The organism is Haloarcula mannanilytica, assembly GCF_005406125.1.
GTDB classification, from domain to species: Archaea; Halobacteriota; Halobacteria; order Halobacteriales; family Haloarculaceae; genus Haloarcula; species Haloarcula mannanilytica.
In genome coordinates this window covers 896727-950838 of the sequence record NZ_BIXZ01000001.1, presented here as the reverse complement: position 1 = coordinate 950838, position 54112 = coordinate 896727, and the positions used below count along the sequence as shown (strand labels likewise).

The following is a 54112-nucleotide window of genomic DNA, read 5'->3' as shown; positions in this document are numbered from 1 at the left end:
CGCTCACCATCTCCGACGCTGACGGCGAGAGAGCGGTCGACGTGTCAATATAGCGGCCGCGACTTGCGCTTCTCGCGCCGAAAGAAATGTGAGAACGCGGCGGTTTTAGACGCTTACGCCGACGCGACGGCGTCCAGCAGTGCCTCGTAGTCCGGCTCGTTCGTCGGGTCGTCGGCGACCCAGCTGTAGGTGACTTCGCCGTCGTCGTCGAGGACGAACACCGACCGGTTCGCGACGCCCAGCAGCCCGAGGTCCTCGATGTCGATTCGGACGCCGTAGTCGTCGATGGCGTCCCGACCCATGTCGCTGACCAGGTCGAACTCCAGGCCGTGTTCCTCGCGGAAGGAGTTCAGCGAGAACGCCGAGTCAGCGCTGAGCCCGAGGATCGTTGCCCCGGCGTCGTGGAAGTCCCCGAGGTGTTCCTGCAGGGCCACCATCTCGTTGGAGCACGGTGGCGTGAACGCGCCCGGGAAGAAGGCGAGCACGACCGGCCCGTCGCCCAGGTGGTCGCTCAGTTCGAAGGCCTCTACCTCACCGTTCGCGATTGTCGCCGAGATGTCCGGCGCAGTGTCTCCAGTAGATACCATCACGCGATGCTAACGGCGTCATCCGAATAAAGGCTCACCATCCGGCAGCGATGCCAGGGTCGCCGAAGCCAGCCCGCTCACACCCACTCGTCGAAGGAGTGGTGTTCGCGGCTGTTTTCGATGTAGTCCAGTTGCATCGACTGGATAGCGGTCGAAAGGTCGTCGCCGTCGTCGAGATACTCACGGACGCGACCGATTTTCCAGTCGCTCGGGGTCACGCCGGCCTCGTATCTGGCTTTAATCGGCTCCAGGTACTCGTCGATGCGGGCCTCCGGAACATCCTGTTCCGCGAGGCCCAGACGGGCGTACTGGAAGATTTCGTCGTAGATTTCGTCGTGGTCAGCCGTCCGCTCGCCGTCGGCTGTCACCCACGAGAGGTCAGCGTCGGAGCCGTCCCGTGCGGCGTTGTAGAAGCTCCGCTTGGCCTCCTGCCAGGGCAGTTCTACGGCGGGGTGGTCCGCGACGACCAGCCCGCGAATGAGACCGACCGTGAGCGCCTGCAGCCCGATCATGTCCTTGACGTGGGGTTGTGTCGGCAGCGGGCGGTACTCGATGCGCAGCGACTTCTCAGTGCTGGCCCCGTCGACCGCCGTCCCACCGATGACACACCGGAGCCACCGCCAGTAGGTCCCGCGCTTGTGGTCGAACTCCCAGAACTCCTCGGCGAACGCCGTTCGCTCGTCGTCGTGCAGGAATTCCCGGAGGAACGGCGCGAACAGGTCGTCGTCGACGACGCGACCGACCACGTCCGTCGTATCGTCGAGGTCCCGCGGGACCCGCACTTTCGGGTTTTCGCTGGTGTTGACCGACTGCTCGAAGGCCGCGATGCGGAGTTCGTGATGGGTGTTCGCACAGAGCCACTCGCCGTCGGTGTCGTCGTACATATCGGCGGGGAGGAACGGCGAATTGACTGACAAGGCGAGCAGCGGCCCGAGCGTCCGTATCGCGGCGTTGTAGTACTCGGGGAACGCCGCAGCGTCCGGAATCTGGAGGTGTGGCTGTATCGAGGTGGCCAGCGACTCGAACAGAATCGTCGGGAACGACCCGCTGTAGCCCGGCACGTCGAAGTCGATACTGCCGCCGGCGCGGTCCAGCGCCTCGTTGTCCAGCGCGACGTACCTGGGCGCTTGCCGCATGTTCTCGGCGAGGACGACCCCGTCGCGGGTCTCGTGGGCCGAGAGGTACGCCTCGCTGCCCTCTTCGGGCGGGATGGTCCACATCGCGTCCAAGACGAGTTCGCAGTTGTGCTTGCTCGCCTGCTGGCGGGCCTGCTTCGTCTGCATCTCCACTGCCGTCGTCTGGACCTCCATCCCGGTCTGGTCGAAACTGTTCGGTTCGGTGTTGACCTCCGCGTTGTGCAGGCCCAGTTCCTTGTTGGCCTCGCCCTCGAACACCACGTCGGGCAGGCGGGTCAGCCGCCCCGCCCAGTCCTCGGGGTCCATGTACGGCTCGTCGACCTCCCCGTCCTCGACGGTCGACTCGACGGCTGGTTCGGTCTCTTCCTCAGGCGTTTCCGGTTCGTCCTCGGCCAGCGGACTGTCCGGGTCGATGTCGAGCGACGGCCCTTCACCGGGGCCGAAAGAGTCGTCGCCGTCGTCGTCGGCATCGCCGTCACTCTGGCCCGACAGCTCGTCTCCTGCGGGCTCCAGCGAGTCGTCCCCGTCCGGTTCCAGCGACGCCTCGTTCCCACCGCCGGGTTCGAGCGACGCCCCGCCACCGTCCTCCGGTTCGGCCGGCGCTTCGAGCGACCCGCTCCAGGCCGCGTCCCCCGAGCCACTCAGGTCGTCGTCGAGGTCTTCTTCGGCGACTGCCTCGCCGTCTTCGTCCTCGTCGGGTTCGGGCGGGTCCGGTTCGGCGTTGATTGCGTACAGTTCGATCTCAAGTCCGACGGAGAACGCCTCGTTGTCGAACTCTCCGGCCTCGATGGCTCTTCGGAGCTGCATCGCCTGTTCGTCGACCCGTTCAGTGAACGCCGCGGCAGTCTCGTCGGCGAGCGACCGGGTCACCAGGTCGACGATATCGTCCATGCTCGGTACTGTGTGGGCTCTTCCACTATAAGTGACCCGTCGTGCGTTTGCAGAACCGATACCGAGCGTTATTCGAACAGGTCTTCGTGACGGGCCGCGAGGTTGGCGTAATCGCCGGAGCTGAACGCCTCGAACACCTCGGTGGGGTCGATAGTGGTCTCGGACAGCGGCGTCACCGTGGCTGGACTCCCGCGGACAAAGGACTCTGCGGGCACCTCATACCCAGGTGGGACGACGGTGCCCATCGCGACAATGGAACCCTCGCCGATGGTGGCGTCGCTGACCGTCGAATTGAACCCCACGAGCGCCCCGTCGTTGACTGTTGCGTCGTTGAGGACGGCCCCGTGACCGACCATCACTTTCTCGCCGACGGTCGAGGCGTGGACGATGGCCCCGTCGCCAATGGCCGATTCGCGGCCTACTTCGACGGGCGCCACGTCGCCGCGCAGCACGACGCCGGGCCAGACGTTCGCGTTCGGGCCGACGGTGACATCGCCTACCAGCGTCGCCTCGCGGCTGACGTGGGCGTACCCGTGGATGTCCGGTGTGGCTCCTTCGAACTCGTACTCTCGGCTGTCCATACTGTCCACCGCGTGTCGGCAGTCCGAAAAGATACCGGTCAGATCAGGGGGTCCCGTTCGCGCGGGTACTCCGCAACCCCATGTTCGCTAGTCCGGACCGTCGCTACTCGATATGGACCACGAGGACGGGCACGGGCGCGCTTTGGACGACGCGCTCGGTGACACTCCCGAGGTTGGCAACCCTGTCCCGTCCGGTTCGGCCGTGGGTGCCCATCACGATCAGATCGATGCCCTCCTGTTCGGCGTAGTCGGTGATCGTCTTGTGAGGGATGCCCTCTTCCATGTTCGTGACGACCTCGACACCGGCTTCCTCGCCGCCGACGGCGATGTCGTCGAGCGCGACATCGCCCTCCTCTTCCAGGGACTGGCGCACTTCGTCCTGATTGGCCTTGTCAGCCGCGAGGTAGAGCCGTTTGTCCACGACGTACAGGCCGTGGAGGGTCGCGTCGTTGTCGCGCGCAATCGAGGTCGCGTGTGCGAGTGTCTCCGTCGTTCCCGAACTGCCGTCGGTAGCTACGAGCACCGAGTCGTACATGTACGGCTTCCCATGCGAACTGTGCCCACATAGTACTCCCTATCACGATGAACTGCCCCGCAATTATCGCACCGGGCGTGAGAAACACTTGATTCACCTTCCGTCGTTCAGTGTATAATCATTCTAACCATTAATTGTCAACAGGAATGTTTTTCCCGGTTGCTACCCATTAATATCTATACGATGCAGGGGAGCACGCAGTCAGACGACACACGGGCAGAATTGTACGTTCGTTCACTCCTGCCCGACGGGCACACGCAGCAACAGGCTGCGGTACTCGACCGGCTTGACGGATTATTGAGCGCCGGTATTCTGTCAGATATGTCTGTTCAGGTCATCGGTCGGCAGATTCCGTCCACACCAGCGGAGGCTCGGACCGAACTCGGGTTGTTCGCACTCAACCGTGTCAGCGTCTTTCAGGAATGGGCGAAACGAAACGACTGTTCACTCGAACCCGCGTTCCAGGTCCGGTCGGTGGACTCCGAGATATCGGGGGAGCAGTACCGAGCGCTTGTGTTTCCGACCCAACTATTAGCGGAGTACGAGGGGTCGGAGCTCACGTGCGTGACGCCGCATACGGCCAACGGGGAGACGGTCACCGTCAGAGACCGGCTCACAATGCTCGAAGAGGAGGAGGAGGAATCGGCGTTCTCGCCGCTGGAGCGTGCGAGCGCGGCACCGCCGCCGACGCAGTCTGACCCACCGGCTGTCGACTCCATCGACGAGGACTCGGACCCGCTGTTGCCCGAGTAGCCAGCGCCGCCCGCGTCTCAATACACTTATCCCCGGCCGCCGTCGTATCCTCGGATATGAGTACGGTCACGGTCACGCTGCCCGACGGGACCCCCCTAGAGGTCGAGCGTGGCAGCACGGTCGAGGATGTCGCCTACGAAATCGGGCCAGGGCTGGGTGACGACACGGTCGCCGGCGTCGTCGACGGCGAGCTTGTCGACAAGCACGCGCCGCTGACAGCCGATGTCGAGCTGGAGATCGTCACCGAGAGCAGTGACGAGTATCTCGACGTGTTGCGTCACTCCGCCGCTCACGTGTTCGCCCAGGCGCTGCAGCGTCTCCACCCCGACGCGAAGCTCACAATCGGACCGTGGACCGACAACGGGTTCTACTACGATATCACCGATGTAGACATCGACGAGGACGACCTCGAAGCTATCGAGGCCGAAGCCGAGGAGATCATCGCGGAGGACCTCGACATCGAGCGCGAACTCGTCGACCGCGAGGAGGCCTTCGAGCGTTACGAGGACAACCCGTTCAAACAGGACATCCTCGAAACCGAGGCCGCGGACGACGAGGAGGTCTCCTTCTACACCCAGGGCGAGTTCGAGGACCTCTGTCAGGGGCCACACGTCGAATCGACCGGCGAAATCGGCGGCTTTGCCCTGCTTGAAATCTCGGCGGCCTTCTGGCGCGGTGAGGAGGAAAACGAGACGCTGACTCGCGTGTACGGGACCGCGTTCCCGACGCAGGACGCTCTTGACGAGTTCCTCGAACAGCGCCGCAAGGCCGAGGAACGGGACCACCGCAAGATCGGCCAGGAGATGGACCTGTTCTCCATCGACGAGACGACCGGGCCGGGACTGCCGCTGTATGAACCCAACGGCAAGAAGATCCTCAACGAACTCTCCGAGTACGTCGCCGGCCTCAACCGCGATGCGGGCTATGACGAGGTCGAGACGCCCCACGTCTTCCGCACCGAACTGTGGAAGAAGTCGGGCCACTACGAGAACTACGTCGACGACATGTTCCTGCTGGATGTCAACGACGAGGAGTACGGCCTGAAGCCGATGAATTGCCCGGGCCACGCCACTATCTTCGAGCAGAACTCCTGGAGCTACCGCGACCTGCCGGTGCGGTACTTCGAGGACGGGAAGGTGTACCGCAAGGAGCAACGGGGCGAACTCTCCGGGCTCTCCCGGACGTGGGCCTTTACCATCGACGACGGCCACCTGTTCGTCCGCCCGGACCAGATCGAGGAGGAGGTGCTGGCGACGGTCGACATCATCCTCGACACGCTGGACACGTTCAACCTTGACTACACCGTCCAGTTTGCCACCCGGCCCGAGAAGTCTGTGGGCGGCGACGAGATCTGGGAGAAAGCCGAATCCCAGCTCGAAGCCGTCCTCGACGAGCAGGACATCGACTACGTGGTCGAGGAAGGCGACGGCGCGTTCTACGGCCCGAAGATCGACTTCGCCTTCGAGGACGCACTGGGACGGCACTGGGACGGCCCAACCGTCCAGCTGGATTTCAACATGCCCGAGCGGTTCGACCTCTCTTACACCGGCGAGGACAACGAGGAACACCGCCCGGTGATGATCCACCGCGCCCTGTATGGCTCCTATGAGCGCTTTTTCATGGTGCTGACCGAACACTACAACGGGAAGTTCCCGCCGTGGCTCGCCCCCGAACAGATCCGTCTGCTCCCGGTCAGCGACGACAACATCGCCTACTGCGAGGAGATTCAGGACGAACTCGAGGACTTCCGGGTCACTATCGAGGACCGCTCCTGGACCGTCGGCAAGAAGATCCAGCAGGCCCACGACGACCGCGTGCCCTACATGTGCGTCATCGGCGACAACGAAGAGGAAGCCGGCACCATCTCGGTGCGTGATCGCAAGGAACGCGAGGAGAAGGACATCGACATTGGCGAGTTCCGCGACCACCTCGAAACCGAAATCGAACAGCAGCGAACTGCCGTGACGTTCCTCGCCGGCCGGTAGTCGCTGTCCCCGACTGATACGGATTCTCGCTGACCGTACATCGCCCAGCGCGTGCCGGGCTCGCGCTTTTATACCCGGCGGGCGAGCCGACCTGTATGACCGCTGAAAATGGGGAGTCCAGCGACACCATGCGGGAGCGCGCCGCCGGTGACACCCGACTCCTCTGGCTCCTCCTCGATGCGAACCGCTGGCTCGTCACCGCCCTTCTCTCGGCTGTTCTGTTCTGTTCGATTCTGGCGGTCGGCCACCTCCATCCGAAGCCGCCGCGGACGGTGCTGACGAGTGGTGACCCGGTCGAAACGATGTTCCAGGCGCTGATTACGGGGACCATAACGGGCGTCACGCTCGTCCTGACGCTGAGCCAACTCGTCCTTTCCCAGGAACTGGGCGCGGTGGGTGACCAGCGCGACCGGATGGACGGCGCGATGCAGTTCCGGGCCGACGTGGCTGACGCCGTGGATACGCCGGTCAGTCCGGCGGAACCGTCGGCGTTTCTCCGGTCGCTGGTCCGCGGGACCGCCGAACGGGCCGAGACCGTCCAGAGCGCTGTTGACGAGACGACGATCGATGAGGACCTGACCGCGTTGCTCTCGACGTATCTGGACGACGTGACGGACAACGCCGACGAGGTGACCGACCAGCTCGAAGGGGGGACCTTCGGAGAGTTCGATGTCATCAAGGCCGCGTTGAACTACAACTACTCCTGGAAGCTGTACGTCGGTCGGCGTATCCGCGAAGCCTACGCCGACGAGCTCTCCGACGAACTCGACGACTCGCTGGCGGAACTCGTCGAGACGCTCGAACTGTTCGGACCAGCACGGGAACACTTCAAGACGCTGTATTTCCAGTGGGAACTGTCCGAACTTTCTCGAACGCTGCTGTACGTGGCCATTCCGGCACTTACCGTCGCTGTGATATCGTTGCTGTTTTTCCACCCGGGTAATGTCGCCGGCGCAACGCTCGGCGTGGCGGACGTGCTGTGGCTGCTCGCGGCGACGACGACACTCGCGGTGCTGCCGTTCACAATCTTGCTGTCGTATATCCTCCGTATCGTCACGATAACCAAACGAACGCTCGCTATTGGTCCGTTTATTCTCCGCGAGACGGACCGGAGCGTCGACGTTGACTGGGAGTGAGGCCGCGGCACATCACCACGGTATAAGTGCTGGACTGGACTCGATACTACTATGCAGATTGGTTCGCGCCGGTGTATCATCAACCCCGTCAGCGGTGACGGCGAGCATGCCGACTACGTGCCGCGGTTGATGGAAGCACGCGGGTTTGACGTGTACGAGACTGAGGGGGAGGGCGACGCGGTCGAACTCGGCCGCGAGGCCGGCCGCGCCGAGGCCTCGGAGGTCGCCGTTTGTGGCGGCGACGGGACGATAAATGAAGTCGTCCGCGGACTCAACGACGCCGGGCACCTCGACTCGGTGACACTGAGCGTCATCCCGGCCGGAACGGCGAATCTCCTCGCGGGGAACATCGGTATCAGGGACATCGAACACGGCATCGAAATCGCCGACACCGGCGACACCCGAACTGTCGACGTTGGCGTGGCCGACGCGGACCCGTTTCTCGTTTCCTGTATCGCCGGACTCCCTGCCGACGCCAGCGTCTCGACTCCGGGCGAACTCAAAGAACGGTTCGGCACGCTGGCGTTTCTCATCACCGGGACACAGGAGGCGCTTCGTTTCGACGGGCTCGACCTCACTATCGAGGCCGTCGGCGAAGACGGCCCGTTCACCTGGTCCGGCGAGGCGACGTGTCTGCTGGTGGGCAACGCCCGCAAGTTCATCGCCGAAGGCGGACAGGCTGATATGGAAGATGGCCTGCTCGACGTTGCTATCGTCGAGCAGATGCCCGCTGGCAACCTCGTCGCGGAGGCTATCGGGCAGCGACTGCTGGCGCTGGACACCGACGGGGTGACTCACGTCCGGGCCGATGAGATTACCGTTGACGGCCACGGCGACCCCATCACGTTCAGCCGTGACGGCGAACTCAGCACGCACGAAACGTTGTCGCTGTCGGTGCGTGAAACCACGCTGACGCTGCGGGTCGGTCCGGGGTACGAGCCGAACCCGGACTAACCGTCGGCGACTCGCTCGCAGAAAACCCAGCGGGGACCGGCCGCCGGTTGTCTTACTTCTCGTTGTCTTTCAGTTCGTCCAGTTCCGACTCGACCTCGCTCTCGTCAACGTCGACCTGCGTGGACTCATCGGCGAGTTCCTGTTCCAGTTCGGCCTCGGAGACATCAGCGTCGCTTGACCCGCTGTCGCCGTCCTCGGCTTTCCCCATCTCGGCTTTCAGCGTGTCGAGTTCCGCGTCGACCGACCCTTTCTGCTGGACCTCTTCCAGTTCGCGCTCCAGCGAACTCTTATCGGAGAGCTGGTCTTCGAGGACCCCGTCCTCGCGGAGTTCGTCCATCGCCTGCGAGCGGGCCTCCATGTCCTCGGTGCGCTCCTCGGCGCGTTCGATGGCCTGGTTGATGTCCTGCATCTCGTCGCCCGCACCCGTCATCGCCTCGTTCACACGGGCGGAGGCCTTGGCGGCCTCGTGGCGGGCCTTCATCGTCTCCTTTTTGGTGCGGAACTGCTCGATCTGTTTCTGGAGCTCGTCTTTCTGCTCGACCAGCTGGTCCTGCTGGGCCTGCAGGTCCTGTATCTGGCCTTCCAGCTCCTCGATCTGGCTCATCTTTTGCTTTTTCTTCTCTAGGGCCTGGCGGGCGAGGTCCTCGCGGTCCTGTTCGACGGCCTGGCGGGCCTGTTCGTTGTGTTTCTCGACGTTCTCTTCGAGGCGGCGCTTCTGTATCTCCAGTCGCTTCTTCTGTGTCGTCAGGTCCGCGATCCCCTGCTTGACATCCTGCAGTTCGTCACGCAACTGCTCGTAGCTGTAGTCGAGGGTCTCTGTCGGGTCCTCCGCTCGGTTCAGGACGGCGTTGAGCTTGGAGCGGATGACGTACGACGCGCGCGAGAGGATTCCCATGTATGCGCATTGGTCTCTCCAACCTTAAATTTCTTACAGAGGTATGACGAGTGAACACGCATGGGTGACACCGTTCGGATACCGGGCGGCCGACGCGTCACCGCGACGCTCGACCGCCCCGAGTCGGATGCCGTCGTCGTCGCGTGCCCGCCCCATCCACAGCACGGGGGGTCGCGGTCAGACACGCGGCTGCGAGCGGTCAGCGACGCACTCGTGCCCGAGGTCGGCTGTCTCCGCTTCGATTACGGTCCGTGGGACGAGGGTCGCGGCGAACGGGTCGACGCCGAGAACGCGCTGGCGTGGGCGAGCGAACGGGCCGATTCCGTCGGCTTGTTCGGCTACAGTTTCGGCGCGGCCGTGGCGCTCTGTGCAGCCGCCGAACTCGACGCCGCGGCTGAGCCGGCGGTCCTGTCAGTGCTTGCGCCGTTGGCGGCCCTGACCGAGCATCTGGATGCCGCTGCTGCTCTTGACGCCATCGACTGCCCGGTACAGGTCGTGGTCGGTGAGCGTGACGACACCGTCGACTGGGAACCGGTCGCCGACCGCGCCGTCGAACTGGGCCACGCCGTCGAGCGCCTGCCAGCCGACCACCACTTCGTCGGCCAGAGCGGACGCGTCGGCGAAACCGTCGGTCCGTTCCTCCGAAGTCACCTGTAGCCGCCGGAAACGCGGACTCAGGACTCGCCGATAGCCTGCAGCGGACTCCCGGCTCCGCGCTGCCAGTCGAGTGTTACGACCCGCCCGTCACCGTAGCGGACCAGGATTTCCGCGTCCCCGTCGCTGTCGAGGTCCGCGAGCGTCGGGAACGTCCAGATCCGGACATTGCGCTGATACGCCGCCAGTTCCTCGCCCGTCTCGCCGTCCAGCACGGCGACGGTCCCGGCGTTGGTCACGGCCACCACTTCGGTGGCGTTGTCGCCGGTTACGTCACCCAACACCGGCGCACGAGCCGACCGGCGGCTGTCCTCACCGATTGGCGTCTCCCACTCGGTGTCACCCGTGGTCGCGTCGAGCGCAAGCACCGTGTCACCGCTAACGCCGGCGTACACCTCCCGGTCGCCGTCGCCATCGCCATCGCCCGTTTCGTGGATGCGCGGCGTCCCTGCGACGGTCCGGTTCCAGCGGATCGCTCCGGTCGCACCGTCGAGACCGCGGAGCCGCTGGGTCGTTCCCGCGACAACGGTCGGCTCTGGCCCGTCGGTCAGCGCCATCGTCGTCGCATCGACCGAGCGGTTCCACACCGGTGACCCGTCCGGCCCATACACTGCAACGGTGTTATCGCCGCCGACGACCACCTCTGTCGCCCCGTCGCCGGTCACGTCGACGAGTTCGGGGCGCGTCCAGACGGTCGTGTTCGCGTCGGCGCGCCAGGCGACCGTCCCGTTACCATGGACGACGACGAGGGTCCCCTCGATATCGCTGGTCACCACCTCCGGCCCGGGGCCGCCGGTCACGTCCCCGACCGACGGCTGCCCGTAGCCGTAGGCCGACAGCGGGACGCGCCACTGCTCGGTGCCCGTCCCGCCATCGAGCACCACGAGCGCGTTCTCCGTCGTGCTGGCGGCGACCTCCAGCGACCCGTCAGCGTCGAGGTCGGCGACCGCGGGCTGGGTGAGTGCGTGCGTGAAACAGCTCTCTGCGGGCACGCTCCAGCGCCAGCGGATCGCCCCGTCGCTCGGGCGCAGTCGAACAAGCGAACAGGAGTCGGGACCGATCTCCTCGGCGTTTGGCACCGCCGCCACCGGCGCGATGACGATGTCGTTCCGGGGGCCGACGCCGACCGCGTGGTGGTTCACCTCGTTGTCCCTGGCGGTGTCGCTTATCCACTGCTGTGACAGCTGTCCACCGCCGTCTGTGAGTCCGATAGCGACGACGCCGGTCAGCCCCGCGATGAGCAGTCCGGCGACGATGAGGGTCCGAAACCGCATTACCTAGCCGTCGGCGGGGAGTCAGCATAAGACCGTCCATCCGGGGAACTGCGAGACGGTACGTACTTGCCCGGTCCGTTGTCAGAGACGGATATGGAATGTCGGTCACAGCCGCCGCGACGATCATTGCTTGTCGCCGCGTCAGTACTGACTGGACTCGTCGCGGCGACGGGGACCGCGAGCGCACACGGCGCGGTTGGCGGCGGCATCGAGGCCCCGATTCCGCTCTGGCTGCTGTACACCGGGGCCGGGGCAACGGTGGCCCTGACTGCCGGCTGGCTGGCCGTCGGCGAGCGCCAATCAGATACCGGGCGCGGACCCGGCGAGAGTCACGCGGACCGAGAGGCGACGAATCGGCAGCTATCCGTGGGGCTCGGGACCAGCCGGCTGCTCCGAACGCTGGGTCAGTCACTCGGGCTGGTCGCGCTGGCGCTCGTCCTTCTCGACGGGCTCGCCGGGCCACAGGTCCAGTCCGACAACGTCGCAACGGTGCTGTTCTGGCCGGTGTGGCTGAAGGGGCTCGGCCTCGTCGCCATGCTCGTCGGCAGCCCGTGGCGCGTCGTCTCGCCGTGGGCGACGCTGTATCGCGGCCTCGTTCGGCTGGAGGGCGAACCCATTGCCCTCCTGGGTGAGTATCCGAGCCGACTCGCTCACTGGCCGGCGCTTCTGGGCTTTGTCGGCCTCGTCGGCATCACGGAGAACATCACGACGCTGCCGCGCTCGCCGCGACTCACGGCCGCAGTCGTCGCCGGCTACGCGCTCGTCATGCTCGTCGGTGCGCTGGCCGTCGGTCCGGAGTGGTTCCGGCGGGCAGATCCGCTGTCGGTTCTCTACCGGCTGTTCGGTCGCGTCGCCCCGGTCGCTGTCGAGCGGACGAACGGGGGGTATCGGCTCTCGCTACGCCCGCCGTGGCGCGCTTGTACCCGGCCCGTTGCCGACCGGTCACTGGTGGTCTTCGCCATCGCCACGGTGTACACGGTGAGCTTCGACGGGCTGACGAACACGCGCCCGTTCCAGACCCTCCTGAGCGGTTTTGCACTACTTGGGACTCCGACGGGGACGGCAATCGCGCTCTATGGAGCCGGGTTCGCGCTGTTCGTCGTCAGCTACTGGGGAGCGATCAAGCTCGTTACGACCCTGGGTACTGGGGCTGGACGCGGCGGGATGGCCCGGGCCTTTGCCGGCTCACTGCTGCCAATCGCCGCCGCGTACGAAGTGGCCCACACCTATCCGTTCGTGCTCCGGAACCTGGGCGGACTTATCGAGATCGGGACCGCTGGCTTCCTTTCACCCGACCTCGTCGCGTGGCTCCCGGTCGCCGGGTTCTGGGGCTCGCAGATCCTGCTCATCGTCGGCGGCCACGTCGCAGCGGTCGTTGCCGCCCACGCCGTCGCAACCACTCATTACGGCCGCCGTGGGGGCCGCCGGGCACACCTGCCGCTCGTCGTCGTGATGGTCGGCTACACTGTCCTCTCGCTGTGGATCATCTCCCAGCCGGTCGTCGCCTGATTCTGGCGCGGTCACTACCGCTGCCGCTCCGTCGGTATCGAAAGACACAGGCGCTGTCGACCCGACATCTGGCCATGAACCGCGCGCTCGCGTTCGCTGCCGTTTCGTTTACCGCCACGCTGGTAACGCTGTTAGTGCTGATGCAGACGGCCCTTGTTGCGGGTGGCCCAGCCCGAGCGGTCGTCCTCGCCACGATGGGCGGAGTGGGGACATACGTCGCTATCAGATCTGGCGTCCTCAAGTCATAACCTCCGGTCGAAGGTACATTTATAATATATACTGATAAATATTGTAGTATGTCAACGCGCACCAGTGAGGCGGTGTCACAGTCGACACGACAGGGGGCGGTCTCGCTTCTGGGTGGCTTCGTTGCCGGCTATCTGCTGTTTATCGCCATCGGCTCTGGTCCCGATGACGCGCTGTTCTCGGCGCTGTCACTCGCCGTTCTCGTGACAGGGTGGCGAATACTCACGCAGCCGTCACTGTAGCCGCGTTGACACTGCGATAGGGTGGCGAACAGTGCGCGCTCCGAAACCGTTTAGACCACGCGGGGTTCACCGTCGGTATGCCGACCGAACCCGAAACGGACTACGACCCGGAGCTGGGTCGGAAGTTCATCTTCGTCACCGGTGGCGTGATGTCTGGCCTGGGGAAAGGCATCACCGCCGCCAGCACAGGACGGTTACTCAAAAACGCCGGGTTCGACGTTACAGCGGTCAAAATCGACCCGTATCTGAACGTCGACGCCGGCACGATGAACCCCTTCCAGCACGGCGAGGTGTACGTGCTGAAAGACGGCGGGGAGGTCGACCTCGATCTGGGGAACTACGAGCGGTTCCTCGACATCGACATGACCTTCGACCACAACGTCACCACGGGGAAGACCTACCAGCACGTCATCGAGAAGGAGCGCGCCGGCGACTACCTCGGTCGCACGGTCCAGATTATCCCGCACATCACCGACGACATCAAGCGCCGCATCCGCGAGGCTGCCGAGGGCAACGATGTCTGTATCATCGAAGTCGGCGGCACCGTCGGTGACATCGAGGGGATGCCGTATCTCGAAGCGCTCCGACAGTTCGCCCACGAGGAGGACGAGGACGATATTCTCTTTACCCACGTCACGCTCGTTCCCTACTCGAAAAACGGCGAACAGAAGACCAAGCCGACCCAACACTCCGTGAAGGAACTTCGCTCTATCGGCCTTCAGCCGGACATTCTCGTCGGCCGCTGTTCGGATAAACTCGACATCGACACGAAAGAGAAGATCGCGCTGTTCTGTGACGTGCCGACCGAGGCAGTCTTCTCCAACCCCGACGTTGACGATATCTACCACGTCCCGCTGATGGTCGAGGAAGAAGGCCTCGATGAGTACGTGATGCAGGAACTCGACATCGCATCGGAGGCCCTGCCCGAGGACGAGCGGGAGAACCGCTGGCGCGACCTCGTCACCCAGCAGACCGAAGGCGAGGTCGAGGTCGCCCTCGTCGGCAAGTACGATCTCGAAGACGCCTACATGTCCGTCCACGAGGCGCTGAAACACGCCGGCTTGGAGAAGAACGTCGACGTGAACGTCCGGTGGGTCAACTCCGAGAAGATGAGCGACCACCACGCCGACCGGATGCGCGAGGCCGACGCCATCGTCGTGCCGGGCGGGTTCGGCGCTCGCGGTACGGAAGGGAAAATCGACGCTATCCAGTACGCCCGTGAGAACGACGTGCCGTTCCTCGGGCTGTGTCTCGGCTTCCAGATGGCCGTCGTCGAGTACGCCCGGAACGTGTTGGATCTCGACGACGCTCACTCGGCGGAACTGGACGAGGACACGCCCCACCCCGTCATCGACATTCTCCCCGAGCAGTACGAGATCGAGGACATGGGCGGGACGATGCGGCTGGGCGCCCACGAGACGGACATCGACTCGAACACGCTCGCCGCGACGCTGTACGGCGGTGAGTCCTGCACGGAGCGACATCGCCACCGCTACGAGGTCAACCCCGAGTACATCGACGACCTCGAAGCCGCCGGGCTGAAGTTCTCCGGCCGCGCCGGGAACCGTATGGAGATACTCGAACTCGCGCCCGAGGTCCACCCCTACTTCATCGGGACGCAGTTCCATCCGGAGTTCCGCTCCCGACCGACCCGTGCCAGCCCGCCGTTCGTCGGCCTGCTTGAGGCCGTGCTCGGCGACGACCCCCACACTGTGACGACCGAGGAGGTGAGCCACTGATGGTGAACGTCGACGAGTTCATCACTGATGCCAAAGCCGAGATCGCCGACGAGATCGGCGATAAAAACGCCGTCATCGCACTTTCCGGCGGCGTCGACTCCTCGACAGCCGCCGCCTTGGCCTACGAGGCAATCGGCGACCAGCTCACCCCCGTCTACGTCGACACCGGGCTGATGCGGAAAGGCGAGACCGACCAGATCCGCGAGACGTTCAGCTATATGGACTCGCTGCGAATCGTCGACGCCCAGGACCGGTTCCTCGACGCGCTCGGCGACGAGACCGACCCCGAGGAGAAACGGCACATCATCGGCGAGCAGTTCATCCGGGAGTTCGAGACCGTTGCGAAGGACGTTGACGCTGACTACCTTGTCCAGGGGACCATCTACCCCGACCGCATTGAGAGTGAGGGGACCATCAAGTCCCACCACAACGTCGGCGGCCTCCCCGAAGTGGTGGACTTCGAGGGCATCGTCGAGCCGATGCGGGACCTCTACAAGGACGAGGTCCGCGAGGTCGCCCGCGCGCTCGACCTCGAAGAGATCATCTCCGAGCGGATGCCGTTCCCCGGACCCGGACTCGCCGTCCGAATCATCGGCGAGGTCACCGAGGAGAAACTGGAAGTGGCCCGCGAGGCCAACCACGTCGTCGAGGAGGAACTGGAGGAGTACGAGCCCTGGCAGGCCCTGGCCGCCGTCATCGGCAAGGCCACCGGCGTTAAGGGCGACAACCGCGTCCACGGCTGGGTCGTCGCCGTCCGCTCGGTCGAGAGCCGGGACGGCATGACCGCCCGCGCGCAGGAACTCGACTGGGACACGCTCCAGCGCATCCAGTCGCGCATCACCGGGGCTCACGAGAACGTCGCCCGCGTCGTCTACGACGTGACCCACAAACCGCCGGCGACCATCGAGTACGAATGAAGGTCGTTCTCGTCGGCTCGGACCCGAACGGACTCAGAGACGCGCTCGAAGCCGAAGAACACACCGTGACGGTCGCAGACGTGGGCAACCGACCCGGGCTGGAGGAGGCCGGCATCCACGAGGCCGGCGTGTACCTGCTGACAGAGATGTCACAGGCCACCTCCATCGCCGTCGCCAAGGACCTCAATCCCGACCTGCGGGTCGTCGTCTACGCCGAGGGGTCACTGCCTGATTTCGCCAGCCGACAGACCGACCTCGTCGTCGACCCGGACCTGCTCGACGCCGAGGCCGTCGCCGAGGAACTGTAGGATCGCTCGGTCTTTTCGTGTCTATGCCGTCCGCCTGACAGTACCAACAGCCGGTTCGGCCGCATACTCTCGCTGCTGAAGAAGCCATAATTTAATACATTTTTCGACGGATTTAATAGAGAGATTAAGAGAGTAGCTACCGGATACACCCATGTTAGCGATTCAAGCCGTCACGGAACGACCGCTGTTGCTGCAAGCGAACGTCACTGACCGCATCGTCGCGGACATCCTCGCGGTTTTGACGACTCTCGTCGCCGACGGCGTATCGGCCGTCGGGACGATACTGGTTGCGGCAGCCATCCTCGCCATCGGCTACGGGATCGGCGAGTACCTTGACGACGCGGTGTACGACTGGACGCTCGAACGCGGGCTCGACGACCGCGCCGAGGAAACGCCGGTGTCGGCCGTCACAGCCGAGTCGGACCCGGTCGCGTCCGCCGCAGGACTGCTCGCCCGATATCTCGTCTACCTGGTCGCCGTTCTTGCGGCGGTCAGAACGCTGAACATCAGCGAGCTCCGGACGCTCGCCGCGACGCTGTTCGGATACGTCCCGAACATCGTCGCCGCCGCGGTGTTCCTGGTCGTCGGATTCGGTCTCGGCCGACTGCTGGGCACGCTCATCCCCGGTCTCGTCTCCCGACCCGGTCTCACCGAGAATTTCCCGGAGACACACCTCGGACAGCTACTCGACGCTGACAGCGGCACCGTCGGCAGCGTGGCTGGGCTAATCGTCGAGTACTACGTCTACGCGGCGGCCGTCTACGTCGCTGCGGCGACGCTCACTATCGCTCCCGTCGTGGTCCTGCTCCGTGATGGGCTGACCTACGCGCCGACCTTGGCCGGTTCCCTCGTCGTCCTCGTCCTGGGGGCACTAGTCGCTGACCACGTCAGTGACGTGGTCACGTCGGTCGACGCCGCCGAAGAGTGGGTCCCGACGCCGCTCCTCTCAGGGACGATGCAGGCGCTCGTCTACCTGTTTACCGCCGTTATCGCGCTCAACCTCGCGGGCGTCGACTCGCTGCTGCTCGCCGTGTTGTTGCTCGCGGTCGTGTTCCCCGTCGGTATCGGGTTCTCGCTGGCGGTCGGGCTGGGCGGTCAGGACTTCGTTGCCAACCAGCTCAGTAGCGACTAAGCCGGCCGTTTCACAGCGTCGCCGCCAGTTTGCTGAGTTTCGCTGAACCCCCTTCCTCGAAGGGGACGCCGTGGCCCGGAACGGCGATTTCGAAACCGGGCGCACGCTCGGCAAAGTCACGGATACTCCCGGCGACGCTCTCGGTCTCGTAACTCACCAGCCACGGCGAGGGCTCGAAGCGGCCGCTGTCTTCCCGAACGAGATCGCCTAACAGCCCCAGTGACAGGTCCTCGCTGACGTAACTGACGTGGCCCGGCGTGTGGCCGGGCGTGTGATAGGCGGTGAAACTGCCGACGGTGTCGCCGTCAGCGAGCGGGACGACATCGTTGTCCGGTGCGTCGAGTAGCGGGGAGACGAGTCGCTGGAACGCCCCCTTGTGGTTGCCCAGCGGCGGGGCCTGTTCGCCGGTGACCAGTGGTGCGTCCCGCTCACCGACGTAGATGGTCACGTCGAGGCCGTCGAAGACCGACAGCCCGCCGACGTGGTCGAGATCGAAGTGCGTGAGCAAGATTCGGTCCAGGTCACGGAGCTCGTAGCCGGCGTCGCTCAGCCCGGCGATGAGTTCGTTGCCATGCCAGGGCAGCCCTGTGTCCACGAGCGTCAGCGTTCCGCTGTCGTCAACGAGCGCTGCGTTGACTCCCCCGAGGTCGTACCACCAGCTGTCGTCGGCGAGCGCCGTTACCATAGTCCGGCGTTGGAACGGCGATTCCTAAATTGTCACTGTCCCGTCTCGGCGTCAATCGAGTGCGACCGGCGCGGCCTGTCGCACGTCGTCTTGGAGGCGGTCGGCATGTTCGAGCCGGATCTCACGAGCGTCACGAGGCGTGACCGGCTCCGGCCTGTCGAACGTCAGCGCGACCGGCTCGTAGGCGTCCACGTCGAACCCCATCCGATCGAGATACGACTGAACACTGTCGGCGGCAACTCCCTCCCGGATAGCATCGTTCGCGTATTCGAGCACAGCATCGAATTCGGGGAGCACGATCTCGTCGTCGGTCACGCGGCCCGTCGCTCCCTCGATGCGCACCTCGGTTCCCCTGAGGTGGTCCATGAGTGCCACCACGGTATCGGCCAGTTGCAGGACCTGACTCGGGAGCGCGGCGTCCGGCGACCGCCACTCGACGGTGCCAAACTCGGCCCGGAGCTGGACCGGCGTCCAGATCGCGCTTTCTGGCTCGAAGTTCGCCGCGACGGTCCGCCGGTCGATACCGGCGTCGATAGCTGCGGTCACAAACTCGTCGTAGCGCCGTTCGAGCCGGCGGTCCCACTCGGCGCTGTCGGTGACGTACGACCACAGCCAGCCCTGGTGTGGCACCGAGTTGTACGCCATCCAGCGGTAGAGTTTCGAGCGTGCCCCGTCGGCCAGCTGCCGGCCGCGGAAGTACGGCGATGACGAGACGAGCGCCAGCGCGGGATCGATTGCGATCAGCGTGTTCAACTGGTCGATTGCCCGCCCCGGCTGTTGTTCGACATGGATGTGGGTCCCGGCGCAGTGGCGGACGTACTCGAAATCGTCGCCGACGACGCAGTTTTGAATCCGCGTCCGGTCGCTCGGGATCTCCTGAATCTCGTCAGCGTTGACCGGCGTCGAAAGCGGAACGAGGTGTTTTCCGCGGTCGTCGGCCCGCCGCAAGACCGCCTCCAGACGCTCTAGGAGTTCCTCGCGCAGTTCTGTGGCTGTCTCACACGGCGTCGTCTTGACTTCCAGCAGGGGCTCGACGAACTCCCGCTCCGCCCCCGGGGTTGCGTCGACGAGTGTCCCAGGTTCGACCAGCCGGCCCGCGTCATCGATGACCCAGTACTCCACTTCGATGCTCCGTCGTATCGGTTCGGATTCGTGTACTGACACAGTGGCCTCGCTGTGGATTCAGCGGTGTGTTCTCATGCTGGAAGATGTTGGTAACACACCACACGATACATGGGGCCAGATCGCTTATGATAGTTGTGTGATTGGTAATACTTGCGGCTAACTATACCACGAACATTGCATAATATGAATGACTACGGTCTATACGTAGTATATCTGGACCAATAGACTACGAAAAGTTTTTTGGAAGTTAGCGAGTTCGAGACAGGCTAGGGTCTCAGAACGGCAACTGCGACCGGACGAACTGCACGCCGGTCCTGACCTTCGAGGGGTCCCGAATCCGCTCTATCTCCGCGTCGGTGAGTTCGAAGTCGAAGACGGCCATGTTCGCTTCCAGATGCTCGCGGCTGGACGCTTTCGGAATCGCGGCCACGCCGTCCTGCTGGAGGAGCCACCGCAGAGCGACCTGAGCCGGGGATTTCCCGTATCGGTTGCCAATCTGAACGAGCGCCGGATCATCGAGGACGCCGCCGCGAGCCAGCGGGCTGTAGGCGGTCAGGAGTACGTCGTGAATGCGACAGTAGTCAAGCAGTTTGCGCTGGTCCCAGTAGGGGTGGTACTGCACCTGGTCGGTGAGGATGGGGGCCGCAGAGATGTCCCGGGCCTCGTCCAGCAGCGACGGCGAGAAGTTGCTGACGCCGATGTGGCGGACCAGGCCCTCGTCGACGAGGTCGTTCATCGCCCCGAGCGTCTCCGACAGCGAGGCCATCCACGGTGTGTTCGGCCAGTGGATGAGCAGGAGGTCCAGATAGTCCGTCCCGAGTTTGTTCAGGCTCTCCCGCGTCGACCGGCGGACGCTGCGCTCGTCGCGGTTGGACCCGTCGAGCTTCGTCGTCAGGAACACGTCTTCGCGGTCGACCGCGGCGGCTTCGATGCCCAGCCCGACCTGTCGCTCGTTGCCGTAGGCCTGTGCTGTATCGACATGCCGATAGCCCATTTCCAGGGCCGATTCGACCGTTTCGCGGCAGGTCTCGCCGGTCAACTGCCACGTTCCGAGGCCGAGTGCGGGGACCGACGTTCCCTGGACCTGAATCTCGTCCATGCCGGCTGTTGGAGGGGGGCGGTGAAAAGTCAGTGGCTACGCAAAACTGCTATCTCGAACCGGAACGCGCTACCGCGTCGTCACTTTTCGAGGATGGTCCCGCCCGAGCCGACCGCGATGTCGGTACCGCCGCGGACGACGGCCTTCAGGTTCTCGCCAGCGGGGGTCTCCTCCTGGGTCCAGTCACCGCCGCCGAGGGCGTACACCTTGCCGCCGCCACCGACCGTGTAGCCGGTGCTGTCGTCGTCGGTGACCTCGATGTCGCGCAGGCCGGCGTCGCCCGTGTCGGTCGGCGTCCACTCGGACCCGTTCCAGTGGAATATCATGCCGCCGCCGCCGGAGATCCACACGTCGTCCGGGCCGTCGGAGTCGACGCCGTAGAAGTTGACGTTGGCGTCAGCGAGGCCGATCTTGTCCCACGTCGAGCCGTCGTCGGTGACGAAGACGCTCTTGTTCCCATCGACGATGTGGCCCGAGCGCACGCCGTGGAAGTCGACGGCGTTGATGGCCGACCCGGAGCCGGGCGTGGTGTAGTCCCACGTCTGACTCGCGCCGTTCTCGAAGCTGTAGTACATCTTCCCGGAGTCGCCGGCGACGTAGACGTTCGCCTCGCCGGCGTCCCCCGTCACGGACACGTCGTTGAAGTTGTTAGTAACGTCCATCGGGGCGCTGTGGTCGGTGAGGACGCCCGATTCCACGTCGTACTCGCCGATAGCGCCCGACGCGCCGACGAACCAGAGGGCCTTGCCGTCGTCGGTCACGTCGGCCCCGTAGAGGCTGTTGCCGTTGCCGGTCGGGCCGCCGCCGAGGACCTTCTGCCAGCCCTTTCTGGTTCGTTCGAGGACGATACCGCCACCCGCCACCGCGTACGCGCCGGTGGCCGTGTATTCGACATCGTGGAGGGTGTTCCCGGTCGGGGACTCGACGGACTCCCAGGGACCGGCCGCTGCAACCGTCCCGGAGAGGGCCGCCCCGCCGACTGCGGCTGCAGCTGTCGCGCCGATACCCTTGAGCACGCCACGTCGTGTCGCGTTGCGATCGGACATGACATCCGATTCTGTGGACTGTCCCCACTTCAATGGGGGGCGCAGTTAACGACCTTTCACGGTGTTTGAAGCGTTTAAACGGTCGATATTCGGGAGAATAGCCGGTTGGAGTCAGAAATCCGGGGGACCCGTCGGAAATCGGCAAATATCACGTTAAGTCGGCTAAACGGACACAAGACTGATACCGGGACGGTTCAGGACAGTTCGGCGACGAGGGTCCCGGCTTCCGCCGCGATGATCTCCTCGATCCCGAGGCGGGCGGCCGCGGGTTCCGCGGGCAGACAGAACACTGGCGTCCCGTCGGCGATCCCAGCGGTCGCACGGACGGCGATGACACCGGTCCCCCGTTGTTCGAACAGGAGACTCCGGTACACCTCCTCGAACCCCGGCAGCGCCTTCTCGAACAGCGGATGGACCGCTTCGAGGGTGTGTTCCGTCGGCGCGACGCCGAGACCGCCGGCGGTGACGACGACCGCCACGTCGTCGCGCTCGACTAATCTGTCGACGGTCCCCTGGATGCTGTCGTAGTCCCCTCGCAGGCGTTCGCGGGCCGTGACTGTCTGTCCGGTCGCTTCCAGCGCCGTTTCGACCGCCTCCCCCGTTGGATCGCCCTCCTCGGTTGCCGTCCCGACTGTGACGACGGCAACGGCGACTTGCTGTTCTTGGGCGGTGTCGGCTGTCGGCGTCGTCTGCTCAGCCGTCCCGCTAGCGCCGGCCGCCACCTCGTCCGACTGTGACGGCGGGCGGGCGCTCTCAGACTGTTGATCCTGTGTCGGTCCGTCGGCCTGTTCCGCCTCTTCTGGCCCGGGTGTCGGTGGTGACTCGCTTTCTGTGTCAGCCGACGCCGCGTCGTCGGTTCTCCCCGCGACGGAACTGTCCGCCAGTGGGTCTCCGGTCCCGGCGTCTGCTGTGGACGTGCTGTCCGTTTCGGTTGTTTGCTCGTTGTAATCGCTATCCGTGGTATCGCCCGCAGCCGACGCTGTGTCGGCATCGCTGTTTGTCGGATCTGAACTCGACTCCGTCCCGTCACTCGCTGCCGTGTCCGCTTCCTCCGGCCCTGCGTCGGTGGCCGTGGGCTCGTCGTCAGACGACTCCGCCTCGTCTGTCTCGTCGTCCTCGTCAGTCGAGCCCCGCCGTGTGTCGCGGGACTGGAAATCCACCATACTGGAGTTACGGCCGCCCTGGATAAATACCTGTACGACGGGTCTCCCGCTCGGAGTGCATATTCTCCCCGAACACCGATAGATTTAAGAAATATTCTGGTTAAATAAATACTATGTCGGTGAGATTCCATGTCGTCTGTCACGAGTGTGCGTTTGAGGGTATCTACGGGGACCAGTCCGTCGCAGAGAGCCAGCGGGACGCACACGCTGTCTCCAGTGGGCATCGGATGAGCCTGCGAGACATCTCTGACCGGAACGCCCCCGGACCGACACAGTAGCGGGACCGTTAGCGTTTTGCGCTCGCTTGCCTGACTTCGAGCCATGCCGCCACGCTGGTCCGTCGGTACTACCGGACGCCCCACTGTGACACACTATTTGAGTGGCCGTGACGGGGGGGGTGCCGATGGCTGACGACGAGTCTGGGTACGTCCACCGCCCTGACAGCGCCACCGAGTCATCTTCCAGAGAGCCCAGTGCTACGGACAGCGAGGCGAACACACCGGCCAACGATGGCCCCGAGTTCGGGACGAGCGGCTGGATTCTCGTCGGGATGATCGGCGTGGCGTTCCTGCTTGTCCCCGGCGCGATTCTACTGCTGCCGTCCGCTCAGGGCGTCATCAGTAGCTTTGGACTCACACTCCGGGACGCATACCTCACGCTCCCGCTCATCCCGGCGTTCGTGCTCGGCGTCCTTGCGGTGTGGTCCGCGATTCGCTCGCAGTCGGAATGACGGGAATAGTTATATCGGGGACTCCATTACTACGCTACTGAATGGTCCTGTCGCCGCTTGCTGTCGTTTTATTGTCGGGTGTCGTCGGTATGGGCGTCGCCTTTCTGGTGTGGCTCCACCGCGACCGACCCGGTGCAGGGCCGCTTGCAGTGTTCGTCGTTGCGGCGAGTCTCTGGGCCGTCGCCTACGGCGTTGAGCTAGCCGCCTCTGGAGTCACCACCATGGAGCGCCTTGTCCAGATCCAGCTGACGCTGTCGGTGATAATCCCCATTGCGTGGCTCGTGACTGTTATCGAATACACGGGCCATCCACACTGGCTCACCCGGTTCCGGACGGTGCTGTTGCTCGTCGAGCCAGCGGTGTTTGTCACGCTTGTGTGGTCGAATCAGGCTCATAGCTTCATCTGGTCCGGGAGCGGGACACAGTACGTCTCGGCGTCGTCGGTGACTCTCGTTCCCGCATACGGAGTCGCGTACTGGGGACATCTGTCCTACATACTGCTGTTGATCCTGGCCGGTAGTGTACTTCTGTTGCGGATGCTGTTCCGGTCGAATGAGGTATTCCGGGGCCAGGGAGTCGCACTGTTGCTCGCTATTGCTGTTCCCACGGTTATCCAGACGCTGTTCGTGTTTGGCGTGTTTCCGACGGCCTTCGATCCGACGAGTCTCGGCTACGTCTTGTCTGGGGTCGTCCTCTCGGTCGCCATCCTTCGGGGGCAATTGCTCGATGTCGCACCGGTCACGCGGGAACTGGGCCGGGAGGCAATCTTCACCGAACTGGACGACCAGGTCATCATCGTCGACGACGAGTGCCGCATCGTCGATATCAACGCGGCCGCCGCGGCGCTGCTAGATGGCGATCAGGACTCGCTGCTGGGCCGGTCACTCCAGGGTGAGCTGCCACGGCTCGCCGAGACGGTTCCCGGTCCCGGTGAGCGAGCGCAGACCGAAACGACGCTCGAACACGACGGCGGGGTCAGGTACTACGACGTGCGCGTGACGCCGCTGTACCGAGCCTATGGCGTCGTCTCAGGTCACCTGATCAGCCTCCGTGACATTACGGACCGCCGCCAGCGCGAGCAGCGGCTGGACGTGCTCAACCGCTTGCTCCGGCACGACATCCGAAACGAGATGAACGTCGTCAAGGGGAACGCGGACCTGCTCCGGGATTCGGCCGACGCCGAGGAACGCGAGCGCCTCGACCGGGTCATCAGAACGGTCGACGACATCGTCGACCGAAGCAACAAGATCGGGCGGGTCACCGAAGCCTTAGAGACCGAACAGCACAGCCCGACACCGCTTCGGGGGCTGCTTGAGACGGTCATCGACGAGGCCCGGGAGCACAACCCCGACGCGACGATCACACTCGCTTCCGAAGAGGGAATTTGGATACAGGGCGGCCCGTCGGTTCTCATCGCGCTGGAGGAACTGGTCGAGAACGCCGTTGAACATCAAGCGGCCGGCGCGGACCCCGTCGAGGTCGAGATCACCGCGACGCGGGCCGACGGAACGCCGGGCGTCCGCGTGGCCGTTCACGACAACGGCCCCGGCATCGCAGAGCACGAACGCGAGGTCATCCGGTCGGGCACCGAGACGCCGCTCAAACACGGCTCCGGCGTCGGACTCTGGCTCGTTAACTGGATCGTCCGGAACCTCGGCGGTCGGATGTCGTTTCCCGAGACGGACGGGTCGGGAACAACTGTGGAACTGCAGTTGCCCGCGGCCGAGCCCGCTCACGCGACGGACGAGCCAGCGGCGGCAAACCGGGGCAGGACCGTCGACTGAGCGGGGTATTCACCACTCGATTTCGGCCTTGTCGCGCCAGAACCGACCGCTCGGCGCCTCGGGTCTGAAGCGAGCGAGCCAGACCGGCGTTTCGGCCCCTTGCTCGGGCGTCCGCGGGGCGCTCTCTTCAGTCATGTCCGTCTGGACGTAGCCCGGGCACACTGAGTTAGCGATGAGCCCGTCACCCGCGTACTCGCCGTCGAGGTACTTCGTCAGCCCGTTGACGCCCGTCTTCGAGATGCGGTAGGCCGGCGTGCCGCCCGACTGGCTCTCGGTGATCGCTCCCAGCCCGGAGGACATCGTGACGACGCGGCCGCCTTCGTCGGCCAGCAACAGCGGGAGGGCACACTTCGTCATGAGGACCGCGCCACGGAGGTTCGTATCGAGCGTGTGGTCGATAACGTCGATGGGCATCTCGTCGAGTGGCTCCCGCGAGTCCATCACGCCGGCGTTGTTGACCAGCACGTCGAGTTGGCCCTGTTCACGCTCGATGCGGTCGACCGCGGCGACCATCCCCTCGTCGTCGGTCACGTCGAGTTCGATGGGGTGGCGGTCCGCGGCGTCGATGTCGTCGGTATCACGAGCGCCGGCGTACACCGTCGCGTCAAGGTCGACCAGTCCGTCGGCGATTGCCTTCCCGATACCGCGCGTGGCCCCGGTGACGAGTGCGACCTGCCCGTCGAGGGAGTCATACAGCGGAACGTCCATACCCGGGATTAGGCGGCGGGGCCGAAAAGGAGGGGGGTCGGAGTGGTGGCGAGACCCGTACCGACAGCGCCGCTGTTACCGCTCCTCGTCCCGACGCATCGCGATCTCGAACCAGGGACAGAGGCGCAGTTGCCGGTAGTACTCGGGGTTCTCGCGGAGTCGCTCGTAGGGGACCCACATCAGGCCGTCGACCTCCTCGGGATTGGGTTCAAGCGAGGTGTCGTGCAGTGTGGCTTGCAGGACCGCACACACTTCCCACTCTAAGCCGGCGTTCTCGTAGTAGCGCTTGTACTCGAACCGGTCGGTCACGCGGAGGTCCCGGTACTGGGAGGGATCGATGCCCAGTTCCTCTTCGAGCCGTTCCTCGGTGGCCTCGACCTGCGTCTGGCCCTGGACGGGGTGGGAGGCGACGGTGCCGTCCCAATGGGTGTCCCAGAGGCGCTTGTTCGCCGCGCGCTGGGCGAGCAAGATTCGGTCGTTCTCGTCGAACAGCAGGGCGGTAAAGGCGCGGTGGCGGACCCCGTCGCCGGTGTGGGCGTCGAGCCGGTTGACCAGCCCCTCCTCGTTGTCGTCGGGATCAACCGCGATGACCTCCTGCCGGGCGTTTTCGTGCGTCTCGTCGACCGCGTCGGAACTCATATGTCGTATCTCTCACAGAGGCGCGTATTACGCGCTTCGACTTCCTCTCACCGCGCGGGGAGGTCCGAAACGAACTGCTTCAGGATCTGCTCTTCCGCGCGGTGGAGCGTCTCGCTGCAGGTCGACTTGGCGATACCGACCCGGTCCGCCAGTTCCGTCAGCGAGCACTCCCGAGGCGTGTCGTAGTAGCCCGCGTCGATGGCCTCCTGGACCAGTTCCAGTTGGCTCTCGGTGAGTACCTGCTCGGTTTCGAGGTGTTGCTGGATGCGGTCGACACTGAAGGAGATACCGAACTCCTCCAGTTGGTCGCCGAGTTCGGAGAGCCGCTCCTGGGGTGCCGATATCTCCCAGACCGCCTGGCCGTCCGACAGAGTGAACGGCATCTCAAGCGGGACGCCAGACCCCTGCACCGGAAAGAGCAGGAGCGGCATCGACGTTTCGAACTGGACTAGCGCGCTATCGTCCCGGTGGGACAGTATCTCAAGCGTCGTGACCGACTCCCGGTTCTCGATGTCTCGGAGGATTGCCGGTAGGTCGTCCGACGTGATCTCTGCCAGCCCGACGCCGGAGTCTTCGCCCGGGAGCGCGGACAGGATACGAAACGTCGCGTCGTCGTACGCTCGCGAGATGTCGCCGATCCAGATCTCATCCGGAATCGTGAGCGTGAGTTCAGCGTGTGGCATTGGTGTATCCGAATATATTCGCCCGACCCCCGCGGCCGTAATCCCGAACATGTTCGGATTCTGCGGACAGGAACAAGAAACTTGGGGAGTTGCTCGGAGCAGACCCGTCACGAAAACCGCAGAGCCGAACATCTCCGGGTATGGCGAACGCTTATTCCGCCGGCCACTGGCCGTCCGATATGGAGCGCGTTTCGCTGACCCGGACGATCCCGGCCGACCCGGAGACAGTGACCGACCTGATAACGGACGTGGAACCGTTCATGCTCTCGGCGGGGTTCGACGAGGTAACGCTCGATGGGGACGACCTCGCTATCAAGAACCGTGTCGGACTGTTCGAAATCGAACTGGACCTCGAAATCGTCGAGACCGACGCAGTGTTGCGGTACGACCAACGCCAGGGCATCTTCGAGTCGATGATGACCGAATACACTGTCGAGGCTGTCGACGGCGGGACCGACGTGACGGCGACGACGGAGTACAGCGCGCTCGATCTCCCGGTACTCGGTGAGATGATCGACTCGACCGTCATCTCCCGACAGCGAACGAAGGAACTGAACAACCAGTTCGACTGGCTCGTCGAACAGACGACCTGATGCACTGGGGCCGTTTGTAATCTGGACGGTGACCGACCCACTCGGTATAAAAAAGCCGAACATATACGGCGGAGGACCGAGGGGTATGCGCCGCCAAACAGTACGTATGAGCCATCCCCACGAGGACGTGCCGCCGGTAACGACCGAGGTTCACGACAACTCCTGGTCGGCGAACCTGGAGACGCCCGAGCACGCCGAGGACCCGGAGATGGTCGTCGACCAGGCCATCGACGCCGTCGAGAAGACGACGGTGGGGAACCACGTCAACCTGGTGAGTCACGCCGACCACGGCCACCCTGAGACCTACCTGTACGACCCACTGGAGGAGGCGTTCGGCGATACCATCTCGCTGGAGTACGTCCAGCAGTGTGGCTGTGGGGGCCACGTCACCCGCGTCCACCGGGAGGCATAGATGCGCGGGAATCTTGACCTCGACGAGCAGCCGCTGGTGCTGATCTGGGAGGTGACCCAGGCCTGTGAACTGGCCTGCAAACACTGCCGGGCCGACGCCCAGCCCCGTCGCCATCCCGACGAGCTATCGACGGCGGAGGGAAAGGCGCTGCTGGACCAGGCCCGCGAGTTCGGCGACGGGCAACTGGTCGTCCTCTCGGGCGGGGACCCGCTCGCCCGCGAGGACCTCCCGGAGCTTATCGACTACGGGACCGAGCAGGGACTCCGGATGACGCTGACGCCAAGCGGAACGAACTCGCTCACGCGGGACCGGCTAGCCGAACTCGACGACGCCGGACTCCGGCGACTGGCGCTGTCCATCGACGGCGGCGACAGCGAAGCCCACGACACCTTCCGGGGCGAGTCCGGCAGTTTCGAGGCGACGATGGACGCCGCCGAGGCGGCGCGGGACCTCGACATCCCGCTGCAGATCAACACCACCGTCTGTGCGGAGACCGTCGAGCAACTGCCGGCGATTCGGGACCTCGTCGCGGACCTCGATGCGGTGCTGTGGTCGGTGTTCTTCCTCGTCCCGGTCGGGCGCGGGCGAGTGCTGACACCCATTGACCCGGAGCGCGCCGAGCGCGTGCTGTCGTGGCTCCACGAGGTCAGCGAGGAGGCGTCGTTCGGGCTCAAGACGACCGAAGCGCCCCACTACCGGCGCGTCGCGATGCAGAACCAGGACGAGGGAGCCAGCGGCCTCAAACGCCGGATGGGTATCCGCGCCGGCAAGGGATTCGCGTTCGTGAGCCATACCGGCGAGGTGTTCCCCTCGGGATTCCTGCCGAAATCGGCGGGCAGCGTTCGGGAAGAGAGCGTCGTCGATATCTATCGAGAGTCGCCGCTGTTCCAGCAACTCAGGGACGATGACGCGCTGACGGGCAAATGTGGGGCCTGTCGGTACCGAACCGTTTGTGGCGGTAGCCGGTCACGGGCGTACGCGACGACGGGGGACCCGCTAGCAGCGGATCCGCTCTGTGACTACCAGCCCGACGGGTTCGAGGGACCGGTTCCCGACCAGCACCCGGCAGATTGAGGGGATTTTTCACTCCGTGGGAACGCGCCTCACCCGTTTTGTAATACGATGGTACAGGTACACACATGAGTGACTCCGGCATCAGAGTGGAGCTGTCGGTCGACGCCCCAGGGGCTTGTCCGGTGGCAAGCGTCTCGGACGAGGCGGGCGCGGCCGTGACCGATATCGCCCGAAGCAGCCCGGACGAGAACGGGCAAGTCATCGAAGAGTTCACCGCGACAAGCACGGGCGAGGCTACAATCGAGGCACGAGAGGACATGGAGAAGGTGTTCGCCGCGGGCGATGGGGCCCGGTATCAGTTCACCCGGTCGCGGACCGACTGTGTCTGTGAGACGGTCGAAACCTTCGACTGTCCCGTCGCAGAGATGCGCGCCGAGAACGGCCAGCTCTGCATGACATTCCATGCCCCTGACGTTGACCGGGTGCGCGCCATCGTGACGCGGCTGAAAGAGCTGTACGACGGTGTTTCGCTCCGGTCGATGCGGCGAAACGGCGATGTGGACCCGGTGGACTCGATTCTGGTCGACAGGAGCCAACTCACCGACCGGCAACAGGAAGTGCTCGAAACGGCCGTCGAGATGGGCTATTTCGAGTATCCGAAAGGGGCCAATGCCGGCGACGTGGCGTCGGAACTGGATATCTCCGTTTCGACGTTCGCGGAGCACCTCGCCGCCGCCCAGACGAAACTGCTCGACAGCATCATCGCTGAGTAGGCGCGCTCCTACCGATTCCGCTGGCGAGCGAAGGCCGCCAGCAGGAGATACGTATAAACCACGGCACCGAGGACGCCGGCAGCTGTGCCGACAGTTATCACCCAGTCGACCCTCCCGACGAGCCCGAGTATCTGCATGCCGAGGCCGCCACCGAGCAGTCCAATTGACACCAGTGCGGTCCTGTCGTTCGCCCGCGGCCAGACGCCGACTGCCGGCGGGTAGAACTGGAACGCTGCGCCGACCACAGTTAGCCCGAGAAAGCCCGCCAGCATCGCCCGATAGTGTGCGCTGATTAGCGCCGGACTCCGCCCAGTCAGGGCGATGGTCAGCCCGAGTCCGATGCCGACGACGCCGGCCACGGCTGCCACCAGCACCGCGTAGAACCCGACCCGGCGGCGCTTCGACCGCCGGAACAGAACGAGATACGACAGCGCGAACCCGACGACCGCGATAGCTTCGACGATGCCGCCGACGAGGAGGAGCCGGCGGTCAAACAGCCAGAAGCCGAGCAGTGCGGGACCGACAGCCCCGGCGGCGACGACCACTGTGACGACCGCCCTCGGCGGTTCGGCGACCAGAAACCGGGGGAACAGCCGGAAGCCGACGCCGAAAACGAACTGCGCGGCCGTCCCCGCAGCGAGCAGGTGCGATAGCTGCTGGGGGCGTATCGACCAGAAACCGGCCGTGGTGGCGAGCGCCCCGCCTGCGGCAAGTGCGAGATAGCCCAGCGCTATGGGCACTGCGACGTTGGCAACTCTATCGACCGGCTCTCGATGCGCGTTCGGGCCACCGGTCCCCGTCGCTGCGCCGGTGAGGTTGTCACGAATCGTCCAGCCCAGCGTGCCGAGAAACACGGCGACGCCGCCGGCCCAGAGTGCGGTCCCGACGGGCCGGAGCCACGGCGGTCCGAGCGGCGCGAGCGCCAACGCCGCCGTCCCGACGGCGGACAGCGGGAACTGGACTGCCGGCCCCGACTCCCACGCGAGAGTCCGGTCGAAGTACGACGGGACGAGTGCGTAGGCCTTCCCGAACAGGACGTGCAGGACGAACCCGTACAGACCGAGCGTGACAACGACGCGGCGGGTCGCGGCGACCGCTATCGCGACGTGGAAGCCGACGAAAAACAGCGCGCTGGCGGTGACGAACCACCGCGAGGCGCGCTCGGGCCGCATCTCACTCCGGCCGGATTGTGACGTGCCACTCCTCGTCGGCGACCTGTTCCGTGTCGTACTGGTAGCCCTTTTTCGAGAGCACGTCGTACAGCGGGACCGGCTCGAAACTGTTCACCAGCCGGAGCGCCTCGTCTTCGCCGACCGAGTCGAGCGCGTCCATGATGTGCCCGAACGGTTCGCCGTCGACCTCCCGAACGTCGAGTTCTTGGACCGACTCTCGTTCCGTGCTCATACGTCCGATGACGGTCCCTGCCAGTCAGGCGCTTGTCCCGAACGTGTTCGTGTTCTCGGGGATGCAGTGCTTATCTCTGGGGTTCGGTACGCGAGTACAGGGAGTCGAACAGTCCCCCAGCGACAGTATCCGTCTCTCGCGTTACCGTCGTTGTAGGTGATTCAATTCGTCGTAGAACTATTTGATCAGTACTGGAAATCTGTCTCTCATTCTGACCGGAAATGCTATCAGCCTATTGCCACATTTCGCAAATGATGGTCCTCCGAAGATGGTTCCCTGAGCGCCCTCCAACATGGACAGATATTCTCGTTAGCCTTTTCGTTCTGGTTTGGCTGCCACTCAACGTCGGATACCTACAGACGATCTATTGGGGTTGGTTACTTTTCGGATTCGGTATCGGTTTGGTCTCGATAGGACCCCTTGCAAATTCGCCAATTGGAGAACAGGTTGGAACGTGGTTCCGGAAAATTGGGATGCTTGGCAGGGCCATATCCATTCTGTCTTTTGGCGTCGTTGTTTGGATGGGACGACGACAAGTTAACATACATAGTGACATTGTGACCAGCGCCGTTGGTGGATTCATGGTATCACTTCTTCTATATGTCCTTATGCACCTACTGTATTCGGGTGAGATCAGCGGATGGACACGATAAGTACGCAATCCTACTGAGTAGTTTCGCCAGTTGATCCAGCGAATAACGAAACCGCATTCACGGCGACCGTTATCGGAGCGTTGTGAAACTCAGACCCGCAATCGCGACGAACTGCAGCGAGCGCAGCACCAGCACGGCCTGCTGGACGTGCGGGTCGCCGGCGTAGAAGCTCTGCATCGAGAAGAAGAAGTAGACGGCGATGGCGTTCTCGGCGAGCATCGCGACGGCGAAGGCGATGAGGCCGGCGACGAGTCCCGTCCGGAACGTCGCGTAGTTGCGGACCCAGACACCCAAAAGCGGGAGCAGCAATAGGACGTTGAGTCCCGCAAGCGCTGCTGCGGCGGTGATGAGCGGTCCCATCGCCATCAGCGCCACCTCGCTCGCTGGTCGGTCACGCTCGGTCCAGCAACAGTCACAGCGTGTGTCCCCGTCATTCGTCCATCTTCTCCACGATCTCCTCGAAGGTGTCGCGGTAGTTGTCGAACCGGTCGGTCAGGAAGTACAGCTTAGCGTACTCCTCGTCGCCGGACTCGACCACGTCGTGGTCCTCTAGCTGTTCCATGTGATGTCGTATCGTCTTGTAACCCACGTCGAGTTCGTCGGCGAGTTCGTTGGCGTTCATCGGTCGATCCGAGAGAGCGTCGATGATACGCGCCCGGTTAGCGCCGCCACGCGTCGCCGTCAGCAGATACCAGAGCGCTTTCTCCATCCCACTGTCCTCCCGGGACCTGCGTCTGCCGGTCGTATAGTCCTGTCTCTCCCCGCCGAACAGCGTGCTGGACTCGGATGCATGTACCACGATGGGATACGGGAGGCAAGACAGCCGCCGGATAAAGCGTTTCTTCGCACTCTCTTCCGAGACTGTTCCAATTTCGGGTCGACTGTCCGCATCCGATTCCGTTGTCCGCGTCCGTCTGCCAGCGCTCAGCGGACTGCTGCCGTCGCGTCGGCCATGATGTCGATGGCCTCTTTCAGCGTCTCCATACCCGTCGCATAGGAGATACGCGCGTAGCCTGCGCCGTGTTCGCCGAAGGCGTCGCCGGGGACGACCACGACGCCGCGGTCGATGACCTCGTCGACCCAGCCGTCGGGGACCTTCGGCATCGCGTAGAACGCGCCCTTGGGCGTCGGACAGTCAAGTCCCATGTCGTCGAGGCCGTCGAGCAACACATCTCGGCGCTCCTGGAAGGCCTCGCGCATCTCTGCCACCTGGTCCTGTGGGCCGGTCAGCGCCGCTTCGGCGGCGTACTGGGCCGGCGCGGACGCACAGGCCTGGGCGTACTGGTGGACACGCAGCATCCGCTCGATGCGGTCGGTCGCGCCGGTGACCCAGCCCAGTCGCCAGCCGGTCATCGAGTACGCCTTCGAGCAGGCGTTGACGACGACGACGTTGCCCGTGTCGCTGAACTCCGCCGGCGAGCGGTGTTCACCCTCGAACACTTGGTGTTCGTACACCTCGTCGGAGACACAGAGCACGTCGTGTTCGTCGGCGATACGGGCGAACTCCCGCATGTCTTCGGGGGACTGTACTGCGCCGGTGGGGTTCGCTGGCGAGTTCACAACGAACGCCGCCGTGTCCTCGGTGATGGCCTCTTCGACGGTTTCGGGGGCCATCGTGAGGTCCTCCCGCAGCGGGACCGGTCGCGGCGTTCCGCCGGCGAGATTAGTGAGCGCGTCGTAGGAGACGAACCCCGGGTCCGGGAAGATGACCTCCTGACCCTCATCGACGTGGGCTTCCAGCGCGATGTGCAGCGCCTCGCTCCCGCCCGATGTGGCGATGATATCTCCCGGGTCCACATCGAGGTCGTTGTCCCGGGCGTGCTTTTCGGCGATGGCCTCCCGGAGTTCCTTGGTTCCCTTGTTCGACGTGTACGCGTCGACTTTGCCGGCCTGAATCGCCTCGACGGCCGCCTGGCGGGCGTGGTCCGGCGTCGGGAAGTCCGGCTGGCCGAGGCCGAGGTTGATGGCGTCCTCGCCAGCGGCCTCGAACACCTCGCGGATGCCCGAGATCGATACCTGCTCTACCCGTCGGGAGAATCCAGTCATACTCTCCCTGCGGGCGGCCGGCCCGATTAATCTTCCCGATTCTCTGTAAGACACTTGGGTCGTTGTGGCACCCATCGTGCTACCCTCGAAAATCCCCGCCCGCTCGCTGGCTGTGACTCGCTGCGGTCCTCGTCACTCCCGTCGGTCGTTCCTGCGGTCCTTGCGTCCTCTCGCACAGCGAGCGGGCGGCCCCTTTCAGTCCCACCCGATCCTCGACAGCCACGCCCTCCCCAGCCGACTGCGTGGCTCGGCGCACGCAGTTCGCCTGCGCTACTCGTCCCTCGCACGGCTGTTTCGCTCGACGGAGCGAGCGAGAGCGCGCGCCACCGCGTCCCTATGGAGTGTACTTCTCGGCAGAGATGTCGATTCGTCGGCAACGTACACCATCTGAGCGGCGAAGGCTTCCGTTGAATTCGACGGTTTGCCCGGCGACAGTCGGTGTTACTCCTCGGTCGCCGTCCGCAGTTCCTCGATGGCCGTCTCCAGTCGCCGGAGCGTCGCGTCGGCGTCGGTATAGCCCTGCTCGTACTCGCCGTATGCGTCGTCGGCTTCGTCCAGGAACGCCTCGACAGCGTCGTGAATCTCGTGGTCGCTCATGGCTGTCCAGACGGTAGCCGACCGGAAAAGTCCCGCCACTCATACGGATTATTGTAGCAATTTACCGGTGTCTGCCGACCACGGGGTCGGCGTAATCCGAAAATAATCTACAATAATTCGTATCAGGGCTACTGTGTCACGTCGTAGTCGACGCTCGCGTCCCGGAGCGCGTCGGTCACGCGCCCGACGGTGTCCTGCGTGGCGACGACGACGGCGTCCAGGCCTCTTGATGCGGCGTCGGCGGCCACCTCGCCCGCCGCGAAGTGCGTCGTCGGCTTGATGTCGGCGTCCCGAAGCGCGACGACGGCCTCGACGCCAGCGGCGGTGACGATGGGGGCGTCCGCACAGGCCGCGGCGATGTCGTCGACGTTTTCGACCGGTCCCGACCGGACCGGCGGGACCTGTATGACGCTGACGTGGCCGGGGTCGAGGTCGATGACGCCCTCGAAGCCCGTGACGCCGACGACCTCGCCTTCCGCGGCGCTGGTCGTCGTCACGCCCGTCGCGTCGCCGCCGCCGGGGTGGGCGTGTAGCAGACCGTCCGACAGCGAGAGCGTCACCGTCTCGCCTTCCGCCAGGTCCGCCGTGGCGATGGCGGCGTCCTCCTGTACGCTGCCGAGCACGTCGTCGGTGACGTGGTCGGCGAACCGGCGCACGTCGGTGGCGGACTGGAACACCCAGTCGACGCCCTCCTTGGTGACGCGGTAGCGCGACCGCCCTTCCTTCTCGACTAAGCCGTCGTCGACGAGTTCCCGGATGTACTCGCTGACGGCCTGGCTCGTCACGCCGACGGCCTCGGCGATTTCGCCCTGACTCACCGCGGGCTGGCGCTCGGCGATCTCCACGAGGACCCGAAACCGCGTCGCGGCCCGCTTGTTCTCCAGGACGTCGACCATACCAGAGTCACGGGAGTCGCAGGTAAAAATACCACCGACACTGTCAGGCCTGGATACACGCCTGTGGACCACCACATCTCAGCCGGCGTCACAGTGACCGACAATATAAGCGTCCCCGGTGCCGACTGGACGGCGATGACAGCCAGCTACGACGACCGGGCGCTCCTGCTCGACGGGACCCTCGTCGTCGCGGACCTCCACGTCGGCCGGGGCACCGGCGGGAACCTCGAACTTCCGGTCGGCTCCGGCTCCGATATGGTCGAGCGGTTCCAGTCCCTCGTCGAGCGCCACAATCCAGACGAGGTCGTCGTCGCCGGCGACCTGCTGCACTCGTTCCAGACCGTCCCCCGGTCCGTCGAGAGCACCGTAGCGGGGCTCAGGAGCGCGTGCCAGCAGACCGGTGCGCGCCTGCTCGTGACGCCGGGCAACCACGACACGATGCTCGACAGCGTGTGGGACGGGCCGACTGCGTCAGAGTACCGGATCGGCGAGACGGTGGTTTGCCACGGACACGAAGCTCCCGAGGCCGACGCCGACCGCTACATCGTCGGCCACGACCACCCGACAATCTCAATCGAGGGCCAGCGCCGGCCCTGCTACCTCGTCGGGAGCGGCCAGTACCGCGGCAGCGACGTGGTGATACTCCCGTCATTCAACAAGCTAAACGCGGGGGTCGAGGTCAACGAGATGCGCGCCGGCGACTTCCAGTCGCCGCTGGTCACCGACACCGACCGGCTGGAGCCGGTTGTCTGGGACGAGAGCGGGCGCGAAACCCTGTCGTTCCCGCCGCTGGGCGAGTTTCGTCGGATGCTATAACGGTAAGTATTTGACCCGCGACGGTGGACGCTGGAATATGGTTCAGACAGAAATCGCGCTGGGTCTCATCGCGATTACGCTGCTTTCGCTTGTGGCGCTGTACTTCGCGACGATAAAGTACGTCTCGGAAGTCCTCGAAGGGGAGGGCCACGAGCACGAGGGAAACACGAATAGCGGCGGTCCGGCCGCCTAGACCGCCGCAGAACTGCGTCGCTGCTCCTCCTTTTCCACCGCTACCGAAGCAGATCGGCAGCCACTTTGCCGCTCTCCAGTGCGCCCTGTATCGACGACCAGCGGGTGTAGTCGCCGGCCAGGACGGCGCTCCCGTCCGGGGCTGTCGGGTCCGGGAGCGACTCCCGATACCCCGGCGGCTGGGCGAACTGCGAGAACGGGACGCGGTCGGTCCGGAGGAGTTCCAGCGCCTCGAAGCTCGCGTTCGGATACCACGACCGCAGCGCGTCCCGGACCTCGGCGGCCAGTTCCGCGTCGCTTGCTTCGGGCGTCCCGAGGAACGTGGCGCTGTATAGCTCCATGCCGGCGGGCGCGTACTCGCTGGCAACGGCCGACAGCGGCGCGACGGTGTTGGGCCGGTCGTCGGCCGCGTTGAGGATGATACGCTGTCCGGTCGTCGGCGCGCGGTTCGTCGGGAGCGCGAAGTACTGGGTGACACAGCCGACGGATTCTGTCGGGATGGCGTCAATGTCTGTCAACTTCGCCGCCGTCTTCGGGTCCGTCGCAACGACGGCGCTTTCAGCCTCCACCGTCTCGCTTCCGACCTCCGCAGTGACCTCGTTGTCGTGGGTTTGCAGGTCTGTCACGGCCGCGTCGGTCTCGATGGTCGCCCCCACCGAGCGAGCGCGGTCGGCGAGCTGTCGCGGCATCGCCTGCATTCCGTCCGCCGGGACGAATATCTCGCCCTCGCTCAGCATCTTGTAGGTGTACTCGAAGATGCTGCTGTCCGTTCCCAGCGAGCGGTCGAGCGTGATGCCGCCGTAAAAGGGCGCGGCGAACCGCTCGACGAATCTCTGTGAGAACCCGCAGTTGGCGAGGTACTCCCGGATGGTCGTCCCACTCCGGGAAAGCAGTTCAGCGGGCTCGACCCCGGCCAGTTCGCGCTGGAGCCGGAACAGCCTGAGCTTGTCGGCCGTGCGCACGTCGGTGTTGAGCAGCGTCTGTGGCGCTGCCGTCGGGTTCCGGAGCGGGTCCGACAGCACCGAGCGGTGGTTCGGGCGAGCAATCGTCGCTCCCGGCGTGAACGTTCGCGGGGCCAGCGCCTCAATGTCGAGTTCGCGCTTGGCCGCGGGGTAGGCGGAGAACATGACCTGGAACCCGCGGTCGAACGTGTAGCCGTCCTCGTGGGTCGTCCGGACGCGGCCCCCGACCTCGGACGCCTGTTCCAAGACAGTCACGTCTCGGCCCGACTCCGCCAGATGACGGGCAGCGACCAGCCCGGCGAGTCCGCCCCCGGCGACGACGACATCTGTCATACCATCCGGTTCGACCGCCCGGGACAAGAGCGTGCTGAAGCGGGACCGGACCACACTTGGTCGTCCCGTCCGCAGGGGGAGACATGGAGACGACTGCGGCGTTTCGCGGCCTCATCTGCACAGCGTGTGGCGCGGAAACCGACAGCACGGCCGACCGCTGTCCCGACTGCGGCGGGGTTCTCGTCGGCGACTACGACGTTCCGGACCTGACGCCTGCGGACCTGTCCGACGTGACTGGGCCGGGCCGGTACGAACCGCTACGACCGTTCCCGCAAGATTCGACGGTGACGCTCGGCGAGGGGGCGACGCCGCTGGTCCCGCTCCCGAACCTGGCCGACGAACTCGGTGTCGAATCGGTGTACGTCAAAGACGAGGGGCGCAATCCGACGGCCTCGCTGAGCGACCGCAAACTCTCGCTTTCGGTCACCGCCGCCACGCAGCGCGGGGCCGAGCGCGTCGTGACGCCCTCGACCGGCAACGGCGCGCAGGCCACCGCCGCCTACGCGGCCCGCGCCGGCATCGAATCGAAGGGCTTCGTCCCATCGCGGTGTCCGTTCCTCAACAAGGCGATGGTGAACGTCCACGGCGGCGACATGCGCGTCGTCGAGGGCCGCTACGACGACGCCGTCTCGGCGTTCGACGACGAACTGGCCGAGGCCGCCGACGGCTGGGTCCCGGTCGCGCCCGGCCACCCCTTCCGTATCGAGGGGGCCAAGTCCGTCGCCTTCGAGACCGCCGACGACCTCGACTGGACGGTCCCCGATGCCGTCGTCCACCCCACCGGCCACGGCGAGACGGTCGTCGGTCTCGAACGCGGCTTCCGGGCGGCCGCCGACAGCGGCCTCACGGACTCTGTCCCGCGACTCTACGCCGCACAGCCGGACTCGACGGCCGCCATCGCCGACGCCGCACGCGAGGGCGGAGATGAGCCGGCGACCATCGAGCATCCCGACACTATCGTCGGCCCGTTGGAGGTGCCTGACCCGGCCGCCGGCGCTGCGGCGCTGGACTCTCTTGCTCGCTCTGGCGGCGGCGGTGTCGCCGTTTCGGACAAGGACATCCTGGCCGGTGCCGTCGACGGCTGCGAGATGGGGCCGGAAACCGGTGCGACCGGCGGAACGGCAATCGCCGGCGCGCGAGCGCTGGCCGACGAGGGAGTTTTCGATGATGACGATGTTGTGGTTCTCGTGAACCCCGTCGCCGGGAGCAAGGAGGCAGACCTGCTGCGGAGCCACCTCATGAGCCAGGGTATCTGAGAGACCGAACAGCTGACCCGAGCGCGGGTCCGATTTCGCTGTCGATCAGGCAGTTATGAAACCCTTCGATGTTGTTTATACGCTTCTGGCCCAACCATCGACGTGATGCGCGCCGCAGCGTTCAGCGATCTCACTGGCCCGGATGGCGTCTCGATTATCAACCAACCGACCCCTGAACCCGACCGCGGCGAGGCCGTTGTCTCCGTGGATGCGTGTGCCATTAACCGCCACGACCTCTGGATTCTGGAAGGCGATTCCGCGATGGTCGACACGGACGACCTGCCGTTCGTCAGCGGCCTCGACGTTGCCGGGACTGTCGATGCCGTCGGCAAGGGTGTCACCGCCGTCGAACCCGGGGATCGCGTGGTACTCTGTCCGAACGAGACCTGCGGTACCTGTCGCTACTGTCGTGAGGGACCGGAGAACCTCTGTGAGAACTTCTCGTTGTACCACGGTGGCCTCGCCGAGGCGGCCCGCGTCCAGGCCGACCGCCTCGTCACGCTTCCAGACGGCGTGGAGACGGTCGACGCGGCCGCACTGCCGACGGCCTATATGACTGCCTTCCACATGCTCCGCCGGGTCGACGCCGGACCGGGCGACCTGGTGTTCATTCCGGGTGTGACCGGCGGTGTCGGCGTCGCGGGCGTACAGCTTGCAGCCGCCCTCGGTGCCGACAGCGTCGGGACCTCGTCCTCAGCGGCGAAACTGGACCGCGTCGAATCGCTCGGTCTGGACTACGCAATCGAGAGCACCGACCCGGACGAGATTCGAGAGGCGGTCACCGATATCGGGACGGTCGACGGCGTGCTCAACCACCTCGGCGGCGAGTACACACAGGTCGGTCTCGACGTACTCCGACGCGGCGGCCGGATGGCGATCTGTGGCCGGACGGCCGGTGGCACATCCGAAATCGACATTCCCGACCTGTTCCTCGGCCACAAACACGTCATCGGGAGTACGATGGGGACCCAGGGCGACTTAGAGCGACTCGTCGGGCTCGTCGCCGATGGCGAACTGACGCCGGAAATCGATCAGACGTACTCGCTCGACGAGACCGGTGGGGCGTTTGCGGCGATGCAGGACCGCGACAGCGTCGGGAAGCTCGTCGTGACGCCCTAATCTCCACGATGCGACGGCGGGACTGAGACCGAGTCAACACGGGGTATAGATGAGACGTGTTTCCAAAGGAGACCATTCCGGTCGGCAGCATACCCGCAACGGCATTTCCCGATCTGCGTAAACTCAGGCTGTTATCCGACTCTTCACAACGTTTTGATTGCAGACCGTGTGTTCTGAATTGCGTGTTCAGTACGTCCACGAACTGATTGGTGTCACTCGAACACGGAGGCGTCCCGTACCGACACTATCTCCCGTAACTACAAGTGCACACTATGCTAATCTTTCACATGAGTGTATGGCAACCGCAGACGGTGGGAGCTTGCGAATTCTCCTTGTCGATCAGTCCGGGGCACTCGAAAGGCGGCTCGAAGACGCGCTCGCTGCCGATGGGTTCGACAGCGAAACCGTCGAGTCGGGCTGTGACTGCCTCCGGCGGATCAGAAGCGGTGATATCGACGGCATCATCAGCGAGTACTCGCTTCCTGCTCTCGATGGGATCCAACTGCTCACGTCTGTCCGTGTCTCCCATCCAGTGCTCCCATTCATACTGCTCCCCGACACCGACTCGGCTTCGGTTGCCGGTGACGCAATCGCTGCCGGTGTAAGCGGCTACGCGCCGAAACACGCCGACCCGGATGTTGTTATCTCCCGTTTACGAAGGAGCCTGCAACAGGCGCGTAACAAGAGTGACGACGAGAGCCAGCATCGGTATCGCCACATGATCGAGATGTCGCCCGCTCCGATCAACCTGTTCGATGCGACCGGTGAATCGATATGGTGTAACGAAGCTGTCGTCGAGTTACTTGACCTTGACGGGCCGGAGGCTCTCATCGGAGAGCAGATTTTCGATTTCATCCACCCGGACGACCGCTCGCAGGCGCGGGCGGAACTTGACGCCGTGATCGAAAACAAGGAGTCCGTCGGTCCGACGCGAATGAAGCTCCAAACGGCGGACGGGGAGGTTCGATACGTTCAGGTTTCAACGGCTGTCGGCGAGTTCCGTGGGTCAGATATCGGGCAGGCCATCATTGTTGACGTGACCGAACGCGAAGAACGAGACCAGCAGTTGCAGGTACTCGAACGATGGCTCCGACACAACATCCGCAACGAAGTATCGGCTATCTACGGCTTAGCCGACAACATCAAACGGGGGAACGTAGCGGATGTGAAAGCCGCCGCCGACCGGATTCGGGACCACGCCACCAGACTCTCCACCCAAGCGGACCGTGAACGGCAGGTTATCGAACTCCTCTCGAACCCACCTGACCCGGTTCCGACCGACCTCACGGCACTCGTCGAACAGCGCGTCGCCGAGTGCCGGACTGCTTATCCCAATGCCGACATCCAGATGACGATGGCCGATCCCATCACGGTCACGGCAATCCCGACGGTAGGCGAGGCGATCACGGAACTGATCCAGAACGCGATCAAACACAACGATACTGACTCACCGACGGTCCACGTTACGGTGACTGAAAACAATCAGGGCCGAGGGGTGGTCCGCGTAACCGACAACGGTCCGAGCATCCCGAAGCAGGATTGTGATGACCTTCTCATCGACCACGATGCTAGCCCAGTTAATCACGGTACGGGGTTGGGACTAATTTTCGTCTCCTGGGTCGTACGCTTATCCGACGGGACCATTACTATCGAAGAGGCCGATCCCCGCGGAAGTACCGTATCCCTTGAATTCTAAACGTACTTCCCGATTTCCATGAACAGCGAGTACGAGTCGGCATGTGCGATTTACGACGCTCTCCGCTTCGACGGCCCGGACGCGTGCTGTTTCGCAGTGGTGTAGGCTTCCCGGACGCGCTTGAACTCGTCTTCGTTGCCGCCGTGGTCCGGATGGACCTCCTTGACGCGCTCGCGGTAGGCTGCTTTCACGTCGTCTAGGGATGCGTTCTGCGTGAGTCCCAGTTCGCTGAACGCCTGCACTGTCGGATGTGGTTCGTCCTCGGGGTCGGGGCCGAGATCGACCTCCGGTGTCTCGAAGGGGAGCCGTGCGCCGAGGTAGATGCCGGGCATCTCGTGTTCGACCAGCACCGGAACGGTCGGCGACCGCTCGATGCGGTAGTACGCCCGGGCGTCAAACGTGATCGCTACGTCCCGCTTTGGGAGATAGAAGGCGACGTGTTGGCCCTCGACGAAGTGGTTCTCGGCGAACTGCTCGTCGATAGCGGTGAGGTACTCACGGAGTTCTGCCCGGCGTCGCATCTCGCCGCCGTCGGTCGCCTGTCGGTTGGGCCGTTCGGCCGGGAACACGCGATTGGCGAGGACGAACAGCCCGGCAACGACGAGGCTGCCGGCGACACCCAGGACGAGCCCGAGGACCAGCCACTCCGGCACCATGCCCGGTTGTGTCTGCACGATCTGTCGTTAGGACCCGGAAGTAAAGAAATTCTCGCTCTCCGCTAACGTTCGTTGCAGCTGTCCGCTTTAGCCGATGTATCTGAGGTCCTCGTCGGCGGGCGACGGGGAGTTCTGCTGTTCCATCTCCTGGATCTTCCGGACGACTTCCTCCATCTCGTCGGCGCGGTCCTCCAGCGAGCTGTAGTCGACCTCGAACCCGATAACGTTCTGCAGGATTTCGAGGACGGCCTGTGCGCTTTTGGGGTCGACCAGATACCCCGACGTTTCGCCCATGAGACAGCAGGCCGGCACGTCGCGGCGCTTGCTCAGGCCAAGCAGCAGGCCGGAGACCCCGACGATGCCGCCTGCGGGTTCGTCCTCGCGGAAGGCCACGCCGGCGTCTTCTAGCGTCTCTCTGAAGTCTTCGGTCGTCGTCGCACCGAGTACGTCGTACTCCTCGATGAGTTCGCCGGTCGGGACGCCGCCGAGGGCGAACACCTGCTGGACGCCGAAATCGTCAGCGATGTCGAGGAAAGTGTCGGTCAGGCCGTAGTGGCCCTCGTTGTCCTGCGCTTGGTGGTCTCCCGAGAGGACGAGCAGGTCCTGGCCCTCATCCGGCGTGACGGCGTGGAACTCAGCACAGGCGAGCTGGGCCTGCCCCTCGTGGATGCTGACCTGGGGCGGGAAATGCGTTGAGTAGACGCGGCGAACGAGCTCGCTTTCGAGTTCCTCTAGCAGGTGCTCTGCGGCGAGTTTGCCGACGTGGCCGACGCCGGGCAGCCCCTCGACCAGGACCGGGTCGTCGAGGTCGGGGTCCGCTACGGTCTCGATGTCGAATTCGTCCATACGGCTTATTCGCGGCGGCGTTGCTTAAGAGAACGTCGATACTCGCCGTAGCTGTCCTCAGGCGAGAACGGTGCGGGCGCGCTGTTGACCGCCTCGTGCCCGCACTCCGGGCAGGTGTCACCGAGCGTGTACACCGGCCGGTCGTGTTCGGACTCCCAGGCGGCACAGACGCGAATATCCGATTTCATCGGTTGAAAATCGTCGGTCAGCGGCGGTTTACTCGTCGTCTTCGCTGCGTTCGCGGTGGAACTGTCCCGTGCCCCCGTGTTGCTCGACGACCTTCGCGGCGCGGGCCGCGCTCTCTTCGAGCGCGCCTTCTGCGGTCTTGTAGTCGGGCGCTTGCACCTGGATGCGGTACTCCGGCGACCCGACGTAGGTCACTTCGAGTTCGATCTCGTCGGGGACTTCGCCGTTGCCCTCCGCGGCCTGGAGCGCTTCCTTGATGACATCGACGCCGTCGCTTTCGGGACAGGACAGGTCGACGTAGCCAGTGACCTGCACGTACGGCACGGAGACGTTGTTCCGGGCCGTCTGGACGATGGCGTCGATCTCCTCCTCGGCGAGGTCCACGTCTTCGAGGGCGTCCTTGCCGTGGATCGCCGCCGACTCGAACCCGTCGTACATCGAGCCGAACTCCGCCAGCAGCTCGTTGGCGATGGCGGCGTAGGTCTCGTCGTCTAAGTCCTCGCCGAAGGCCAGTTCCATCCAGTTGTCGGCCTTCTGCTCGTTTTTCCACTCCTGGATCTTCTCTTTCCGCTGGTGGTCGTTAACGTCCTTGATCGAGAGGTCGATCTGCTGGGCGCTCTCGTCGACATCAAGCACCTTCGCAACGACTGTCTGCCCTTCGTTGACGTGGTCGCGGACGTTCTTGATCCATCCGCTGGCGACCTCGGAAATGTGACAGAGGCCGCGCTTGCCCTCGTACTCGTCTAAGTCGACGAACACGCCGAAGTCCTCGATCTCGTCGATCTTGCCGACGACGAGCTCGCCCGGTTCGGGCCAGCCGCTGTATTTCATCCTATCGGGCCTCGACGACGGCGGTCACTTCGCCTTCGATGTCGGCCTTCCCGCCGGTGGGGCGGGCGATAGTGTGGCCACAGACGGCACACGAGACCTCGCTCGCGGCCTTCTCGAAGAGGGTCTGTTCGTTCTCGCAGTCGGGGCATTCGACGGTGATGAAGCTTCCTGCCATCGTTACTCCTGGAACTCCAGTCGGCCGGCGCGCCATCCCTCGCGGAGGTGGGCCTTCCCACACTCGCCACAGCGGTACTTGAGGTCCGTCTTCTTGGTGGGCTTGTCGCCACCGGGGACCTTCGAGAACTTCCCGTCGTTCCCGATACCGGAGTTGCGTTCGCGCTGGCGGTCGATCCACTTCATGCCGGTCTGGCGGCCGCTACGGACCTTCTCGACCTCGTGTTCCTGGTGCTCGTTACAGTGCGGACAGTACGTATTGAATCGTCGTGGCATCTGCATAGATATCGGCCTTACCGAGCGATTTGACGTGACCGCTTAAAACCCGTTTGGTTCGGACCTGCCGTGTGCCACACAGCCCCGTCCCGATCATGTGACCACCCGCCACATTTGGCTCGTCCCCTTCCCGCCGTAGCGCGGTCTACTGGAACCGGGCGGACGGCCCGCTGGCGTTGACTCGGACCGCACCGAACACGCCTGACTCTGCCCCGGCCAGCAGTTCGAGTTCGACGGCTTCGCCAGCGGAAAGCGACCCCAGCTTCGTCGCCAGTTCGTCGTCGATGTAGTCCACGACCTCGTACGTTTCGTCGGTTTCGACATCTCGAAGCTCCATTCGCCCGTTATCGTCCATCGGACTGACCACGACCGAGGCCCGCTCGCACGACCGCTGCTGTTGTTTCAACATACATGACTGTCATCGATTCCAATATATAAATCTCTGCTATCAGGATGTTAAGCATCTAAACACTATCCGAAAGAATATAAGGACATTCTAGTTTCAGACTGTTGACTCATCCTCGTTGTCGATTGGTGCCCAGTGTCGCAGTCGCCTTCGAAGTCACTAAGTACGCTGTTGGCAAAGGAACGCGCATGAAGAAGCTCATTATCCACGGCGACCCGGGGCTGCGTAAGGGCGGCCGCATCGAGTACGAGGACGAGGAGTACGAGGTGTTCTCGGTCTCGCGGCAGGGCGACTGGCACGGCCCGGACCGGCCACAGCTCTGGTGCACTATCGGCTCGGAAGACGAGGAAGAGACGTTCAAGCGCCAGGAGTACATCCCGATGCACCTGGACACGGACGACATCGAGGCCGAGGCCGTCACCGTCCTCCGCGAGCGCGCGCCGCCGAACGCCGAGTCCTGATTGGCCCGTCGCACTCGGAGAAATCGGCGTCCACACCCAGGAATCCGATTCTTTTTCAGAACTGCGCTGGCCGCACTCGATAGACCGTGACGCCGTCGGTCTGCTTTGCCACGGTCACGCCCTGTAGCTGGTCGACAGTCACGTCGTCGTAGCGCGCCCGTTCGGCGGGGCCGACGTAGACGTAGCGCACGTCGTACGCTTCCAGAAGGCGACGCTGGTCGTCCGGCTCGCCGGTGTAAATCGTCGCCACGTCATTCACGCGGCTGTCGTACACCGTGTCGTTGCGGTACTGGGCCTCGTGGGTCCAGCCCGCGACGGTCGGCAGTCCGGTCAGGCTCGACGGCGCGCTCGCGCCCTCACCGTCGTCGGTATCCCACTGGTAGCCTGCCGGTGCGGCCGTGACGATGGTCGGCCGCCCAGCCGTGTTCTCGTCAAGCCACCGGATCGCCTCGGCTTCCTCGGGGTGGTCCTCGTCGAGATAGGCCAGCCCGTCCAGCGTGGGATCGTCCCCGGCGTCGACGTGGTTCGAGAGCGCGAACACGCCGTAGATCGACGCCGAACAGACCAGCAAGGCGACGAACGCGCGCACGCCAGTGGTGACCCATGTTCGCGCACGGTCGTCGGCCGGCCGCCAGCGGGTGAGCAGCCACGCCAGCACGGGGCCGACAGCCACCCCCCAGAGCACCCACACCTGCATGTACGTCTTGAAGACGGTGTTCATCCGGCCGATGTTCTCCCTGACGAAGACGAACTCGACGAGCAGTACCAGGCCTGCGCCGGCCAGAATCAGCACGGCTTCGAAGCCGACGGGCCGGTCGCCGCCGTCAGCGAGCGCCGGAACCGCGTCGACGGTGCGGTCGAGCGTCGGCGAGCGCGCGAACAGCCACGCGCCGAGCAACAGGGGGACGAGCAGCCCGACCGCGGCGATGTCAAGCGTCGCCGCCAGCGCTGCCGTTCCGACGGTCACGAGACCGACGATGCGGGCCGTGCTCCGCCCGACGGCACGGCCGGTCTGGGCGTACAGGTACAGCCAGAACGGGGCGACGAACAGGCCGTGGACGGCCAGGAGTTCCAGCAGCGAGGTCCGGTCGGGCAGGACCGCGATCTCGCGCCCGCTTGCCGGGCCGAGCCAGAACGGCAGCGACCAGAGCAATCCCAGCGCGATGACGCCACCAGCGACGGCCAGCCCCATTCCGACCCGGACGGCCTCTTGGCCCGGCCCGTTCAGGCGGAGCCGCTGTCCGACGTGCTTCGGCAGGAGCGTCGTCGGGTCGGCCGGCGCAACGGTTACGGTCAGGAGCGCCAGCCCGCCCATCGACGGGAACGACCAGGTGTTCGTCACAGCCATGATGCCGGCGACGGCCGGGAGCGCACCGAACAGTAGCGCGAGCCGCCGTCGGCGTTCGGCGGCCGGCGTCTGGTAGTAGCTGAAACAGAGCGCGGCGGCCAACAGCAGGAAGCCAGTGCTCATCATGTGGGCGTGCATGTCGCCGTTGAGCCAGGCAAACAGCGGGAACTCGTCGATGACCAGCGCAGCGCTCGGTTCGTACGTGCCGAAATCAGCCGCGCTGTCCTCGATGACGCGGCTCGCATCCCAGTAGCTGAACGCGTCCGGTCCCGCCGCAAGCCCGTCCAGTTCGTAGCCGGCCCGCTCGGCGACCGTCTGGCTCAGATCCCCGGGCAGGAGCCAGACGACGAACTTGGCAGGCGTCGACAGGTTGCTGGCGAATCCGATACAGAACGCCGTGAGGCCGGCGGCCAGTCGCCGCGGGAGGCCGCGGTCGCTCGCCACAGCGCCGGCCAGCCCGTACGCCGCCGTGACCAGCGTGGCGTAAAAGCCCGCCAGCGCGAGGTTGTACGCGAACTGTCCCGCAGTCCCCGTTATTCTGGTGAGAATCGCTGCAATCAGGTGGCCGCCGTAGTAGTACGCGACCGGTTCGCCGGCGAACCACATGTCCTCTAGCGGGAGGCTGTCGGCCCGCACCAGCGACTGCAACAAACCGAAATCGAGGAACTTCTCGCCGCCGACGGGGACGATTGCTGGGTCAAGCGCCCGGATGCCGACGAGGAACAGAAACGCGGCTGTGAACACGCCGGCCGTCTCTGCGTAGGTTCCCAGGTCAGGTGCCCTGTCAAACCGCCATACAGCGAGGGTACTCGCTGCGAGGACGGCGACGCCGAGCCAGACGCCGAGGGCCAGGGAGACGCGGCCGACGAAATAGGTGACCAGCCACAGTATCGAGACGGCGACCGGGATTCCGAACGCGACTCCGCGGCCGGCAAAGCGAGGGAACAGTAGTCCCGCGACGGTTCCGCCGGCATACAGCAACAGTAGGTAGAGGGCGAGCCAAGTGGCGAGGAGCCCGTATTCCATCAGTGAAGGGACCGGTTCGCTGGCCTATACGCTTTTCCGTTGTCCGCGGGCTTATCAACTGATTAGTGACCGGTAGCTTCGAACTGTTTTTACTTCCGCCTGTCCCACTACCCGCTAATGTCGCCGACCGTCGGGGTTGTCCTCCCAGCCTACCGTCCCGACATGGACCAACTCGGGACGTATATCGCTACCATCGACGACGCCCTCGATCCACAGACCATCGCTGTCGAACTCGATGCACCACGAGACGGCGTTCCTGCACAGCTCCGTTCGCTGCCGGTCGAGGTTCACACCGTACCCTACCGCCGCGGCAAGGGCGCAGCGATCACCGCGGGGTTCGAGCGGTTGGAGACCGACGTGCTAGCCTTTGTCGACGCCGACGGGTCGACACCGGTCGTCTCGCTCGAACGGATACTCGACCCGGTTACCGATGGCCGAACGGACCTCGCTGTCGGCTCCCGCCGCCATCCGGACGCCACAATTGCGTCCCACCAGACGTTCGCCCGCCGGTTCCTCGGCGACGGCTTCGCGTGGCTCGCCGGCCGGTTGCTCGACGCGCGGCTGTACGACTACCAGTGCGGTGCGAAAGCCATCGACGCGGCTGCCTGGGAGCGCGTCCGCGACCACCTGTACGAACCCGGCTTCGCGTGGGACGTGGAACTGATCGCTATCACTGCCGCCCTGGACCTGTGCATCGAGGAAGTCCCAATCGAGTGGGAGGACAAGCCCGGCTCGACGGTGTCGCCGATACGAACGTCGATCGACCTGCTGCAGGCGCTGCTGACCGCCCGCCACCGGGCGAAGCAGTTGCGAGACGACGGGTTTCACACGGCCCTGGCCGAACACCTCGATGAGCCGACCGCTCTGATCGAGAAGGACCGATGAGAGACATCGAGCAACAGGTCCGACGCGTCGTTCCGGATCGGTTCGAGTCGCTGGTGTCCGGTGTCCGGTTCGGCCAGTTCGTCTCCGTCGGCGTCGTCGGCGCGATCAGCGACAACACCGTTCTCGCCGTGCTAGGCCTGGCGTTCGGTGTCAGCGACATGTGGGCCAAAGCCGCCGGCGTCGAAACGGCGATCCTCGTGATGTTTCTGGTCAACGAACACTGGACGTTCGCCGGCCAGGGCGAGACCGGTCGCCGTTCGTTCGCTAAACGGCTCGGGAAATCACATCTGGTCCGATCCGGCGGCGTCGCGGTACAACTGGCCATCTACTGGCTGCTCACGCAGCGACTGGCGATCGAACTCGTCGTCGCCGGCACGGACCTGTGGTTTATCGCTGCGAGCCCGATCGCGATCGGCGTGGCGATGCTCGTCAATTACGTCGCCGAGAGCATCTTCACGTGGCAGGTCCACACGGACGGCTGAGGGGCGCGTCACTAACTCACGGACGGCACTCGAATCACAACCCTTAATGAGGGGACCGGACTACCAGAAGGTAGCGGGATGGGATAGCCAGGAGATTCCGGCGGGCTCATAACCCGCAGATCGGTAGTTCAAATCTACCTCCCGCTATCATTTTGCCGAACTCACTCCCCTAACGAGGCGTTTCATCGCCGAGAGACGCTGAGTTTGGCAATTATAGTCCAGTAGATTTGCAGTAGACCACGAGCGACCAGCGGGAGCGCGTGGGCGTAGTTCAAATCTACTCTAGCGCTCGTTATAGCCCGTTTTCGGCAGTTTCACCGTCGGTCACCGCTGTGTCGGTACCCGTCTCTGACCGCTGTGAGTGTCCGATACAGCGTCGCAACCAACGCAACGGCGAGGAGTCCGCCGAGTATCTGTGCGGGCGTGTTTCCCGTCTCGACGGCCCACGGGAGCGCCAGTGTGAGAAATCGGACGGTAACGACGAGGCCAGCGAGGGTAGTGACGGCGACCAACAGATAGCGGGCTGTGCGCTGGACCGGGCCGCCACGGTCAAGCGTGCCGAGTCCGTGACGCTGGGCCATCGCACCTTCCAGAGCCATCCAAAGTGACAGCACCACGGCCACGCTGACCCCGATGATTTCGAGCGCGTTCGGAACCGTGACCGTCGCTACTTCGAGGACAATTCCGCCCGCGCCGATGAGCAATCCGAGCGTCAACGGCCCTAACAGAACAAGCGAACTGAACAGTGCGGCGAAAGCCTTTGTGAGGGACCGAATGGAGGGAGACACAGCAGTCAATATCGACCCGAGTTTTTGTAAGTCTACTGGCGAGTTCTGGCGGTCCGTTTTCCGCTCTCTCTAGTACTCGTCTCGACACCCGTCACCTAATCGTCGCCGTGTTCGTCGACGATGACGACTTCGCCGTCGACGACCTGGACGTTGATCAGCGTCTTGGCGTCGTATCCCGCTTCGTCGAGCTTGTTCGTCCCGTCGGCTTTCTTGATGACACAGACGATGTCGCGGATGTCAGCGCCGATGTCTTCGAGCGCGCCCGTGAGGCCGGCCAGCGTCCCCCCGGTCGAGAGCACGTCGTCGAGTACCAGCACGCGGTCGCCCTCGTACACGTCGTTGACGTACATCTCGCTCTCGGAGTAGCCGGTCACCTGAGAGAGCGATACCTCGCCGTCGAGGCCGTACTGGCGCTTGCGGACGACGACGAGTGGGATGTCGGTCATCAACGAGACGGCTGTCGAAATGTGGATGCCCATCGCGGCCGGTGTGACGATCTTGTCGACGTTTTCGAGCTCCGCTTTCCGGATGATCTTGATGACGATCTCACGCAGGAGTTCCGGGCGGAGCATCGGGACTCCATCGCTGATGGGGTGAACGAAGTAGTGGTAGCCGTCCTTCTCGATGATCGGTGCGTCGAGCAGGGACTCCTTGAGTCGGTCCATGCTGGCGGTACTACAAGCCCGTACTAAAATTCACCGTCACCGACTCAGTAGAGCGTCACCAGTTCGGCAAGCGCTCGCATCATCGGAAGGAGGTGGGAATCTCCGAGCGCGTAGTACTCGATGCTCGTCAGCAGGAGAAACACCGTTGTCACACCCGTTGCAGCACCGAGGAGGACTGCCCCAGTCTGTCCGGCCATCCCTTCGGACCGACCAATCACCGCCCAACTGCCAAGCGGGACGGCTATCGTGAGCCCGAGAAGCGCGTGTAACTGGAACGCCTCGCCGATGCCGTTGACCGTCAACGCGACGAAAATCAGGGCCAGTTGCCCGCCGATCAATACTGTGCCCGTAACTGTCCAGAGGAACACGCGCCAGTGATTTGTCAGGCTCTCCCGTACCGCCGGGAGCCGCATGACCAGATACACGCCCAGAGGATACAGCGGGAACACGTATCGGGCGGTCACTTGAGCGTGTAGTGGTAAGCGACCCGCGTAGAGCAAGACGACACCGACGAACGCGGTCACTGCGAACGCGTCTACGACGCGGTCAGCACCGAGGACTCGGTCACCCATTGACGAGGGCAAGCGCAGCCGCCGGAGGACTGGGAGCGCACCGACCATGGCGACGAGAACTGGTGCAGACTCCAGTAGTGAGAGATTGACGGATTCCTCGCCGGCGATATCAAGTGCACCGCTTGCGTTCCCCGACCGGACGAACGCGTGATACACGTCATTTGGTTGCTGCTGGATCGTATCAAGTCCCCTAATGAGTTCGCCGCTCAGCAGTACCAGCGGTTGCATCCCGCGTTCGATGAGGGTGAACAGGGGGGCCAGCAGTGTTCTGCTGATCCCGCCACCACTACCGCTGCCACCGCCGCCATCCCCGCTAGCACTGCCTGCGATATCCCCGCCAATGGAGCCGCTACGGGAGATCACTCTCGGGGGTTTGATCGGGGACCCTGAGATGGCGATATTGGTAACGATAAACGGCAGCAAGGAGAGGGCGAAGACGACACCGATACGAGCGAGCGTCCGAGGACTGTTGTCCTGTGCCGTGGGGACATCGACAACCACGACAGCGACACAAAGGAGGAGTGCCTCTGGAGCGTGCACCCAGGCGTACAGTCCCACCAGTGCGTAGGCCAGCGCACGGAACGTCCGCCGCTGCGTGATGAGGCTACCATCTGTAGGCATGCGACTCCGATAGAGGCAGTACGCGATGCAGACGACGACGGTTCCGGTGACGACGTGGCGCTTCGGCACGGACGCCCAGAAGGCCAGTGGCGTCCCGGCAGTGAGTACAACGGCGCTCAGGAACCCTAACCGTCGTGTCCGCATTCGACTGAAGAGCCGATAGAGAACGACCGGTGTGAACGCCGCGATGAGAAGATGCGTCAGTTGCAGCGCGTACAGATGCGTTCGACCGGCATCGAGTGGTTGTGCCAGCGCGACGTTTAGCCCGAACAGCCCCAGAACGACGACGCTGCCCCCGACAGAGACCCATTCGTTGTCGGTGTAGTGTCCGCACTGGACTACAAACGCCAGCAGCGCGAGCGACCAGAGCGCGACCAGCGCGATTCGGAGTTCGACGACGGCAGTGAGCAGATCGAGCGCGAACACGACCGGCAGCGAGAGAACGATGACACCGTAGTTGCGCGCGAACCGCTGGCCGCCGTACCTGTTTGCCCCTGGTGTCTCTAGTCCGGGGCCGTAGACCGCGTCGGTCAACGCTACATGTCCGTTCGAGAGGCTGTATAGCCCATTCGCCAGCGTGTAGGAATCGGTAATCAGGAACGCTGTCCGCCACACCAGCCCGAACAGCACGACTGTTGCGAGAAACACGATCAAGCCGAGTCGGTCACCGAACAGCACCGCATACGCCGTTCGGCGAATATCCGACAGCGCGGTGGCGCGCTGACGCAAATCACCGACAAACCCCGTCGCTGTCATTCGATCACCGATATCGTGACGTTTCGCGTCGCCACCACGCCGTGGCCCGCGTCGTCGCGCTTGCTGACGGTCACCGTGCCGTTGTACTGCTCTCGTTGGATCTCCGCGTCGGTGAACGTGTCCGACGCCAGCGTTAGTTCGTAGGCGTCACCGGTCGATTCGTCCAGGAAGTGATTCGTCGTCCGCGAGTAACCGAGTTCCTCGATTGTGAGTTCGTAGACGAGTGTCGGCCGTCCGGTACGATTCGAGAACTGCACATGGATCGGCGGCGCGTTGAGGTAGTAGCTTGCTGCGCCGTAGGACCCCGCTTCGAGTGTTACAGTATCCGGCATTTCGACCGCTGAAACCGTGACGTTGCCCGTTTCGAGCGCCACGGGTTCGGGTTCCGATGCCAGTGTAACACTAGGGACCAGCGGACCGGAAAGAAGTGTGACAGCGAGCATGACGGATGTCACACCAGTGATAACAGCCCGCGTTTGCTCCATTGTTATCGGTCACTGGATACCTGGCAATAAAAGCATCGTGGCGTAGTGCTGTTGCTGATCGGTTGGAAAATAGAAAGTAGGCCCGGGTTATGCTTCGGGGCCAGAATCTTGCGAGAGCGTTGCAGAGGAGTCGCCTTCCTGAGTTTCGTAGACAACTCTCAGGTCATAAGCATCTGACACAGCGACATTCATCGAGGTCCCTGCTGAAACTTCGGTCGCCCCTATTGTGTCGCTGTTTCCGAAGGTTGGCTCTCCGGAAGTAGTAGAGTCCAAGTCATAATCACTGCTGGTCATACCATTTGAAGATGCATCAATAATATTTTCGCCACGCACGTACAATTCATTTCCATTGATCGTATCGCCTCCATCATGGGTTATTTTCACGATACCGTAGTCAGCGTCGCCAACGCTCTCATCGAAATCCCAGGAGAAACTAGCCTGCGGCGTTGCCTGCTGTGCCTGATCACCGAGACCAAGCACGAAGGAGGCGATAACGGCCGCCAGAATGACCGTAATTGCGACCATCAGGATGACCCCGATGACTGGCGAGACAGCGTCGTCGTCGTGGATGAGTTGTTTGATATCCATGGTTTGTTCGGCGCACACCGCGAGCATGACCCGAGTAGTAACATCCTAAACATCGAAGGATGCACTTACCGGCTCGCGGGGGTGTGCTGACTCAACCACATGGGAGGTACCCACTTATACTCACAACACGTTTTAGCCGTTCAATCCTGCCTTGAAGTCATT

General features: G+C 64.2%; 63 protein-coding genes and 1 tRNA gene (1 of these 64 running past the window's edge). 29 read left to right on the top strand and 35 right to left on the bottom strand.

Features of this window, described 5'->3' with window-relative positions; all coding sequences use genetic code 11:
* Window positions 1-53, top strand: partial view of a DUF7504 family protein gene (locus Harman_RS04835; protein ID WP_137682663.1) — the end only. It extends 598 nt beyond the left edge of the window; 53 of the gene's 651 nt are visible here — the last part of the coding sequence; the start codon falls outside the window, past its left edge; its stop codon occupies window positions 51-53.
* A gap of 60 nt (window positions 54-113) precedes the next feature.
* Here the strand turns inward: Harman_RS04835 and Harman_RS04830 are convergent, their stop codons facing one another.
* From Harman_RS04830 to Harman_RS04815, 4 genes are all read right to left on the bottom strand, one after another.
* Window positions 114-587: a redoxin domain-containing protein gene (locus Harman_RS04830; RefSeq protein WP_137682662.1), complete on the bottom strand. Its 474-nt coding sequence runs from the start codon at window positions 585-587 to the stop codon at window positions 114-116.
* A gap of 77 nt (window positions 588-664) precedes the next feature.
* Window positions 665-2614, bottom strand: coding sequence for a hypothetical protein (locus Harman_RS04825; protein WP_137682661.1), 1950 nt, complete (start codon window positions 2612-2614; stop codon window positions 665-667).
* Window positions 2615-2682: 68 nt separating this feature from the next.
* On the bottom strand, window positions 2683-3195 hold the full coding sequence (locus tag Harman_RS04820; RefSeq protein WP_137682660.1) for a gamma carbonic anhydrase family protein: 513 nt from the start codon (window positions 3193-3195) through the stop codon (window positions 2683-2685).
* Window positions 3196-3298: 103 nt separating this feature from the next.
* The gene (locus Harman_RS04815) at window positions 3299-3730 is read right to left on the bottom strand and encodes a universal stress protein (RefSeq protein ID WP_137682659.1); all 432 of its coding nucleotides are present in this window, start codon (window positions 3728-3730) and stop codon (window positions 3299-3301) included.
* 183 nt (window positions 3731-3913) lie between these two features.
* On the opposite strand from Harman_RS04815, the gene Harman_RS04810 reads away from it, so the two are divergent.
* The 4 genes from Harman_RS04810 (at window position 3914) to Harman_RS04795 (ending at window position 8558) form a co-directional block, all read left to right on the top strand.
* A complete protein-coding gene (locus Harman_RS04810) occupies window positions 3914-4483 on the top strand; it encodes an HTH domain-containing protein (protein ID WP_137682658.1) in 570 nt (189 codons plus the stop codon).
* Between the two features lie 56 nt (window positions 4484-4539).
* A complete protein-coding gene (gene thrS / locus Harman_RS04805) occupies window positions 4540-6468 on the top strand; it encodes a threonine--tRNA ligase (RefSeq protein ID WP_137682657.1) in 1929 nt (642 codons plus the stop codon).
* Between the two features lie 95 nt (window positions 6469-6563).
* A complete protein-coding gene (locus tag Harman_RS04800) occupies window positions 6564-7604 on the top strand; it encodes a hypothetical protein (protein ID WP_137682656.1) in 1041 nt (346 codons plus the stop codon).
* A gap of 51 nt (window positions 7605-7655) precedes the next feature.
* Window positions 7656-8558, top strand: a complete 903-nt coding sequence (locus Harman_RS04795) for a diacylglycerol/lipid kinase family protein (RefSeq protein WP_137682655.1) — start codon at window positions 7656-7658, stop codon at window positions 8556-8558.
* A 52-nt stretch (window positions 8559-8610) separates the two neighbouring features.
* Here Harman_RS04795 and Harman_RS04790 read toward each other — a convergent pair whose 3' ends face one another.
* A complete protein-coding gene (locus Harman_RS04790; protein WP_137682654.1) occupies window positions 8611-9453 on the bottom strand; it encodes a PspA/IM30 family protein in 843 nt (280 codons plus the stop codon).
* 60 nt (window positions 9454-9513) lie between these two features.
* Here Harman_RS04790 and Harman_RS04785 point away from each other — a divergent pair, with 60 nt between their 5' ends.
* A complete protein-coding gene (locus Harman_RS04785) occupies window positions 9514-10110 on the top strand; it encodes an alpha/beta hydrolase (RefSeq protein WP_137682653.1) in 597 nt (198 codons plus the stop codon).
* Between the two features lie 17 nt (window positions 10111-10127).
* Here Harman_RS04785 and Harman_RS04780 read toward each other — a convergent pair whose 3' ends face one another.
* The gene (locus Harman_RS04780) at window positions 10128-11381 is read right to left on the bottom strand and encodes an outer membrane protein assembly factor BamB family protein (RefSeq protein WP_137682652.1); all 1254 of its coding nucleotides are present in this window, start codon (window positions 11379-11381) and stop codon (window positions 10128-10130) included.
* Between the two features lie 93 nt (window positions 11382-11474).
* On the opposite strand from Harman_RS04780, the gene Harman_RS04775 reads away from it, so the two are divergent.
* The 7 genes from Harman_RS04775 (at window position 11475) to Harman_RS04750 (ending at window position 17474) form a co-directional block, all read left to right on the top strand.
* Window positions 11475-12890, top strand: a complete 1416-nt coding sequence (locus tag Harman_RS04775) for a hypothetical protein (protein ID WP_137682651.1) — start codon at window positions 11475-11477, stop codon at window positions 12888-12890.
* Between the two features lie 74 nt (window positions 12891-12964).
* Window positions 12965-13138, top strand: a complete 174-nt coding sequence (locus Harman_RS21420; protein WP_200830827.1) for a hypothetical protein — start codon at window positions 12965-12967, stop codon at window positions 13136-13138.
* 48 nt (window positions 13139-13186) lie between these two features.
* Entirely contained in the window at window positions 13187-13378 is a 192-nt protein-coding gene (locus Harman_RS04770; RefSeq protein ID WP_137682650.1) for a hypothetical protein, read from the top strand.
* Between the two features lie 77 nt (window positions 13379-13455).
* Window positions 13456-15117, top strand: coding sequence for a CTP synthase (locus tag Harman_RS04765; protein WP_137682649.1), 1662 nt, complete (start codon window positions 13456-13458; stop codon window positions 15115-15117).
* A complete protein-coding gene (guaA, locus tag Harman_RS04760) occupies window positions 15117-16034 on the top strand; it encodes a glutamine-hydrolyzing GMP synthase (protein ID WP_137682648.1) in 918 nt (305 codons plus the stop codon). Before Harman_RS04765 ends, guaA begins: the two co-directional genes overlap by 1 nt.
* Window positions 16031-16342: a DUF7126 family protein gene (locus tag Harman_RS04755; RefSeq protein WP_137682647.1), complete on the top strand. Its 312-nt coding sequence runs from the start codon at window positions 16031-16033 to the stop codon at window positions 16340-16342. Before guaA ends, Harman_RS04755 begins: the two co-directional genes overlap by 4 nt.
* 151 nt (window positions 16343-16493) lie before the next feature.
* Window positions 16494-17474: a mechanosensitive ion channel family protein gene (locus tag Harman_RS04750; protein WP_137682646.1), complete on the top strand. Its 981-nt coding sequence runs from the start codon at window positions 16494-16496 to the stop codon at window positions 17472-17474.
* A gap of 10 nt (window positions 17475-17484) precedes the next feature.
* Here the strand turns inward: Harman_RS04750 and Harman_RS04745 are convergent, their stop codons facing one another.
* From Harman_RS04745 to Harman_RS04725, 5 genes are all read right to left on the bottom strand, one after another.
* Entirely contained in the window at window positions 17485-18159 is a 675-nt protein-coding gene (locus Harman_RS04745; protein ID WP_137682645.1) for an MBL fold metallo-hydrolase, read from the bottom strand.
* Window positions 18160-18210: 51 nt separating this feature from the next.
* Window positions 18211-19323: a glutamate-cysteine ligase family protein gene (locus Harman_RS04740; protein WP_235007153.1), complete on the bottom strand. Its 1113-nt coding sequence runs from the start codon at window positions 19321-19323 to the stop codon at window positions 18211-18213.
* A 235-nt stretch (window positions 19324-19558) separates the two neighbouring features.
* Window positions 19559-20383, bottom strand: coding sequence for an aldo/keto reductase (locus tag Harman_RS04735; protein WP_137682644.1), 825 nt, complete (start codon window positions 20381-20383; stop codon window positions 19559-19561).
* An 80-nt stretch (window positions 20384-20463) separates the two neighbouring features.
* Entirely contained in the window at window positions 20464-21429 is a 966-nt protein-coding gene (locus Harman_RS04730) for a WD40/YVTN/BNR-like repeat-containing protein (protein ID WP_137682643.1), read from the bottom strand.
* Between the two features lie 194 nt (window positions 21430-21623).
* A complete protein-coding gene (locus tag Harman_RS04725) occupies window positions 21624-22592 on the bottom strand; it encodes a molybdopterin-binding protein (RefSeq protein WP_137682642.1) in 969 nt (322 codons plus the stop codon).
* 113 nt (window positions 22593-22705) lie between these two features.
* Between Harman_RS04725 and Harman_RS21415 the strand changes: the two genes are divergently transcribed.
* From Harman_RS21415 to Harman_RS04715, 3 genes are all read left to right on the top strand, one after another.
* A complete protein-coding gene (locus tag Harman_RS21415) occupies window positions 22706-22870 on the top strand; it encodes a hypothetical protein (protein WP_200830826.1) in 165 nt (54 codons plus the stop codon).
* 125 nt (window positions 22871-22995) lie between these two features.
* A complete protein-coding gene (locus Harman_RS04720) occupies window positions 22996-23322 on the top strand; it encodes a hypothetical protein (protein ID WP_137682641.1) in 327 nt (108 codons plus the stop codon).
* A 41-nt stretch (window positions 23323-23363) separates the two neighbouring features.
* A complete protein-coding gene (locus tag Harman_RS04715; protein ID WP_137682640.1) occupies window positions 23364-25106 on the top strand; it encodes a sensor histidine kinase in 1743 nt (580 codons plus the stop codon).
* 9 nt (window positions 25107-25115) lie between these two features.
* Here Harman_RS04715 and Harman_RS04710 read toward each other — a convergent pair whose 3' ends face one another.
* The 3 genes from Harman_RS04710 to Harman_RS04700 all read right to left on the bottom strand — a co-directional run bounded on the left by Harman_RS04710 (window position 25116) and on the right by Harman_RS04700 (window position 27136).
* Window positions 25116-25814 carry an SDR family NAD(P)-dependent oxidoreductase gene (locus Harman_RS04710; RefSeq protein ID WP_137682639.1) on the bottom strand — a complete coding sequence of 233 codons (699 nt, stop codon included), beginning with the start codon at window positions 25812-25814 and terminating at the stop codon, window positions 25116-25118.
* Window positions 25815-25889: 75 nt separating this feature from the next.
* Window positions 25890-26453 carry an isopentenyl-diphosphate Delta-isomerase gene (locus Harman_RS04705; RefSeq protein ID WP_137682638.1) on the bottom strand — a complete coding sequence of 188 codons (564 nt, stop codon included), beginning with the start codon at window positions 26451-26453 and terminating at the stop codon, window positions 25890-25892.
* A 47-nt stretch (window positions 26454-26500) separates the two neighbouring features.
* Window positions 26501-27136, bottom strand: a complete 636-nt coding sequence (locus tag Harman_RS04700; protein WP_137682637.1) for a helix-turn-helix domain-containing protein — start codon at window positions 27134-27136, stop codon at window positions 26501-26503.
* A gap of 179 nt (window positions 27137-27315) precedes the next feature.
* On the opposite strand from Harman_RS04700, the gene Harman_RS04695 reads away from it, so the two are divergent.
* The 4 genes from Harman_RS04695 (at window position 27316) to Harman_RS04680 (ending at window position 29928) form a co-directional block, all read left to right on the top strand.
* Complete coding sequence (locus tag Harman_RS04695) at window positions 27316-27729, top strand: SRPBCC family protein (RefSeq protein WP_235007152.1); 414 nt, start codon at window positions 27316-27318, stop codon at window positions 27727-27729.
* A gap of 106 nt (window positions 27730-27835) precedes the next feature.
* The gene (locus Harman_RS04690; protein WP_137683133.1) at window positions 27836-28141 is read left to right on the top strand and encodes a CGCGG family putative rSAM-modified RiPP protein; all 306 of its coding nucleotides are present in this window, start codon (window positions 27836-27838) and stop codon (window positions 28139-28141) included.
* Complete coding sequence (locus tag Harman_RS04685) at window positions 28142-29215, top strand: radical SAM/SPASM domain-containing protein (protein WP_137682635.1); 1074 nt, start codon at window positions 28142-28144, stop codon at window positions 29213-29215.
* A gap of 65 nt (window positions 29216-29280) precedes the next feature.
* Window positions 29281-29928: a helix-turn-helix domain-containing protein gene (locus tag Harman_RS04680; RefSeq protein ID WP_137682634.1), complete on the top strand. Its 648-nt coding sequence runs from the start codon at window positions 29281-29283 to the stop codon at window positions 29926-29928.
* A gap of 8 nt (window positions 29929-29936) precedes the next feature.
* On the opposite strand, the gene Harman_RS04675 is transcribed toward Harman_RS04680, so the two are convergent.
* The 7 genes from Harman_RS04675 to Harman_RS04650 form a co-directional block, all read right to left on the bottom strand.
* Complete coding sequence (locus Harman_RS04675; RefSeq protein WP_137682633.1) at window positions 29937-31100, bottom strand: hypothetical protein; 1164 nt, start codon at window positions 31098-31100, stop codon at window positions 29937-29939.
* A 1-nt stretch (window position 31101) separates the two neighbouring features.
* A complete protein-coding gene (locus Harman_RS04670) occupies window positions 31102-31332 on the bottom strand; it encodes a DUF2249 domain-containing protein (RefSeq protein WP_137682632.1) in 231 nt (76 codons plus the stop codon).
* Between the two features lie 722 nt (window positions 31333-32054).
* Window positions 32055-32351, bottom strand: a complete 297-nt coding sequence (locus tag Harman_RS04665; RefSeq protein ID WP_137682631.1) for a hypothetical protein — start codon at window positions 32349-32351, stop codon at window positions 32055-32057.
* Between the two features lie 64 nt (window positions 32352-32415).
* Window positions 32416-32694 carry an ArsR/SmtB family transcription factor gene (locus tag Harman_RS04660; protein WP_004593670.1) on the bottom strand — a complete coding sequence of 93 codons (279 nt, stop codon included), beginning with the start codon at window positions 32692-32694 and terminating at the stop codon, window positions 32416-32418.
* A 215-nt stretch (window positions 32695-32909) separates the two neighbouring features.
* Complete coding sequence (locus Harman_RS04655) at window positions 32910-34031, bottom strand: pyridoxal phosphate-dependent aminotransferase (protein ID WP_137682630.1); 1122 nt, start codon at window positions 34029-34031, stop codon at window positions 32910-32912.
* A gap of 441 nt (window positions 34032-34472) precedes the next feature.
* Window positions 34473-34628 carry a hypothetical protein gene (locus tag Harman_RS21410; RefSeq protein ID WP_200830825.1) on the bottom strand — a complete coding sequence of 52 codons (156 nt, stop codon included), beginning with the start codon at window positions 34626-34628 and terminating at the stop codon, window positions 34473-34475.
* Window positions 34629-34756: 128 nt separating this feature from the next.
* Window positions 34757-35524, bottom strand: coding sequence for a DUF7839 domain-containing protein (locus tag Harman_RS04650; RefSeq protein WP_137682629.1), 768 nt, complete (start codon window positions 35522-35524; stop codon window positions 34757-34759).
* A 135-nt stretch (window positions 35525-35659) separates the two neighbouring features.
* On the opposite strand from Harman_RS04650, the gene Harman_RS04645 reads away from it, so the two are divergent.
* Together Harman_RS04645 and Harman_RS21405 are read left to right on the top strand one after the other, a co-directional pair.
* Window positions 35660-36340 (top strand): metallophosphoesterase, encoded by a 681-nt coding sequence (locus tag Harman_RS04645; protein WP_137683132.1) that lies wholly within the window; start codon window positions 35660-35662, stop codon window positions 36338-36340.
* Between the two features lie 37 nt (window positions 36341-36377).
* Window positions 36378-36533: a hypothetical protein gene (locus Harman_RS21405; protein ID WP_200830824.1), complete on the top strand. Its 156-nt coding sequence runs from the start codon at window positions 36378-36380 to the stop codon at window positions 36531-36533.
* A gap of 40 nt (window positions 36534-36573) precedes the next feature.
* On the opposite strand, the gene Harman_RS04640 is transcribed toward Harman_RS21405, so the two are convergent.
* Complete coding sequence (locus Harman_RS04640) at window positions 36574-37827, bottom strand: NAD(P)/FAD-dependent oxidoreductase (RefSeq protein ID WP_200830823.1); 1254 nt, start codon at window positions 37825-37827, stop codon at window positions 36574-36576.
* Between the two features lie 83 nt (window positions 37828-37910).
* Between Harman_RS04640 and Harman_RS04635 the strand changes: the two genes are divergently transcribed.
* The 3 genes from Harman_RS04635 (at window position 37911) to Harman_RS04625 (ending at window position 41898) form a co-directional block, all read left to right on the top strand.
* On the top strand, window positions 37911-39083 hold the full coding sequence (locus Harman_RS04635; RefSeq protein WP_137682627.1) for a threonine synthase: 1173 nt from the start codon (window positions 37911-37913) through the stop codon (window positions 39081-39083).
* 105 nt (window positions 39084-39188) lie between these two features.
* Window positions 39189-40202, top strand: a complete 1014-nt coding sequence (locus Harman_RS04630; RefSeq protein ID WP_137682626.1) for an alcohol dehydrogenase catalytic domain-containing protein — start codon at window positions 39189-39191, stop codon at window positions 40200-40202.
* Window positions 40203-40497: 295 nt separating this feature from the next.
* On the top strand, window positions 40498-41898 hold the full coding sequence (locus Harman_RS04625; protein WP_137682625.1) for an ATP-binding protein: 1401 nt from the start codon (window positions 40498-40500) through the stop codon (window positions 41896-41898).
* 50 nt (window positions 41899-41948) lie between these two features.
* Here the strand turns inward: Harman_RS04625 and Harman_RS04620 are convergent, their stop codons facing one another.
* The 7 genes from Harman_RS04620 to Harman_RS04590 form a co-directional block, all read right to left on the bottom strand.
* Window positions 41949-42572, bottom strand: a complete 624-nt coding sequence (locus tag Harman_RS04620) for a J domain-containing protein (RefSeq protein ID WP_137682624.1) — start codon at window positions 42570-42572, stop codon at window positions 41949-41951.
* A gap of 69 nt (window positions 42573-42641) precedes the next feature.
* A complete protein-coding gene (locus tag Harman_RS04615) occupies window positions 42642-43400 on the bottom strand; it encodes a proteasome assembly chaperone family protein (protein ID WP_137682623.1) in 759 nt (252 codons plus the stop codon).
* A gap of 5 nt (window positions 43401-43405) precedes the next feature.
* Window positions 43406-43588 (bottom strand): RNA-protein complex protein Nop10, encoded by a 183-nt coding sequence (locus Harman_RS04610; RefSeq protein ID WP_137682622.1) that lies wholly within the window; start codon window positions 43586-43588, stop codon window positions 43406-43408.
* A 28-nt stretch (window positions 43589-43616) separates the two neighbouring features.
* Window positions 43617-44417: a translation initiation factor IF-2 subunit alpha gene (locus Harman_RS04605; protein ID WP_137682621.1), complete on the bottom strand. Its 801-nt coding sequence runs from the start codon at window positions 44415-44417 to the stop codon at window positions 43617-43619.
* Between the two features lies 1 nt (window position 44418).
* The gene (locus Harman_RS04600) at window positions 44419-44592 is read right to left on the bottom strand and encodes a 30S ribosomal protein S27e (protein WP_004518703.1); all 174 of its coding nucleotides are present in this window, start codon (window positions 44590-44592) and stop codon (window positions 44419-44421) included.
* Between the two features lie 2 nt (window positions 44593-44594).
* On the bottom strand, window positions 44595-44873 hold the full coding sequence (locus tag Harman_RS04595; protein ID WP_004593654.1) for a 50S ribosomal protein L44e: 279 nt from the start codon (window positions 44871-44873) through the stop codon (window positions 44595-44597).
* A 139-nt stretch (window positions 44874-45012) separates the two neighbouring features.
* Complete coding sequence (locus Harman_RS04590) at window positions 45013-45276, bottom strand: hypothetical protein (RefSeq protein WP_137682620.1); 264 nt, start codon at window positions 45274-45276, stop codon at window positions 45013-45015.
* Window positions 45277-45461: 185 nt separating this feature from the next.
* On the opposite strand from Harman_RS04590, the gene Harman_RS04585 reads away from it, so the two are divergent.
* Window positions 45462-45734 (top strand): HAH_0734 family protein, encoded by a 273-nt coding sequence (locus tag Harman_RS04585; protein WP_004593652.1) that lies wholly within the window; start codon window positions 45462-45464, stop codon window positions 45732-45734.
* A gap of 55 nt (window positions 45735-45789) precedes the next feature.
* On the opposite strand, the gene Harman_RS04580 is transcribed toward Harman_RS04585, so the two are convergent.
* On the bottom strand, window positions 45790-48108 hold the full coding sequence (locus Harman_RS04580; protein WP_137682619.1) for a DUF2298 domain-containing protein: 2319 nt from the start codon (window positions 48106-48108) through the stop codon (window positions 45790-45792).
* 117 nt (window positions 48109-48225) lie between these two features.
* On the opposite strand from Harman_RS04580, the gene Harman_RS04575 reads away from it, so the two are divergent.
* The 3 genes from Harman_RS04575 (at window position 48226) to Harman_RS04565 (ending at window position 49622) form a co-directional block, all read left to right on the top strand.
* The gene (locus Harman_RS04575; protein ID WP_137682618.1) at window positions 48226-48993 is read left to right on the top strand and encodes a glycosyltransferase; all 768 of its coding nucleotides are present in this window, start codon (window positions 48226-48228) and stop codon (window positions 48991-48993) included.
* Window positions 48990-49475, top strand: a complete 486-nt coding sequence (locus Harman_RS04570) for a GtrA family protein (protein WP_137682617.1) — start codon at window positions 48990-48992, stop codon at window positions 49473-49475. Before Harman_RS04575 ends, Harman_RS04570 begins: the two co-directional genes overlap by 4 nt.
* Window positions 49476-49547: 72 nt before the next feature.
* A tRNA-Met gene (locus Harman_RS04565) sits at window positions 49548-49622 on the top strand.
* Window positions 49623-49789: 167 nt separating this feature from the next.
* Here Harman_RS04565 and Harman_RS04560 read toward each other — a convergent pair.
* The 5 genes from Harman_RS04560 to Harman_RS04540 all read right to left on the bottom strand — a co-directional run bounded on the left by Harman_RS04560 (window position 49790) and on the right by Harman_RS04540 (window position 53950).
* Window positions 49790-50191 (bottom strand): hypothetical protein, encoded by a 402-nt coding sequence (locus tag Harman_RS04560; protein WP_327410245.1) that lies wholly within the window; start codon window positions 50189-50191, stop codon window positions 49790-49792.
* A 167-nt stretch (window positions 50192-50358) separates the two neighbouring features.
* On the bottom strand, window positions 50359-50928 hold the full coding sequence (hpt, locus tag Harman_RS04555) for a hypoxanthine/guanine phosphoribosyltransferase (protein ID WP_137682615.1): 570 nt from the start codon (window positions 50926-50928) through the stop codon (window positions 50359-50361).
* 44 nt (window positions 50929-50972) lie between these two features.
* Window positions 50973-52877, bottom strand: coding sequence for a hypothetical protein (locus tag Harman_RS04550; RefSeq protein WP_137682614.1), 1905 nt, complete (start codon window positions 52875-52877; stop codon window positions 50973-50975).
* Entirely contained in the window at window positions 52874-53362 is a 489-nt protein-coding gene (locus Harman_RS04545; RefSeq protein ID WP_137682613.1) for a hypothetical protein, read from the bottom strand. The genes Harman_RS04550 and Harman_RS04545 overlap by 4 nt, the downstream gene beginning before the upstream one ends.
* An 87-nt stretch (window positions 53363-53449) precedes the next feature.
* On the bottom strand, window positions 53450-53950 hold the full coding sequence (locus Harman_RS04540; protein WP_137682612.1) for a type IV pilin: 501 nt from the start codon (window positions 53948-53950) through the stop codon (window positions 53450-53452).
* Between the last annotated feature and the right edge of the window lie 162 nt (window positions 53951-54112).

Excerpts from the sequence above, each read along its gene's own strand:
- Harman_RS04830 (WP_137682662.1), bottom strand. The coding sequence starts at position 587 with ATGGTATCTACTGGAGACACTGCGCCGGACATCTCGGCGACAATCGCG.
- Harman_RS04825 (WP_137682661.1), bottom strand. The coding sequence starts at position 2,614 with ATGGACGATATCGTCGACCTGGTGACCCGGTCGCTCGCCGACGAGACT.
- Harman_RS04820 (WP_137682660.1), bottom strand. The coding sequence starts at position 3,195 with ATGGACAGCCGAGAGTACGAGTTCGAAGGAGCCACACCGGACATCCAC.
- Harman_RS04815 (WP_137682659.1), bottom strand. The coding sequence starts at position 3,730 with ATGTACGACTCGGTGCTCGTAGCTACCGACGGCAGTTCGGGAACGACG.
- Harman_RS04810 (WP_137682658.1), top strand. The coding sequence starts at position 3,914 with ATGCAGGGGAGCACGCAGTCAGACGACACACGGGCAGAATTGTACGTT.
- thrS (WP_137682657.1), top strand. The coding sequence starts at position 4,540 with ATGAGTACGGTCACGGTCACGCTGCCCGACGGGACCCCCCTAGAGGTC.
- Harman_RS04800 (WP_137682656.1), top strand. The coding sequence starts at position 6,564 with ATGACCGCTGAAAATGGGGAGTCCAGCGACACCATGCGGGAGCGCGCC.
- Harman_RS04795 (WP_137682655.1), top strand. The coding sequence starts at position 7,656 with ATGCAGATTGGTTCGCGCCGGTGTATCATCAACCCCGTCAGCGGTGAC.
- Harman_RS04790 (WP_137682654.1), bottom strand. The coding sequence starts at position 9,453 with ATGGGAATCCTCTCGCGCGCGTCGTACGTCATCCGCTCCAAGCTCAAC.
- Harman_RS04785 (WP_137682653.1), top strand. The coding sequence starts at position 9,514 with ATGGGTGACACCGTTCGGATACCGGGCGGCCGACGCGTCACCGCGACG.
- Harman_RS04780 (WP_137682652.1), bottom strand. The coding sequence starts at position 11,381 with ATGCGGTTTCGGACCCTCATCGTCGCCGGACTGCTCATCGCGGGGCTG.
- Harman_RS04775 (WP_137682651.1), top strand. The coding sequence starts at position 11,475 with ATGGAATGTCGGTCACAGCCGCCGCGACGATCATTGCTTGTCGCCGCG.
- Harman_RS21420 (WP_200830827.1), top strand. The coding sequence starts at position 12,965 with ATGAACCGCGCGCTCGCGTTCGCTGCCGTTTCGTTTACCGCCACGCTG.
- Harman_RS04770 (WP_137682650.1), top strand. The coding sequence starts at position 13,187 with ATGTCAACGCGCACCAGTGAGGCGGTGTCACAGTCGACACGACAGGGG.
- Harman_RS04765 (WP_137682649.1), top strand. The coding sequence starts at position 13,456 with ATGCCGACCGAACCCGAAACGGACTACGACCCGGAGCTGGGTCGGAAG.
- guaA (WP_137682648.1), top strand. The coding sequence starts at position 15,117 with ATGGTGAACGTCGACGAGTTCATCACTGATGCCAAAGCCGAGATCGCC.
- Harman_RS04755 (WP_137682647.1), top strand. The coding sequence starts at position 16,031 with ATGAAGGTCGTTCTCGTCGGCTCGGACCCGAACGGACTCAGAGACGCG.
- Harman_RS04750 (WP_137682646.1), top strand. The coding sequence starts at position 16,494 with ATGTTAGCGATTCAAGCCGTCACGGAACGACCGCTGTTGCTGCAAGCG.
- Harman_RS04745 (WP_137682645.1), bottom strand. The coding sequence starts at position 18,159 with ATGGTAACGGCGCTCGCCGACGACAGCTGGTGGTACGACCTCGGGGGA.
- Harman_RS04735 (WP_137682644.1), bottom strand. The coding sequence starts at position 20,383 with ATGGACGAGATTCAGGTCCAGGGAACGTCGGTCCCCGCACTCGGCCTC.
- Harman_RS04730 (WP_137682643.1), bottom strand. The coding sequence starts at position 21,429 with ATGTCCGATCGCAACGCGACACGACGTGGCGTGCTCAAGGGTATCGGC.
- Harman_RS04725 (WP_137682642.1), bottom strand. The coding sequence starts at position 22,592 with ATGGTGGATTTCCAGTCCCGCGACACACGGCGGGGCTCGACTGACGAG.
- Harman_RS21415 (WP_200830826.1), top strand. The coding sequence starts at position 22,706 with ATGTCGGTGAGATTCCATGTCGTCTGTCACGAGTGTGCGTTTGAGGGT.
- Harman_RS04720 (WP_137682641.1), top strand. The coding sequence starts at position 22,996 with ATGGCTGACGACGAGTCTGGGTACGTCCACCGCCCTGACAGCGCCACC.
- Harman_RS04715 (WP_137682640.1), top strand. The coding sequence starts at position 23,364 with ATGGTCCTGTCGCCGCTTGCTGTCGTTTTATTGTCGGGTGTCGTCGGT.
- Harman_RS04710 (WP_137682639.1), bottom strand. The coding sequence starts at position 25,814 with ATGGACGTTCCGCTGTATGACTCCCTCGACGGGCAGGTCGCACTCGTC.
- Harman_RS04705 (WP_137682638.1), bottom strand. The coding sequence starts at position 26,453 with ATGAGTTCCGACGCGGTCGACGAGACGCACGAAAACGCCCGGCAGGAG.
- Harman_RS04700 (WP_137682637.1), bottom strand. The coding sequence starts at position 27,136 with ATGCCACACGCTGAACTCACGCTCACGATTCCGGATGAGATCTGGATC.
- Harman_RS04695 (WP_235007152.1), top strand. The coding sequence starts at position 27,316 with ATGGAGCGCGTTTCGCTGACCCGGACGATCCCGGCCGACCCGGAGACA.
- Harman_RS04690 (WP_137683133.1), top strand. The coding sequence starts at position 27,836 with ATGAGCCATCCCCACGAGGACGTGCCGCCGGTAACGACCGAGGTTCAC.
- Harman_RS04685 (WP_137682635.1), top strand. The coding sequence starts at position 28,142 with ATGCGCGGGAATCTTGACCTCGACGAGCAGCCGCTGGTGCTGATCTGG.
- Harman_RS04680 (WP_137682634.1), top strand. The coding sequence starts at position 29,281 with ATGAGTGACTCCGGCATCAGAGTGGAGCTGTCGGTCGACGCCCCAGGG.
- Harman_RS04675 (WP_137682633.1), bottom strand. The coding sequence starts at position 31,100 with ATGCGGCCCGAGCGCGCCTCGCGGTGGTTCGTCACCGCCAGCGCGCTG.
- Harman_RS04670 (WP_137682632.1), bottom strand. The coding sequence starts at position 31,332 with ATGAGCACGGAACGAGAGTCGGTCCAAGAACTCGACGTTCGGGAGGTC.
- Harman_RS04665 (WP_137682631.1), bottom strand. The coding sequence starts at position 32,351 with ATGGCGATGGGACCGCTCATCACCGCCGCAGCAGCGCTTGCGGGACTC.
- Harman_RS04660 (WP_004593670.1), bottom strand. The coding sequence starts at position 32,694 with ATGGAGAAAGCGCTCTGGTATCTGCTGACGGCGACGCGTGGCGGCGCT.
- Harman_RS04655 (WP_137682630.1), bottom strand. The coding sequence starts at position 34,031 with ATGACTGGATTCTCCCGACGGGTAGAGCAGGTATCGATCTCGGGCATC.
- Harman_RS21410 (WP_200830825.1), bottom strand. The coding sequence starts at position 34,628 with ATGAGCGACCACGAGATTCACGACGCTGTCGAGGCGTTCCTGGACGAA.
- Harman_RS04650 (WP_137682629.1), bottom strand. The coding sequence starts at position 35,524 with ATGGTCGACGTCCTGGAGAACAAGCGGGCCGCGACGCGGTTTCGGGTC.
- Harman_RS04645 (WP_137683132.1), top strand. The coding sequence starts at position 35,660 with ATGACAGCCAGCTACGACGACCGGGCGCTCCTGCTCGACGGGACCCTC.
- Harman_RS21405 (WP_200830824.1), top strand. The coding sequence starts at position 36,378 with ATGGTTCAGACAGAAATCGCGCTGGGTCTCATCGCGATTACGCTGCTT.
- Harman_RS04640 (WP_200830823.1), bottom strand. The coding sequence starts at position 37,827 with ATGACAGATGTCGTCGTCGCCGGGGGCGGACTCGCCGGGCTGGTCGCT.
- Harman_RS04635 (WP_137682627.1), top strand. The coding sequence starts at position 37,911 with ATGGAGACGACTGCGGCGTTTCGCGGCCTCATCTGCACAGCGTGTGGC.
- Harman_RS04630 (WP_137682626.1), top strand. The coding sequence starts at position 39,189 with ATGCGCGCCGCAGCGTTCAGCGATCTCACTGGCCCGGATGGCGTCTCG.
- Harman_RS04625 (WP_137682625.1), top strand. The coding sequence starts at position 40,498 with ATGGCAACCGCAGACGGTGGGAGCTTGCGAATTCTCCTTGTCGATCAG.
- Harman_RS04615 (WP_137682623.1), bottom strand. The coding sequence starts at position 43,400 with ATGGACGAATTCGACATCGAGACCGTAGCGGACCCCGACCTCGACGAC.
- Harman_RS04610 (WP_137682622.1), bottom strand. The coding sequence starts at position 43,588 with ATGAAATCGGATATTCGCGTCTGTGCCGCCTGGGAGTCCGAACACGAC.
- Harman_RS04605 (WP_137682621.1), bottom strand. The coding sequence starts at position 44,417 with ATGAAATACAGCGGCTGGCCCGAACCGGGCGAGCTCGTCGTCGGCAAG.
- Harman_RS04600 (WP_004518703.1), bottom strand. The coding sequence starts at position 44,592 with ATGGCAGGAAGCTTCATCACCGTCGAATGCCCCGACTGCGAGAACGAA.
- Harman_RS04595 (WP_004593654.1), bottom strand. The coding sequence starts at position 44,873 with ATGCAGATGCCACGACGATTCAATACGTACTGTCCGCACTGTAACGAG.
- Harman_RS04590 (WP_137682620.1), bottom strand. The coding sequence starts at position 45,276 with ATGTTGAAACAACAGCAGCGGTCGTGCGAGCGGGCCTCGGTCGTGGTC.
- Harman_RS04585 (WP_004593652.1), top strand. The coding sequence starts at position 45,462 with ATGAAGAAGCTCATTATCCACGGCGACCCGGGGCTGCGTAAGGGCGGC.
- Harman_RS04580 (WP_137682619.1), bottom strand. The coding sequence starts at position 48,108 with ATGGAATACGGGCTCCTCGCCACTTGGCTCGCCCTCTACCTACTGTTG.
- Harman_RS04575 (WP_137682618.1), top strand. The coding sequence starts at position 48,226 with ATGTCGCCGACCGTCGGGGTTGTCCTCCCAGCCTACCGTCCCGACATG.
- Harman_RS04570 (WP_137682617.1), top strand. The coding sequence starts at position 48,990 with ATGAGAGACATCGAGCAACAGGTCCGACGCGTCGTTCCGGATCGGTTC.
- hpt (WP_137682615.1), bottom strand. The coding sequence starts at position 50,928 with ATGGACCGACTCAAGGAGTCCCTGCTCGACGCACCGATCATCGAGAAG.
- Harman_RS04550 (WP_137682614.1), bottom strand. The coding sequence starts at position 52,877 with ATGACAGCGACGGGGTTTGTCGGTGATTTGCGTCAGCGCGCCACCGCG.
- Harman_RS04545 (WP_137682613.1), bottom strand. The coding sequence starts at position 53,362 with ATGGAGCAAACGCGGGCTGTTATCACTGGTGTGACATCCGTCATGCTC.
- Harman_RS04540 (WP_137682612.1), bottom strand. The coding sequence starts at position 53,950 with ATGGATATCAAACAACTCATCCACGACGACGACGCTGTCTCGCCAGTC.